General features: G+C 65.6%; 54 protein-coding genes (2 of these 54 only partly in view). 22 read left to right on the top strand and 32 right to left on the bottom strand.

Translation table 11 applies throughout. From position 1 onward, the window contains the following. Positions 1-681, bottom strand: the 5' portion of a protein-coding gene (locus EOD43_RS01980) for an ABC transporter ATP-binding protein (RefSeq protein ID WP_127740594.1). Its footprint begins 138 nt before the window's first position; only the first 681 of its 819 coding nucleotides appear in the window; its start codon is at positions 679-681; the stop codon falls past the left edge of the window. After that, the gene (locus EOD43_RS01975) at positions 681-1,778 is read right to left on the bottom strand and encodes an ABC transporter permease (protein ID WP_127740592.1); all 1,098 of its coding nucleotides are present in this window, start codon (positions 1,776-1,778) and stop codon (positions 681-683) included. Before EOD43_RS01975 ends, EOD43_RS01980 begins: the two co-directional genes overlap by 1 nt. Positions 1,779-1,873: 95 nt before the next feature. On the opposite strand from EOD43_RS01975, the gene EOD43_RS01970 reads away from it, so the two are divergent. Continuing rightward, the gene (locus tag EOD43_RS01970; RefSeq protein ID WP_127740590.1) at positions 1,874-2,548 is read left to right on the top strand and encodes an HAD family hydrolase; all 675 of its coding nucleotides are present in this window, start codon (positions 1,874-1,876) and stop codon (positions 2,546-2,548) included. 134 nt (positions 2,549-2,682) lie between these two features. Here EOD43_RS01970 and EOD43_RS01965 read toward each other — a convergent pair whose 3' ends face one another. Next, entirely contained in the window at positions 2,683-3,168 is a 486-nt protein-coding gene (locus EOD43_RS01965) for a CHAP domain-containing protein (protein WP_206363473.1), read from the bottom strand. Between the two features lie 254 nt (positions 3,169-3,422). After that, positions 3,423-4,754 (bottom strand): dihydroorotase, encoded by a 1,332-nt coding sequence (locus EOD43_RS01960; RefSeq protein ID WP_127740586.1) that lies wholly within the window; start codon positions 4,752-4,754, stop codon positions 3,423-3,425. Positions 4,755-4,794: 40 nt separating this feature from the next. Between EOD43_RS01960 and ygfZ the strand changes: the two genes are divergently transcribed. After that, positions 4,795-5,454: a CAF17-like 4Fe-4S cluster assembly/insertion protein YgfZ gene (gene ygfZ, locus EOD43_RS01955; RefSeq protein ID WP_127740584.1), complete on the top strand. Its 660-nt coding sequence runs from the start codon at positions 4,795-4,797 to the stop codon at positions 5,452-5,454. Then, positions 5,451-6,593: an aspartyl/asparaginyl beta-hydroxylase domain-containing protein gene (locus EOD43_RS01950; protein WP_127740582.1), complete on the top strand. Its 1,143-nt coding sequence runs from the start codon at positions 5,451-5,453 to the stop codon at positions 6,591-6,593. The genes ygfZ and EOD43_RS01950 overlap by 4 nt, the downstream gene beginning before the upstream one ends. Before the next feature lie 133 nt (positions 6,594-6,726). Here the strand turns inward: EOD43_RS01950 and acnA are convergent, their stop codons facing one another. The 9 genes from acnA to EOD43_RS01905 all read right to left on the bottom strand — a co-directional run bounded on the left by acnA (position 6,727) and on the right by EOD43_RS01905 (position 16,437). Next, positions 6,727-9,411: an aconitate hydratase AcnA gene (gene acnA, locus EOD43_RS01945; protein WP_127740580.1), complete on the bottom strand. Its 2,685-nt coding sequence runs from the start codon at positions 9,409-9,411 to the stop codon at positions 6,727-6,729. Between the two features lie 140 nt (positions 9,412-9,551). Further along, positions 9,552-9,992, bottom strand: a complete 441-nt coding sequence (locus EOD43_RS01940; RefSeq protein WP_127740578.1) for a DUF6628 family protein — start codon at positions 9,990-9,992, stop codon at positions 9,552-9,554. A gap of 71 nt (positions 9,993-10,063) precedes the next feature. Beyond that, positions 10,064-11,389, bottom strand: coding sequence for a bifunctional folylpolyglutamate synthase/dihydrofolate synthase (locus EOD43_RS01935; protein ID WP_127740576.1), 1,326 nt, complete (start codon positions 11,387-11,389; stop codon positions 10,064-10,066). Between the two features lie 126 nt (positions 11,390-11,515). Next, entirely contained in the window at positions 11,516-12,370 is an 855-nt protein-coding gene (gene accD / locus EOD43_RS01930) for an acetyl-CoA carboxylase, carboxyltransferase subunit beta (protein WP_127740574.1), read from the bottom strand. Continuing rightward, positions 12,367-13,182 carry a tryptophan synthase subunit alpha gene (gene trpA, locus EOD43_RS01925; protein WP_127740572.1) on the bottom strand — a complete coding sequence of 272 codons (816 nt, stop codon included), beginning with the start codon at positions 13,180-13,182 and terminating at the stop codon, positions 12,367-12,369. Before trpA ends, accD begins: the two co-directional genes overlap by 4 nt. Beyond that, a complete protein-coding gene (gene trpB / locus EOD43_RS01920; RefSeq protein ID WP_127740570.1) occupies positions 13,179-14,396 on the bottom strand; it encodes a tryptophan synthase subunit beta in 1,218 nt (405 codons plus the stop codon). The genes trpA and trpB overlap by 4 nt, the downstream gene beginning before the upstream one ends. Continuing rightward, the gene (locus tag EOD43_RS01915) at positions 14,393-15,031 is read right to left on the bottom strand and encodes a phosphoribosylanthranilate isomerase (protein WP_127740568.1); all 639 of its coding nucleotides are present in this window, start codon (positions 15,029-15,031) and stop codon (positions 14,393-14,395) included. Before EOD43_RS01915 ends, trpB begins: the two co-directional genes overlap by 4 nt. Before the next feature lie 180 nt (positions 15,032-15,211). Next, complete coding sequence (locus EOD43_RS01910; protein WP_127740566.1) at positions 15,212-15,898, bottom strand: Crp/Fnr family transcriptional regulator; 687 nt, start codon at positions 15,896-15,898, stop codon at positions 15,212-15,214. A 104-nt stretch (positions 15,899-16,002) separates the two neighbouring features. Next, entirely contained in the window at positions 16,003-16,437 is a 435-nt protein-coding gene (locus EOD43_RS01905) for a cupin domain-containing protein (protein WP_240653044.1), read from the bottom strand. 165 nt (positions 16,438-16,602) lie between these two features. On the opposite strand from EOD43_RS01905, the gene EOD43_RS01900 reads away from it, so the two are divergent. From EOD43_RS01900 to EOD43_RS01875, 6 genes are all read left to right on the top strand, one after another. Further along, positions 16,603-17,085: a hypothetical protein gene (locus EOD43_RS01900; protein WP_127740562.1), complete on the top strand. Its 483-nt coding sequence runs from the start codon at positions 16,603-16,605 to the stop codon at positions 17,083-17,085. A gap of 61 nt (positions 17,086-17,146) precedes the next feature. Next, positions 17,147-17,521, top strand: coding sequence for a fluoride efflux transporter CrcB (gene crcB, locus EOD43_RS01895; protein ID WP_127740560.1), 375 nt, complete (start codon positions 17,147-17,149; stop codon positions 17,519-17,521). Then, positions 17,521-18,633 (top strand): RluA family pseudouridine synthase, encoded by a 1,113-nt coding sequence (locus EOD43_RS01890; RefSeq protein WP_127740558.1) that lies wholly within the window; start codon positions 17,521-17,523, stop codon positions 18,631-18,633. Before crcB ends, EOD43_RS01890 begins: the two co-directional genes overlap by 1 nt. Beyond that, a complete protein-coding gene (locus tag EOD43_RS01885; RefSeq protein ID WP_127740556.1) occupies positions 18,633-19,226 on the top strand; it encodes an FMN-binding negative transcriptional regulator in 594 nt (197 codons plus the stop codon). Before EOD43_RS01890 ends, EOD43_RS01885 begins: the two co-directional genes overlap by 1 nt. Beyond that, a complete protein-coding gene (locus EOD43_RS01880) occupies positions 19,223-19,894 on the top strand; it encodes an HAD-IA family hydrolase (protein WP_127740554.1) in 672 nt (223 codons plus the stop codon). The genes EOD43_RS01885 and EOD43_RS01880 overlap by 4 nt, the downstream gene beginning before the upstream one ends. Then, the gene (locus EOD43_RS01875) at positions 19,891-20,580 is read left to right on the top strand and encodes an ATP12 family chaperone protein (protein ID WP_127740552.1); all 690 of its coding nucleotides are present in this window, start codon (positions 19,891-19,893) and stop codon (positions 20,578-20,580) included. Before EOD43_RS01880 ends, EOD43_RS01875 begins: the two co-directional genes overlap by 4 nt. 125 nt (positions 20,581-20,705) lie before the next feature. On the opposite strand, the gene EOD43_RS01870 is transcribed toward EOD43_RS01875, so the two are convergent. The 3 genes from EOD43_RS01870 to gmk form a co-directional block, all read right to left on the bottom strand. Next, positions 20,706-21,266 carry a hypothetical protein gene (locus EOD43_RS01870; protein WP_127740550.1) on the bottom strand — a complete coding sequence of 187 codons (561 nt, stop codon included), beginning with the start codon at positions 21,264-21,266 and terminating at the stop codon, positions 20,706-20,708. Positions 21,267-21,361: 95 nt separating this feature from the next. Beyond that, the gene (locus EOD43_RS01865; protein ID WP_127740548.1) at positions 21,362-21,769 is read right to left on the bottom strand and encodes a DUF1801 domain-containing protein; all 408 of its coding nucleotides are present in this window, start codon (positions 21,767-21,769) and stop codon (positions 21,362-21,364) included. Between the two features lie 5 nt (positions 21,770-21,774). Then, positions 21,775-22,416, bottom strand: coding sequence for a guanylate kinase (gmk, locus tag EOD43_RS01860; protein ID WP_127740546.1), 642 nt, complete (start codon positions 22,414-22,416; stop codon positions 21,775-21,777). Positions 22,417-22,450: 34 nt separating this feature from the next. Between gmk and EOD43_RS01855 the strand changes: the two genes are divergently transcribed. Beyond that, the gene (locus EOD43_RS01855) at positions 22,451-22,996 is read left to right on the top strand and encodes a DUF1697 domain-containing protein (protein WP_164857056.1); all 546 of its coding nucleotides are present in this window, start codon (positions 22,451-22,453) and stop codon (positions 22,994-22,996) included. A 2-nt stretch (positions 22,997-22,998) separates the two neighbouring features. On the opposite strand, the gene EOD43_RS01850 is transcribed toward EOD43_RS01855, so the two are convergent. Next, positions 22,999-23,211: a hypothetical protein gene (locus tag EOD43_RS01850; protein ID WP_127740542.1), complete on the bottom strand. Its 213-nt coding sequence runs from the start codon at positions 23,209-23,211 to the stop codon at positions 22,999-23,001. A gap of 86 nt (positions 23,212-23,297) precedes the next feature. Between EOD43_RS01850 and EOD43_RS01845 the strand changes: the two genes are divergently transcribed. Further along, complete coding sequence (locus EOD43_RS01845; RefSeq protein WP_127740540.1) at positions 23,298-23,711, top strand: VOC family protein; 414 nt, start codon at positions 23,298-23,300, stop codon at positions 23,709-23,711. Between the two features lie 3 nt (positions 23,712-23,714). Here the strand turns inward: EOD43_RS01845 and EOD43_RS01840 are convergent, their stop codons facing one another. The 3 genes from EOD43_RS01840 to EOD43_RS01830 form a co-directional block, all read right to left on the bottom strand. Continuing rightward, on the bottom strand, positions 23,715-24,626 hold the full coding sequence (locus EOD43_RS01840) for an EamA family transporter (protein ID WP_127740538.1): 912 nt from the start codon (positions 24,624-24,626) through the stop codon (positions 23,715-23,717). A gap of 125 nt (positions 24,627-24,751) precedes the next feature. Next, on the bottom strand, positions 24,752-25,855 hold the full coding sequence (dnaN, locus tag EOD43_RS01835; RefSeq protein ID WP_127740537.1) for a DNA polymerase III subunit beta: 1,104 nt from the start codon (positions 25,853-25,855) through the stop codon (positions 24,752-24,754). 120 nt (positions 25,856-25,975) lie between these two features. Beyond that, positions 25,976-26,545 carry an outer membrane protein gene (locus EOD43_RS01830; RefSeq protein ID WP_127740535.1) on the bottom strand — a complete coding sequence of 190 codons (570 nt, stop codon included), beginning with the start codon at positions 26,543-26,545 and terminating at the stop codon, positions 25,976-25,978. A gap of 124 nt (positions 26,546-26,669) precedes the next feature. Between EOD43_RS01830 and EOD43_RS01825 the strand changes: the two genes are divergently transcribed. Beyond that, a complete protein-coding gene (locus EOD43_RS01825) occupies positions 26,670-27,182 on the top strand; it encodes a hypothetical protein (protein ID WP_127744577.1) in 513 nt (170 codons plus the stop codon). 59 nt (positions 27,183-27,241) lie between these two features. Next, complete coding sequence (locus tag EOD43_RS01820) at positions 27,242-28,834, top strand: M28 family metallopeptidase (protein WP_127740533.1); 1,593 nt, start codon at positions 27,242-27,244, stop codon at positions 28,832-28,834. Between the two features lie 109 nt (positions 28,835-28,943). Here EOD43_RS01820 and EOD43_RS01815 read toward each other — a convergent pair whose 3' ends face one another. Then, on the bottom strand, positions 28,944-32,303 hold the full coding sequence (locus EOD43_RS01815) for a trifunctional glycoside hydrolase family 18/polysaccharide deacetylase/glycosyltransferase family 2 protein (protein WP_127744576.1): 3,360 nt from the start codon (positions 32,301-32,303) through the stop codon (positions 28,944-28,946). 131 nt (positions 32,304-32,434) lie between these two features. On the opposite strand from EOD43_RS01815, the gene rlmN reads away from it, so the two are divergent. Then, positions 32,435-33,643 (top strand): dual-specificity RNA methyltransferase RlmN, encoded by a 1,209-nt coding sequence (gene rlmN / locus EOD43_RS01810; protein ID WP_127740531.1) that lies wholly within the window; start codon positions 32,435-32,437, stop codon positions 33,641-33,643. Between the two features lie 110 nt (positions 33,644-33,753). On the opposite strand, the gene EOD43_RS01805 is transcribed toward rlmN, so the two are convergent. Beyond that, positions 33,754-34,302, bottom strand: a complete 549-nt coding sequence (locus EOD43_RS01805; RefSeq protein ID WP_127740529.1) for a hypothetical protein — start codon at positions 34,300-34,302, stop codon at positions 33,754-33,756. A 168-nt stretch (positions 34,303-34,470) separates the two neighbouring features. On the opposite strand from EOD43_RS01805, the gene EOD43_RS01800 reads away from it, so the two are divergent. Beyond that, positions 34,471-35,694 (top strand): SAM-dependent methyltransferase, encoded by a 1,224-nt coding sequence (locus EOD43_RS01800; RefSeq protein WP_127740527.1) that lies wholly within the window; start codon positions 34,471-34,473, stop codon positions 35,692-35,694. A 99-nt stretch (positions 35,695-35,793) separates the two neighbouring features. Here the strand turns inward: EOD43_RS01800 and bdcA are convergent, their stop codons facing one another. Beyond that, entirely contained in the window at positions 35,794-36,507 is a 714-nt protein-coding gene (bdcA, locus tag EOD43_RS01795) for an SDR family oxidoreductase (RefSeq protein ID WP_127740525.1), read from the bottom strand. Positions 36,508-36,580: 73 nt separating this feature from the next. Between bdcA and EOD43_RS01790 the strand changes: the two genes are divergently transcribed. Then, positions 36,581-37,201, top strand: a complete 621-nt coding sequence (locus tag EOD43_RS01790) for a TetR/AcrR family transcriptional regulator (RefSeq protein WP_127740523.1) — start codon at positions 36,581-36,583, stop codon at positions 37,199-37,201. Positions 37,202-37,299: 98 nt separating this feature from the next. On the opposite strand, the gene EOD43_RS01785 is transcribed toward EOD43_RS01790, so the two are convergent. After that, on the bottom strand, positions 37,300-37,959 hold the full coding sequence (locus tag EOD43_RS01785) for an EF-hand domain-containing protein (protein WP_127740520.1): 660 nt from the start codon (positions 37,957-37,959) through the stop codon (positions 37,300-37,302). A 116-nt stretch (positions 37,960-38,075) separates the two neighbouring features. Continuing rightward, positions 38,076-38,543 (bottom strand): EF-hand domain-containing protein, encoded by a 468-nt coding sequence (locus EOD43_RS01780; protein WP_127740518.1) that lies wholly within the window; start codon positions 38,541-38,543, stop codon positions 38,076-38,078. Positions 38,544-38,657: 114 nt separating this feature from the next. On the opposite strand from EOD43_RS01780, the gene EOD43_RS01775 reads away from it, so the two are divergent. Next, positions 38,658-39,875 (top strand): argininosuccinate synthase, encoded by a 1,218-nt coding sequence (locus tag EOD43_RS01775; RefSeq protein WP_127740516.1) that lies wholly within the window; start codon positions 38,658-38,660, stop codon positions 39,873-39,875. Here EOD43_RS01775 and EOD43_RS01770 read toward each other — a convergent pair. Continuing rightward, on the bottom strand, positions 39,829-41,385 hold the full coding sequence (locus EOD43_RS01770) for a glycosyltransferase family 39 protein (protein WP_164857055.1): 1,557 nt from the start codon (positions 41,383-41,385) through the stop codon (positions 39,829-39,831). The two genes, EOD43_RS01775 and EOD43_RS01770, sit on opposite strands and share 47 nt — an antisense overlap. A 220-nt stretch (positions 41,386-41,605) precedes the next feature. Then, positions 41,606-43,465, bottom strand: coding sequence for an ABC-F family ATP-binding cassette domain-containing protein (locus EOD43_RS01765; protein WP_127740512.1), 1,860 nt, complete (start codon positions 43,463-43,465; stop codon positions 41,606-41,608). Positions 43,466-43,589: 124 nt separating this feature from the next. On the opposite strand from EOD43_RS01765, the gene EOD43_RS01760 reads away from it, so the two are divergent. The 3 genes from EOD43_RS01760 (at position 43,590) to EOD43_RS01750 (ending at position 46,920) form a co-directional block, all read left to right on the top strand. Next, positions 43,590-44,156 carry an ExbD/TolR family protein gene (locus EOD43_RS01760; protein WP_127740510.1) on the top strand — a complete coding sequence of 189 codons (567 nt, stop codon included), beginning with the start codon at positions 43,590-43,592 and terminating at the stop codon, positions 44,154-44,156. Positions 44,157-44,361: 205 nt separating this feature from the next. Further along, the gene (gene acs, locus EOD43_RS01755) at positions 44,362-46,296 is read left to right on the top strand and encodes an acetate--CoA ligase (protein ID WP_127740508.1); all 1,935 of its coding nucleotides are present in this window, start codon (positions 44,362-44,364) and stop codon (positions 46,294-46,296) included. A 99-nt stretch (positions 46,297-46,395) separates the two neighbouring features. After that, positions 46,396-46,920 carry a cytochrome b gene (locus tag EOD43_RS01750; protein WP_127740506.1) on the top strand — a complete coding sequence of 175 codons (525 nt, stop codon included), beginning with the start codon at positions 46,396-46,398 and terminating at the stop codon, positions 46,918-46,920. Here EOD43_RS01750 and EOD43_RS01745 read toward each other — a convergent pair. Then, a complete protein-coding gene (locus tag EOD43_RS01745; RefSeq protein ID WP_127740504.1) occupies positions 46,917-47,762 on the bottom strand; it encodes an acyl-CoA thioesterase in 846 nt (281 codons plus the stop codon). The two genes, EOD43_RS01750 and EOD43_RS01745, sit on opposite strands and share 4 nt — an antisense overlap. Positions 47,763-47,810: 48 nt before the next feature. On the opposite strand from EOD43_RS01745, the gene thrS reads away from it, so the two are divergent. Both thrS and infC read left to right on the top strand, forming a co-directional pair. Further along, positions 47,811-49,922 carry a threonine--tRNA ligase gene (thrS, locus tag EOD43_RS01740; protein ID WP_127740502.1) on the top strand — a complete coding sequence of 704 codons (2,112 nt, stop codon included), beginning with the start codon at positions 47,811-47,813 and terminating at the stop codon, positions 49,920-49,922. A 132-nt stretch (positions 49,923-50,054) separates the two neighbouring features. Continuing rightward, positions 50,055-50,597, top strand: a complete 543-nt coding sequence (gene infC, locus EOD43_RS01735) for a translation initiation factor IF-3 (RefSeq protein ID WP_127740500.1) — start codon at positions 50,055-50,057, stop codon at positions 50,595-50,597. A gap of 6 nt (positions 50,598-50,603) precedes the next feature. On the opposite strand, the gene EOD43_RS01730 is transcribed toward infC, so the two are convergent. The 4 genes from EOD43_RS01730 to mutS all read right to left on the bottom strand — a co-directional run. After that, positions 50,604-51,227: a Pr6Pr family membrane protein gene (locus tag EOD43_RS01730; protein WP_127740498.1), complete on the bottom strand. Its 624-nt coding sequence runs from the start codon at positions 51,225-51,227 to the stop codon at positions 50,604-50,606. A 10-nt stretch (positions 51,228-51,237) separates the two neighbouring features. Next, on the bottom strand, positions 51,238-51,618 hold the full coding sequence (locus EOD43_RS01725; RefSeq protein WP_127740496.1) for a VOC family protein: 381 nt from the start codon (positions 51,616-51,618) through the stop codon (positions 51,238-51,240). A gap of 11 nt (positions 51,619-51,629) precedes the next feature. Further along, complete coding sequence (locus EOD43_RS01720) at positions 51,630-54,389, bottom strand: [protein-PII] uridylyltransferase (RefSeq protein WP_127740494.1); 2,760 nt, start codon at positions 54,387-54,389, stop codon at positions 51,630-51,632. 141 nt (positions 54,390-54,530) lie between these two features. Then, a protein-coding gene (mutS, locus tag EOD43_RS01715; protein WP_206363472.1) for a DNA mismatch repair protein MutS crosses the window boundary here: on the bottom strand, positions 54,531-55,812 show its final stretch. 1,301 nt of this gene lie beyond the right edge of the window; the window shows 1,282 of its 2,583 coding nt (coding positions 1,302-2,583); the start codon falls outside the window, past its right edge; its stop codon occupies positions 54,531-54,533.

Here is a 55,812-nt window from a genome sequence, read left to right as displayed (position 1 = left end):
TCCAACCGCGATCACCTGACGATCCGCCAGCACCGCGACACGATCGCATATGGCGTGCAGCGTATCGAGATCGTGGGTGATCAGGAACACGGTCAGGCGCATCGTGCCCTTCAACGCGTGGATCAGATCGTCGAACGCGGCCGCGCCGATCGGATCGAGGCCGGCGGTCGGCTCATCGAGGAACAGCAATTGCGGATCGAGTGCGAGCGCGCGAGCAAGGCCTGCGCGCTTCTTCATGCCGCCCGACAGTTCGGACGGATATTTCGGCCCGGCTTCGGCGGACAGACCCGACATCGCGACCTTGTAGGCAGCGATTTCGTCCAGCAGCACCTGATCGATGTTCGGATAATATTCGCGGATCGGCACTTCGACATTTTCGGCGACCGTCAGCGTCGAAAACAGCGCGCCATTCTGGAACAGCACGCCCCAGCGCTGGCGCACGCGCTTCGCCTCATGCTCGTCGCGGCCGATCATATTCTCGCCGAACACCTCGACCGATCCTTCGGCCGGGGTCTGCAGCCCGATGATCGACCGCATCAGCACCGATTTGCCGGTGCCCGATCCGCCGACCACGCCCAGGATTTCGCCCCGCCGCACGTCGAGATCGAGATTCTCGTGCACCACCTGCTCACCGAAGCAGTTGCGCAGGCCGCGCACGCGGATGATCGCATCGTCGCCCATCAAATCCACCCGATCGACGAGAAGAAGACCGCAAACACCGCGTCGAGCACGATGACGAGGAAGATTGCCTGCACCACTGATGCCGTGGTGCGCAGGCCCACCTCCTCGGCATTGCCTTCCACCTGCATGCCCTGGAAACAGCCCGAAATGCCGATCAGCAGGCCGAAGACCGGCGCCTTGATCAGGCCCACCCAAAGATCGGTGATCGGCACGACTTCGCGCACGCGCTGAACGAAGGTGATCGGCGGAATGTCGAGGTCGATCCAGCAGAAGATGCCGCCACCGATCATCGCGATGATCGCGGCATAGAAGCCGAGCAGCGGCATCATCAGCACGCTGGCCAGCACGCGGGGGACGACCAGCGCCTCCATCGGCGAAACGCCGATCGTGCGCATCGCATCGACCTCCTCGGCCAGCTTCATCGATCCGAGCTGCGCGGCGAAGGCGCTGCCCGATCGGCCGGCGACCATGATCGCGGTCATCAACACGCCCAGTTCGCGCAGCGTAATCCGGCCGATCAGGTTGATCGCGAACACTTCCGCGCCGAACTGGCGCAGCTGCACCGCGCCCTGCTGCGCGATGACGATCCCGATCAGGAAGCTCATCAACCCGATGATCGCGAGCGCCTTCACGCCCACCACCTCGAACTGGCGCGCGACAGCATTGCCGCGGAAGCGGCGCGGATGGCGCGCGACATCCCAGAAACCGATCACGGTCGCGCCGAAAAATCCGAGCAGACCTTTCAGCGACCGCGCTGCGGCAAAGGTGGCGTCGCCCACTTCCTGCAGCACGCGGACGAAGCCCGGCTGCGGATCGGGACGGATCTTGAGCGGCTGATCGGCGGCGGCGACCTTGGCGAGCAATTCGGCCGCATCCTCGTCCGCACCTTCGACCGGCACATCGCCTTCGCGCACGATGCGGTGGATCAGCCAGGCGCCGACCGTGTCGATCCGTTCGACCCCGCTCAGATCGACTTTCGCCGGCTGCTCCTCGATCGCGTCGAGCCGCGCGGGCAGATCATGGATACACGACAGCGTCATCGCCCCGGTGAATCGGAGCGTCCCCTGATCGAGAGTGAAGTCGGCCGGCGCGTTCATCGCGTCGAGAAGTGACCGAAAGGCGCGGGATCGGCAAGCATCCGTAATGAAATGTTGCTTGAGCGTGGATGTTCCGAGTCCCTAAGGACAAAAACATGACCGAACTCGCCATCTACGACATGGACCGCACGATCACGCGGGCCGGAACCTTCACGCCCTTCCTGATTCACGCGGCGATGCGGCTGGCGCCGTGGCGGCTGATCTTCGCGCCGCTCGTGATCCTGGTGATGCTCGCTTATGTGGCGAAGATGATCGAGCGAAAGACGCTGAAGGAGATCAACCAGACGCTGCTGATCGGCGGAAAACTGCCGATCGGGCGCATCCGGCCGATCACCGAAAGCTATGCCGATTTCGTGATGAAGGCCAATGTCCATCAGGGCGCGCTCGATCAGATCGCCGAGGATCGCGCGGCCGGGCGCCGGCTGGTGATGGCGACGGCATCGGCGCGGCTCTACGTCACCGCGATCGCCGACCGGCTGGGCTTCGACGATCTGATCGCGACCAACAGCATCTACGGAATCGACGATATCGTCACCGCGAAGATCGACGGCGAAAATTGCTACGGCCCCGCCAAGCTGCGGATGATCGAGGCGTGGATGGACAAGCAAGGGCTATCGCGCGCCGATTGCCACATCCGCTTCTATTCGGATCACGCATCGGATGCGCCGGTGCTCGCCTGGTCGGACGCGCCCTTCGCGGTCAACGCGCATGCGAAGCTGCGCCGTATCGCGGAGACGAAGGGTTGGACGATCGTGGATTGGGGTCTGTAATCCCGATCCGTCACCCCCGCGAAGGCGAGGCCTATCCTGGGTCGTCACATGCGGAAAGTCTGGATGGATCCCCGCCTTCGCGGGGACGACGATGTGGGGGAGAGCGCCGTAGCGCCCTGATCAACTTTACCGGCTCAGCCCTGCTGGCCGCCGTCGGCCTTGGCGTAGATGAAGCCGTTGACCGGATAAGCCTTGTTGCCGACCTTGCCGATCGGCGCGAACCAGACCTTCACCTGGCTCCAGTCGTTGTTCGGCGAGGCATCGACGACGGTGACGTCGCGTTCGACCTGACCGCGATGGCCGTTGATGATCGACCAGTTAGCGTGGGTGATCTTGAGAACGCGGTCGCTGACGACCTGCGTGACGGTGGCGACATGGCCCGAACGCATCGAACCGATCGCCTTGAACACCATCACCGCGCCGACTTCGGGCGAGTTGCCGCGGACATATTTGCCGACGGCCTGGTTCCACCACGAAGCGGCGGCGCCGAAAAGCTGGATGCCGGAGAACATGCGGGCGAAGGGAGCACACTGGAGACCAGCGGCATTGGCCTGGGCGGGCGCCAAAGCCATGCCGGCAAGCAGCATGGAACCAACAATGGCGCGCAACGTTTTGGTCATGTGGTTTTCCCCACCCCGTCCCTTGAGCAAGTTCATGGGGACCTTTTCGGGGCGAGGAAAGAGCAAATGGTTAACAGGATGCTGCGCTGCGGTGAGTTGTTTTCACCGCACGATGGAATCCTTTTTATCCACAGGATGAGTTCGACTTTGGTGTGCGGCACCGGCCCGCGCCCCCACCCGGCCTCCCACGAGAGTACCCTGAATGGGAGGCCGGGTGGGGGAGCGGGCCGGTGCCGATTCGGCGTGAGCCGAACTTAAACGAGCGCGACGCTGTCGAAGCGGATCGGCGCACCGATCGCCTGATTGGCGAGCCCGCCGTCCCACATCACGCGGTTGCCACGAATCACCGTACCGATCGGTTTGCCGGTGAGTTCCATGTCGGTGAACGGCGACCAGCCGCAGCGCGACGCGAGCCAGCTTTCCTCGACCTTCCAGCGCTTTTTCAGATCGACGATCGTGAAGTCGGCATCATAACCGAGCGCGATCCGCCCCTTGCTGCGCAGCCCGAATACGCGCTGCGGCCCCGCCGAGGTGAGTTCGATCAGGTGCTGGAGCGTCAGCCGCCCTTCGGCGACATGGTTGAGCATCAGCGGCAACAAAGTCTGCACGCCGGGCATGCCGCTGGGCGACGCCGGATAGGTCTTGGCCTTTTCCTCGATCGTGTGCGGCGCATGATCCGAACCGAGCACGTCGGGCACGCCCTGCCGCAGATAGTGCCACAACCCGTCGCGATGCGCGCCCGAACGGATCGGCGGGTTCATCTGCGCATAGGTGCCGAGACGCGGATAGGCCTCCTCCCCCGCCAGCGTCAGATGCTGGGGCGTCACTTCGCAGGTCGCGATATCCTTGTTCTGCGCGATCAGCGCGAGTTCGGCAGGCGTCGTGATGTGGAGGATGTGGATCTTGCGCCCCGTCTCGCGCGCGATCTTCAGGATGCGGCGGGTGGCGAGCAGCGCGCTTTCATCGTCGCGCCACACCGGATGGCTCGCCGGATCGCCTTCGACCCGCTCGCTCATCCGCGCGATCATCCGCTGTTCGTCCTCGGCATGGATCGCGACGCGGCGCTTGCCCGATCGCAGCACACGGGCGAGGTGATCGTCCTCCGCGACCAGCAGATTGCCGGTCGACGATCCCATGAAGATCTTCACACCCGCCGTGCCGGGCAGCATTTCGAGTTCGGCGAGTTTTTCGGCGTTCTCGGTGGTCGCGCCGACATAGAAAGCGTGATCGCACCACATCCGATCCTTCGCGCGGGCGAGCTTGTCATTGATCGCCTCGGCCGAATCGGTGTTCGGCTTGGTGTTGGGCATTTCGAAGACGGCGGTGACGCCGCCCAGCACCGCCGATCGGCTGCCGCTCTCCAGATCCTCCTTCGCCTCCAGCCCCGGCTCGCGGAAATGAACCTGGCTGTCGATCACGCCGGGCAGGACGGTGAGGCCCGCGCAGTCGATTACCTCGCCCGCATCGCCATCTTCGCCGATCGCGACGATCTTGCCCCCGCGAACTCCTACGCTCGTCTCGATCGGGCCACCGACCGTCCACACGGTGCCGTTCTTGAGGATGAGGTCGTAGGTGGGGCTGGTCATGATGCTTTCCTTTCGGCTCGCCGCTTCCTACCTTCGCCGCATGCCAACGACTACCCTCCAAGATCGCTCCGTCATCCGCCTGTCCGGGGAGGATGTGCGCGGATTCGTGCAGGGCCTCGTCACCAACGATGTCGGCGGCGCCCTGCCCGTCTGGGCCGGATTGCTCACGCCGCAGGGCAAGGCGTTGTTCGATTTTCTCGTCTGGGCCGATGGCGATGACCTGCTGATCGACTGCGAGGCGACGCAGGCCGAGGCGCTTGTGCGCCGCCTGTCGCTTTATCGCCTGCGCCGTCCGATCAAGATCGCGATCGATCCCGCGCTCGCGGTGCATTGGTCGAAGGATGGTGGCGAAGGCGTCCCCGATCCGCGCCTGCCCGCGCTCGGCCACCGCTGGATCGGTCCCGCGGATGAGCCGGCCGAGGGATGGCGCGAGCATCGTCTGTCGCTGGGCGTGGCCGAAGGCGTCGACGAACTCGGATCGGACAAGACGCTCTGGCTCGAGGCCAATGCCGATCTGCTGGGCGGGGTCAGCTTCACCAAGGGCTGCTATGTGGGCCAGGAAAACACCGCCCGGATGAACTGGCGCAACAAGGTCAACCGGCGGCTGTTCGTCCTGCCCGACGGGCGAGTCGAGCGGCGATCGGTCGACAATCCGGGCGACGCGCTGATCCCGCAATGGATGGTGGCCGAACAGGCATGAGTGCACTGGCCGAAGCTGCCGCCCGCGCTGGTATCGAAGCGCTGCGCCGGGGCGATGCGCGCGGTGCGCGCGCCGGGCTGGAACAGGCGATCACGTTGGGCATGAAGCCCGAACCCTGGTTCCTGCTGGCGCAGGCAAGCCGGATGATGGGCGATGACGAGCGCGAACGGCAGGCTCTCGACAAGATGCTCGAAGTCGATCCGCGCCATGCCGGGGCGCTGGTGCTGCGTGGCGATCTGGCCGCGCGCACCAAGGATAATCGCGCCGCCACATCCTATTATTCGCAAGCGCTCTACATCGCCGCCGCCGGCCTGCCGATCCCCGATTCGATCCGTGCCGAGCTGCCGCGCGTGCAGGCGTGGCTCGACAGCGCATCGCGCGATTATAGCGTGCATCTGTCGCAGACGCTGCGCAATGCGGGCTTCGGCACGCCCCCGCCGCGCCTGGCCGAAGCGATCGCGATCCTGACCGGGGAGGCCGAAGTCTTCCTGCAGCAGCCGACATCCTTCTTCTTCCCCGGCCTGCCGCACACCCAGTTTTACGAGCGCGACCAGTTCGACTGGGTCGAGGAGGTCGAGGCGGCGACCGACGCGATCCGCGCCGAACTCGAAAGCTTTGTCGCCGACAGCGAGAGCGCCTTCCGCCCCTATGTCGAGCGCGTCGAGGGACGCCCGAACAAGGCGCACAGCCTGCTCGACGATCCGCGCTGGAGCGCGCTCTATCTCTGGCGCGAAGGCGGCCCGACCGACCATGCCGCGCGCTTCCCTGCCGCGATGAAGGCGCTGGAGGCCGCGCCGATGCCGGTGATCAAAGGCCGATCGCCCAGCGCGCTGTTCTCGATGCTGCGGCCGGGCGCACACATCCTGCCGCACAACGGCATGATCAACACGCGGCTGATCTGCCATCTGCCCTTGATCGTCCCCGGCGACTGCGCGATCCGCGTCGGCAATCAGACCCGCGCGTGGGAACCGGGCAAGCTGACGATCTTCGACGATTCGATCGAGCATGAGGCGTGGAATCGATCGAACGAGATCCGCATCATCCTGCTGTTCGAAATCTGGCGCCCCGAACTCTCGACCGAAGAACGCGCCGCACTGACCGCCATGTACGAGGCGATCGGGCTCTACGACGCGGAATAAGATCCTCCCCGGTACGGGGAGGGGGACCATGCGCAGCATGGTGGAGGGGGCAGGCCACAAGCGATCCGCCTAGCCTCGCTCCCCCTCCGTCGCCATGCGGCGCCACCTCCCCATATCGGGGAGGATTTTGGGTTCAGGCCGCCAGCTTGCGCAGGACGTACTGCAGGATGCCGCCGTTGAGGAAATATTCGAGTTCGTTGACCGTATCGATCCGGCACTTCGTCAGGAAGGTTTCGACCGTGCCGTCGGCGCGCGTCATCGTCACCGTCACGTCCTGACGCGGGCGCAGGCTCGCGACGTCGGTGATCGTGAAGGTCTCGGTCCCGTCGAGCTTCAATGTGTTACGGTCGATCCCGTCGGCGAACTGGAGCGGCAGCACGCCCATCCCGACCAGATTCGACCGGTGGATCCGCTCGAAGCTTTCGGTGATGACCGCGCGGACGCCGAGCAGGTTGGTGCCCTTCGCCGCCCAGTCGCGCGACGATCCGGTGCCATATTCCTTGCCCGCGACGACAACGAGGGGCGTGCCCTCATCCTTATACTTCATCGCCGCATCGTAGATCGCCATCACCTCACCCGTCGGGATGTGCTTGGTCATGCCGCCTTCGATGCCGGGGATCATCTGGTTCTTGATGCGGATGTTGGCGAAGGTGCCGCGCATCATCACGTCGTGATTGCCGCGCCGCGCGCCGTAGCTGTTGAAGTCGGCCTTGGTGACCTGATGCTCCATCAGATAGCGGCCCGCGGGGCTGTCGACCTTGATCGAGCCGGCCGGTGAGATGTGGTCGGTCGTGATCGAATCCGCGAAGATCGCGAGCGGGCGCGCATCGATGATGTCGGTCACGGGCGCCGGCGTCATCGACATGCCGTCGAAATAAGGCGGGTTGGCGACGTAGGTCGATCCCGCGCGCCACGTATAGGTGTCGGACCCTTCGACATCGATCGCCTGCCAATGCTTGTCGCCCTGATAGACGTTGGCGTAGCGCGACTTGTACATTTCGGAATCGATCGCGGCGGCGACGGTGTTCGCAACCTCCGCCGTCGTCGGCCAGATATCCTTCAGATAGACCGGCTTGCCCTCGTTCGAGGTGCCGATCGGCCCTTCGGTGATGTCCTTCGCCGTGGTGCCGAACAGCGCATAAGCGACCACCAGCGGCGGCGAGGCCAGATAGTTGGCGCGCACATCGGGGCTGACGCGGCCTTCGAAGTTGCGGTTGCCCGACAGCACGGCCGAGGCGACCAGATCATTGCCGTTGATCGCCTTGCTGATCGGATCGGGCAGCGGCCCGGAATTGCCGATACACGTCGTGCAGCCATAGCCGACCAGGTTGAAGCCGATCGCGTCGAGATCCTTGGTCAGGCCGGCGCGGGCGAGATAATCGGTCACGACCTGCGAACCCGGCGCCAGCGAGGTCTTCACCCACGGCTTCGCCTTGAGGCCCAGCGCATTCGCCTTGCGGGCGACAAGGCCGGCGGCGACCATCACCGACGGGTTCGACGTGTTGGTGCAGCTGGTGATCGCGGCGATCACGACGTCGCCGTGGCCCAGATCGAAGTCGGTGCCTTCGACGGCGACGCGCTTGGCGCCTTCGTCACCCTTCTTGTAGCCGCTGGCGAGTTCCGAATTGAAACCTTCGTCGACGGCGTTGAGCAGCACGCGATCCTGCGGACGCTTCGGCCCGGCGAGCGAGGGCTGCACCGTCGACATGTCGAGCTGCAGCGTATCGGTAAAGACCGGATCTTCCGACGTCGCGTCGCGCCAGAAGCCCTGCGCCTTGGCATAGGCTTCGGTCAGCGCGATGCTGCCCTCGGTCCGGCCGGTGAGGCGCATATAGACGAGGGTCGCGTCGTCGATCGGGAAGAAGCCGCAGGTCGCGCCATATTCGGGCGCCATATTGGCGATGGTCGCGCGATCGGCGAGGCTGAGCGCGTCGAGACCGGGGCCGTAAAACTCGACGAAGCGGCCAACCACGCCCTTGGCGCGCAGCATCTGCGTCACGGTCAGCACCAGATCGGTCGCGGTGATGCCTTCGGTCAGCGTGCCCGTCAGCTTGAAACCGACGACTTCGGGGATCAGCATCGACACGGGCTGCCCCAGCATCGCGGCCTCCGCCTCGATCCCGCCGACGCCCCAGCCGAGCACGCCCAGGCCGTTGACCATCGTGGTGTGGCTGTCGGTGCCGACGCAGGTGTCGGGATAGGCTACCGGCGTGCCCGATCCGTCGGCCGAGCTCCACACCGCCTGCGCGATATTTTCCAGATTCACCTGGTGGCAGATGCCGGTGCCCGGCGGCACGACCTTGAAATTGTTGAGCGCCTTCGATCCCCAGCGCAGAAATTCGTAACGCTCGCCATTGCGGGCATATTCCAGCTCGACATTCTCATCGAACGCCTTGGGCGTGCCGAAGCTGTCGACCATCACCGAGTGATCGATGACGAGGTGGACGGGGACCAGCGGATTGATCTTCTGCGCGTCGCCGCCCAGCTTGTTCATCGCATCGCGCATCGCGGCCAGATCGACCACGCAAGGGACGCCGGTGAAATCCTGCATCAGCACGCGCGCGGGGCGATACTGGATCTCGCGTTCGGACTTGCGATCCTTCTGCCAGTCGATGATCGCCTGGACGTCCTCCACCGTGACGGTGGTGCCGTCTTCGAAGCGGAGCAGATTTTCGAGGAGCACCTTCATCGAGAAAGGCAGGCGGGATACGTCACCCAGCTGTTCGGCCGCCTTGGCGAGCGAATAATAAGCATAATGCTTGCCATCGACGTTGAGCGTCGCGCGAGTTTTGAGCGTATCCTGGCCAACCGCGGTCATGCGCAGCCCCCTTCGTTTCAGTGAAGATCAGGCCGCTTATATAGGGACGGATATCGCCCGGAAAAAGGTGCAGCGCAGCATTCGCGTCGCCTTAAAGCGACACGGCGGCGAAATGAGTGGGACGCGCTATCCGCGTCGGATCAGTGCCCGGCAGGCTCCAGCGGGCGGGCGAGATCGGAAAAGGCCTGCGCCACCGCCTGCGCGCTCGACAGCAGCCCAAGGCAATTGTCGGCGCAGGTAAGCGCGCGGAACATGGCATGCGCGGCGCGCGGGCTTTCGCACGATCCGGCGACCGCCTCCACCAGCATCGATTCGGCCGCGGTCATCCGGCAGCAGCAGGCGGGCGCGATCATGATCGATCGTTCGGAAACGCGCGCCAGTTCGGACATGAGCGCGCGCATCAGCACCAGCGGGCGGCGAAAGGACAGGCCGAACGCGCCGATCAGCGCGTTGGCGGCCTGCGCATCGTTCAGCCCCCCTGCCCCCATCCGGCGCACCGCATGCAGGAACAGGCGCACGCCATCATCGTCGGGTGCTGCGATCGGCAGAATATCGGCGATGGGCTTTGCCTGGCTGCTCATGGGGCTTCCTCCTTGTGTGAGGACACAGGAGCCCATTTGTTATTGCAAGTCAATCGCAATTGCAGAAAGGATCAGTCGGGCATCATCCCATTTGCGGCGAGCACCGTTCCCGCGAGATAAAGCGAGCCGCCGATCAGCACCACGGGCGGCAAATCGGCCGGTTCGGCGGCGATCGCGGCCAGCGCCGATTCGACGCCGGCGCTGCTCCACGCCTTAAACCCCGCATCGCGCGCCATAGTCGCCAGTGCTTCGGGTTCGTGATGCGCGTGGCCCGCGATCGGCACCGCATGGACGGTCGCGCCGATCAGCTTGAGGTTGCCCAGAAAGCCGTTCGCATCCTTGTTGGCGAGCAGACCGAGGATCAGGTGGAGCGGCCGATCGCCCGCAAAGCGGCTGCGCAGATAATCGCCGATCGCGCGTGCGGCCGCCGGATTGTGCCCGCCGTCGAGCCACAGTTCGGACCCCGGCGGCAGCGTCGCCAGCAACGGGCCGTCGTGCAGATGCTGGAGCCGCGCGGGCCAGTGCGCCCAGCCCATCGCCGCGCGCAGCGCCGACGGCGGGATCGTCAGCGCCTGCTGATGCCGCAGCATCGCGACCGCAAGGCCCGCATTCATCGCCTGATGCCCGCCCGGCAGGCTGGGCAGCGGCAGTTCGAGCTTCCCCTGCGCATCGCGATAATGGAGTCGCCCGCGATAGGCGGCCGCATCCCAAACCCCGCCCTTCGCCAGCCACGGTGCCTTCACGGCGCGCGTCGCCTGTCCGATCCGGTTGGCGACGCTGGCAGGATAATGGAGGCTGACGATCGGAATGTCGGGCTTCGCGATTCCGGCCTTTTCGGCGGCGATATCCTCGATCGTGTCGCCCAGAAACGCCTGATGATCGAGGCCAAGCTGAGCGATGCCGCAGATCGCCGGCGCCTCGATCACATTGGTCGCGTCGAGCCGACCGCCCAGCCCGACCTCGATGATGCATGCATCGGCCGGCGCGCGGCTGAAGGCGAGGAAGGCCGCAGCGGTCGTCACCTCGAAGAAGCTCGCCCCCAGATCGCCCGCGACTTCGAGAACCTCGGCCAGCAGTGGCGCGAGCTCATTGTCCTCGATCAGCTCGCCCGCGATCCGGATCCGTTCGTTGAAACGCACGAGATGCGGGCTGGTATAGACATGCGCGCTCAGCCCCGCCGCCTCGATCGCGGCGCGCAGATAGGCGCAGGTCGATCCCTTGCCGTTGGTGCCCGCGACATGGAAGACCGGCGGCAGCCGGTCCTGCGGCCGCCCGAGCCGATCGAGCAGCTGCGTGATCCGATCGAGCCCGAGGATGTCCGCCCCCGGCGACAACAGGGTCAGCCGATCGAGCTGCGCCTGCACCGCGGGGTCCGAAGAGACGGCGAAGTCGACCACGTTAAAGCCCCTCCCTGCCAAGGGAGGGGTTGGGGTGGGTCAGGCCGAACCGAGCGGCAAGCCGGTGTATGCCACAACCGGCGTCACCCACCCCCCGGCCCCCTCCCTTGGCAGGGAGGGGGAGACTCACGCCGCCTTCTTCTGCGGCGCCAGATAGTCGATCAGCCGCGCGAGTTCGCGGCGCAGATCGGCGCGGACGACGACCATGTCGAGCATGCCGTGATCGAGCAGATATTCGGCGCGCTGGAATCCTTCGGGCAGCTTTTCGCGGATCGTCTGTTCGATCACGCGCTGGCCCGCAAAGCCGATCAGCGCACCCGGCTCGGCCAGCTGGACGTCGCCCAGCATCGCATAGGATGCGGTGACGCCGCCCGTCGTCGGATCGGTCATCACCACGATATAGGGCAGGCCCGCATCGTGCAGCTTCTGGATCGCCACCGTCGTCTTGGGCATCTGCATCAGCGAGAGGATACCCTCCTGCATCCGCGCGCCGCCCGCCGCGGTGAAGATGATATACGGGCACTTGTCCGCAATCGCCGCCTCGACCCCGGCGACGAAGGCCGCGCCGACCGCCAGCCCCATCGATCCGCCCATGAAGGCGAAATCCTGCACGCCGACGACGGCGCGGAAACCCTCGATCAGCCCGCGCGCGTTGATCAGCGCGTCCTGTTCGCCGGTCGCGGTGCGCGCGGTCTTGATCCGGTCGACATATTTCTTGGTGTCGCGGAACTTCAGCGGATCCTCGCGCACCTCCGGGGTCGGCAGCGGCGTATAGACGCCATTGTCGAACAGCTGGTCGAAGCGTTCGTCCGGCCCGATGCGACCATGATGGTTGCAGCGCGGGCAGACCGACAGATTTTCCTCATATTCCTTCACGAAGATCATCTGCGCGCAGCCAGGGCATTTGTGCCAGAGGTTCTCGGGCGCATCCCGCTTCGCGATGAAGGGGATCTTCTTGCGGACATTATCGAGCCAGCTCATGCGGCTTTCTCCCGGTCGGCCGAGCGGATCGCACCGCTCAAGGCCTCGATGAATAAACGAACGGCAGGTGCGGCGGCCGCACCCTCTTGCCCCACTATATCGACGATCGCGGAGCCGACCACCACCCCATCGGCGACACCCGCAATCGCGGCCGCCTGTTCGGGGGTACGCACGCCGAAGCCGACCGCGACGGGCAGGTCCGTGCCCGCCTTCAGCCGCGCGACCGCATCCTCGATGCTCGCCTGCGCCGCCTGCTGCAGCCCGGTGATCCCGGCGACCGAGACATAATAGAGGAAGCCCGACGCGCCATCGAGGACGGCGGGCAGCCGCTTCGCATCGGTCGTCGGCGTTGCGAGCCGGATCGGATCGACCCCGGCCTTGCGCAGAGCGGGGCCAAGGTCGCCATCCTGCTCAGGCGGGATGTCGACGCAGATCACCCCGTCGACGCCCGCCTTGGCACATTCGGCCGCGAACCAGTCCGCGCCCCGCCGCACCATCGGATTGGCATAGCCCATCAACACCAGCGGGGTTTCAGGATGGCGCGCGCGGAAGGCGGCGGCGATCGTGAACACGTCCGCCGTCGTCGTCTTGGCGCCCAGCGCGCGCAGCCCCGCCTTCTGGATCGCGGGGCCATCGGCCATCGGATCGGTGAAGGGCATGCCCAGTTCGATCACGTCGGCCCCGCCCGCGACAAGCGAGTCGAGGATCGCGGCGGTGTCGCCCGGCGTCGGATCGCCGCCCATCACATAGGTGACGAGCGCGGCGCGCCCTTCGCCCTTCAGGCGCGCGAAGGTGGTCGCAAGACGGCTCACAGCGCCACCCCCAGCCGATCGGCGATCGTCGGGATATCCTTGTCGCCGCGGCCCGACAGATTGACGACGATGATCTTGTCTTTGCCCATCGTGGGCGCGATCTTCTCGCACGCCGCAACCGCATGCGCGGATTCGAGCGCGGGGATGATCCCCTCCAGCTTCGTCAGACGCTGGAAGCTGTCGACCGCCTCATTGTCGGTAACGGGCACATATTTCACCCGGCCGATTTCGTGCAGCCAGCTATGTTCGGGGCCGATCCCCGGATAATCGAGCCCCGCCGAGATCGAGTGCGGCTCGGTGATCTGGCCGTCCTCGTCCTGCAGCAAATAGGTGCGGTTGCCGTGGAGGACGCCGGGCGTCCCGCCGGTCAGGCTCGCGGCATGGCGGCCGGTATCGACTCCGTCGCCCGCCGCCTCGGTGCCGACCATCGCGACATCGGCGTCGTCAAGGAACGGGTGGAACAGCCCGATTGCGTTCGATCCACCGCCCACCGGCGCGATCAGCATGTCGGGCAGGCGCCCTTCGGCGGCCAGGATCTGCTGGCGCGTTTCATTGCCGATCACCGACTGGAAATCGCGCACCAGCTCCGGATAGGGATGCGGGCCGGCGGCGGTGCCGATGATGTAGAAGGTGTCGTGGACGTTCGCGACCCAGTCGCGCAACGCCTCGTTCATCGCGTCCTTCAGCGTCTGCGCGCCGCTGATCACCGGGCGGACTTCGGCGCCGAGCAACTTCATGCGGAACACGTTCGGCTGCTGCCGCGCGACATCGACCGCGCCCATGAAGATGGTGCACGGCAGACCGAAGCGCGCCGCGACGGTGGCGGTCGCCACGCCATGCTGGCCCGCGCCCGTCTCCGCGATGATCCGCGTCTTGCCCATCCGCTTGGCGAGCAGGATCTGGCCGATGCAATTGTTGATCTTGTGCGCGCCGGTGTGATTCAGCTCCTCGCGCTTCAGATAGATCTTGGCGCCGCCCAGATGCTCGGTCAGCCGCTCGGCATAATAAAGCGGGCTGGGCCGCCCGACATAATTGGCGAGCAGATCGTCAAACTCGGCCTGAAACGCCGGATCGGCCTTCGCCGCGCGATATTCGGCCTCGAGATCGAGGATCAGCGGCATCAGCGTTTCGGAGACATAACGTCCGCCGAACTCGCCGAACTGGCCCTGCGCATCGGGATAGGAGCGCAACGAATTGGGAATAGCATCGGTCATAGCTGCGCGACCCGTTGAAGGAAGGCGGCGATCTTGTCCACGTCCTTTACGCCCGGCGCACTTTCGACGCCCGACGAAACATCGATCAACCGCGCGCCCGTCCGCCCCGCCGCATCCCCGACATTGGCGACATCGATGCCGCCGGCCAGCGCCCAGGGCAAAGGATGCGCGAAGCCGTCAAGCAGGGTCCAGTCGAAGCGCAGCCCCATCCCGCCGGGCAGCGCGCCCTCGGGCGTCTTGGCGTCATAGAGGATGCGATCGGCCGCGCCCTTATAGGCGCGCGCCTTGTCCAGATCGGCGCGGGTGCGGACCGACAGCACCTTCCACGCCTCGATACCATGCCGCGCCTTGAGCGCCGCGACCCGATCGGGCGCCTCGCCGCCGTGCAGCTGGATCGCGTCCAGCCCCGAAGCGACGGCGCGCGCGACCATCTCGTCATCGGGATCGACGAGGACGCCGACCTTCACGACATGCGCGGGCACGATCGCGGCCAGCTGCGCCGCCTGTTCGGGCTCCACATTGCGCGGGCTTTTCGGGAAGAACATGAAGCCGACATGGCTCGCCCCGTGGCGCACGGCCGCGCCCACCGTCTCCGGCGTCGAAAGCCCGCAAATCTTGGCTGTTACGCGCTGCATGGACGCGGCATGTCGGCTGGGCGGGCGATTACGTCAACTCCCCAGCTCGTCATTGCGAGGAGCCGAAGGCGACGCGGCAATCCAGGCCCGCACTGGAGAGGGTCGCGAACCTCGCCTGATCCAGGCCTGGATTGCTTCGCTATGCTCGCAATGACGAAGGAAGGAGACGAGGCCGACGCCTCAATACACCGCCTCGGCGATCTGGCTGAGATAGTCGGCGTCGATCACGCGGATCTTGCCCTGGCTCAGTTCGATCACGCCATCGTTCGCCCAGGCCGACAGCTGGCGATTGATATTCTCACGGCTGATGCCGACGAACATGCCGAGTTCGCTCTGGCTGAGATCGCTGGTCAGCTTCGCGCCGTTGACCTTCGAATCGTTGAGCCGCTTGAGATAGCGGGCAAGGCGCGGGCCAGTGGTGAAGGCGCGGTCGCTTTCGATCGTCGCGTTGGTCTGGCGCAGGCGATGTGCCAGTTCGCGCAGCAGGCGGATCGCGATCTTCGGATGCCGCTCCATATATTCCTCGAACGCGCGGCGGCTCAGACGCAGCAGGCGGCCCTGCCACATCGAAATGGCGGATGCGGTGCGCGGTTCGCCGTCGAGAACGGCGATCTCGCCCACCACGGCGCCCGGCTCGGCATAGTCGAGGATGATTTCGCGCCCGTTCGGGGTCACCATGCTGACGCGCACCACGCCTTCGAGAAGGATGACCAGCGAATCGCCGTCGTCGCCCTGGCGCAGGATCACTTCATTGGGGGTGAGCGTCTGCAGCTTGCCCGCGCGCAACAGATCGGCGAGCTGTTCGCTCGAACCGTCGGCGAAGACGCTGTTGGCCGGCAGCAATGCGGCAAGCTGTTCCGGCGACATTCCAGATCCCCCAAGAAACTCCCGACGAATACGCAAACTGGCGCCGATTCCCGGCGGCGCGATAATGGTTAAAGTCGCATGGACGGCCGCGCCTTGGCAAGCTTTCAGGGCGCCCAGCCCGGCGGCGCAAGCTCGAAACCGCCGAATTCGAACCCAGGCGCAACCACGCAACTGACCAAGGCCCAACCGCCGTCGGTCTCGGTCGCCTGCCACCAGCCGGTCGGCACGATCGCCTGCGGGCTGTGCCCGGCCAGCGGGTCGGGGCCGATCCGGATCGTCTCCACCGGCGCGCCTTCGGCCTCGGCAATCAAAAGGCGCGGCGGCGTGCCGGCGTGGAACAGCCACAATTCGGTCCCATCGACCCGGTGCCAGTGCGACCTTTGCCCCGCCTCCAGCAGGAAATAGATCGCGGTCGCATGGCCGCGCCCGCCCGATCCCTCTCTCCACGTCTGGCGATACCAGCCGCCTTCGGGATGCGGCGCGAGATCGAGCGCGCGGATCAGCGCGGCGGCTTGGTTTTCCTGCATTCGGATGAACATGACGTTGTTTTCTGTTCATGCAACTCGCGGCCGCGACGCCAGTTGATTCCATCACTGTTGCGTGGCGTAAATGAGAGGCCCTGTTCCCCCTGGCGGGAGCGGGGCCTTTCTCTTGCTCGATGTGTATTATTTATATAATACAGTTTCAAACTTCGGAGGATGACGATGCGCGCCAAACTGATCCTGATCGCCCTGCCCGCTCTGGCGCTTGCCGGTTGCGAGGTGAAGGTCGGCGACAAGGCGAAGGACGAAAGCGGCAATGTCGTCGTCTCGACCGAAAGCGGCGTTTCGATCGACGCGCCCGGCTTCAAGGCGAAGGTCGACATTCCCGGCATCGACATCAGCAGCGCCGATATGGATATCGACGGGATGAAGCTGTTTCCGGGCAGCAAGGTCGCCAACGTCAATGTCGTCGGCAAATCCGGCCCCGGCGATACGGTGACGATGGGCTATACCGCCCCCGGCGCCCCCGCCGCCGTCGCCACATATTATCAGAATGCCGCGAAGGAAGCCGGCTTCACCGGCGTCACGCTGGACGGCACCACCGTCAACGCGATCAAGGACGATGGCGACAAGGTGACGATCACGGCCGCCGCCGATGGCGCCAACACCAAGGGCCAGATCCTGATCGTCGAGCAGAAAGACTGAGTCGGAACCGAGTTGTGGCGCAGGCTGGCGCATAATCGCGCCAACCGCTAAAGCGCGGGCCATGCCACCCCTGTTACTTGTTATGATCGGCGGCGCGATCGGCGCGGGCTTCCGCTATCATCTGAGCTATATCGCGACGCGCCTGTTCGGCCCCGGTTTTCCGTGGGGCACGTGGTGCGCGAACATCATCGGCGGCTTCCTGATGGGAATGCTGGTCGGCATCCTTGTGAAGACAGGCGATGGCGCCGAAAATGTTCGCCTGTTCTTCGGGGTCGGCGTCCTCGGCGGCTTCACCACTTTTTCGTCCTTCACACTCGAAACGATCAACATGTTCGGGCGTGGGGATTATGCGCTGGGCGCCGCCTATATCGGTTCGTCGGTCGCGGGCTCGCTGCTCGCGCTGATGGCCGGACTTGCATTTGTTAGGATCGCCTGATGGCCGAACAGAAACCCACCGCCGAGGAAGCCCGCCAGTTCACGATCGCGCAGGATGACGACGGCATCCGCCTCGATCGCTGGTTCAAGCGGCACATGCCCGACACCAGCTTCAACATCGTCTCGCGCTGGGCGCGCACCGGGCAGCTGCGCATCGACGGCAAACGCGTCGCGCCGGGCGACCGGATCGAGGCGGGCCAGGTGCTGCGCGTGCCGCCGCCCGAAGCCACCCTGGTCCCGACGGCCGCCGCCAAGCCCAAGCGCGTCCGCGCGCCGCTGAGCGCGGAGGATACCGAACTCGCGCAGAGCCTGGTCATCCATCGCGATCGGCAGGCGATCGTGATCAACAAGCCCCCCGGCCTCGCGACGCAGGGCGGCACCAAGACCGAGCGCCATGTCGACGGCCTGCTCGACGCGCTCCAGTTTGAGGCGGAGGGACGGCCCAAGCTCGTCCATCGGCTCGACAAGGATACGTCGGGCGTCCTCCTGATCGCGCGATCGGCCAATGCCGCGGGCCATTTCGCCAAGGCGTTCAGCAGCCGCACCGCGCGCAAGGTCTATTGGGCGCTGATCGCCGGCGTGCCTTCGATCGACGACGGCATGATCGAACTGCCGATCGCCAAGCAACCGGGCACCGGCGGCGAGAAGATGCATGTCGACGAGAAGGAGGGTTCGCCTGCGCGCACCCGCTATCGCGTGATTGATCGCATCGGCAACCGCGCCTGCTGGGTCGAGCTGCAGCCCTATACCGGCCGCACCCACCAGCTGCGCGTCCACATGGCGGCGATCGGCCATCCGATCGTCGGCGACGGCAAATATGGCGGGGCCGAAGCCTTCCTGTCGGGCGGTGTCAGCCGCAAGATGCACCTCCACGCCCGCCGGCTGAAGGTCGATCATCCCGATGGCGGCCAGATCGACGTCGTGGCGAGCCTGCCCCAGCATTTCACCGAAAGCTTCGCCTTGCTGGGCTTCGAGGAATCGCAGGGCGACCTGCCGATCGACGACGTCAAATTCTCCGAAACCGCCGAGGGCAAGCGCCGCGCCGCCACCGCCAAGGCGAAGGATGCCCGCCGCGCGCGCAAGGGCGAACGCCGGGGCCGCGGGCGCGCCTGATGCACCCCACCGCCATCTGGAGCGATGTGGCCGCGATGCAGGCATTCGCCCGCGATCGCAGCTTCGCGCACCTGATCGTCGCGGGTCCGGACGGCCCGATCGCAGCGCACGCTCCCCTGTCGGTGGCCGATGACGGCGCGATCCGCTTTCACCTCGCCCGCACCAACCCGATCGCGAAACATCTCGACGGCGGGCGGCTGCTCGCGATCGTCGGCGGCGCCGATTTCTACGTCAGCCCCGATTGGTATGCGGCGAAGGACAGCGTTCCGACGTGGAACTATGTCGCGGTCGAGATCGAGGGGATTGCCCGCCGCCTCACCGACGCCGAACTCGTCGCCCAGCTCGACGGGCTGAGCGCAGAACATGAAGCGCGGCTCGTCCCCAAGGCGCCGTGGACGAAGGACAAGATGCCCGAAGGCCGTTTCGACGCGATGACCAAGGCGATCTTCGGTTTTGCGGTCGATGCCCCCGAATGGCGCGGCATCCGCAAGCTCAGCCAGAACAAGAATGCCGCCGATCGCGCGGGCGTGATCGCCGCGCTCGAAACCACCCACCCCGATCATGCGGCTTTGGTCGCGGAGGCGCGCGCATGAACCGGCTCGCTCTGTTCGATTGCGACGGCACGCTGGCCGACAGCCAGGCGATCATCTGCCGCGCAATGGCCGACGCCTTCGCCGCCGAGGGATTGGAGCCGCCCGCCGACAGCGCCACGCGCCGCATCGTGGGGCTCAGCCTGCCGCAGGCGATCGGGCGGCTGATCCCCGAAGCCGACGACGCGCTCCACCACCATCTCGCCGAACGCTATAAGCAGGCGTTCCAGCGGCTGCGCGCGATGGGGCAGGTCGATGAGCCGCTATTTCCCGGCATTGCCGAGACGCTGCACGAACTGTTCGACGCGGGCTGGATGCTGGGCGTCGCGACCGGCAAGTCGGATCGCGGCCTCGCGCACATCCTCGCCGCGCACAAGCTGACCCACCTCTTCTCGACGCTCCAGACCGCCGATCGCCACCCGTCCAAACCGCATCCGTCGATGGCGATGCTGGCGATGGCCGAAACCGGCGCTGGGCCGGAAACGACCGCGATGATCGGCGATACCAGCTTCGACATCGGCATGGGCATCGCCGCCGGCTGCACCACCGTCGGCGTCGCCTGGGGCTATCATGAGGCGCAGGAACTGTTCGATGAGGGCGCGCACTTCGTCGCCGATCAGCCGGGCCAGCTTCCCGCCATTCTCGAAACCGCGATCAGCGAGCCATTGTGAAGCGTTTCTACAAGACCGTCACCATCGAGCCCACCGACGAAGGCCACGCCATCCTGCTCGACGGGCGCGGCGTGAAGACGCCCCAGCGGGCGACGCTGGCACTCCCCACCCTGCCGCTTGCCGAGGCGGTCGCGGCGGAATGGGAGGCGCAGGTCGAGACGATCGATCCCCGCGCCATGCCGATCACCGGCCTGTCTAACGCCGCGATCGACCAGATCAGCGCCGATCCGCAAACCTTCGCCAACATGGTCGCCGTCTATGGCGAGAGCGAGCTGCTCTGCTACCGCGCCGACAGCCCCGATACGCTGGTCGCGCATCAGGCCGCGGCGTGGGATCCGCTGCTCGGCTGGGCGCGCGAGCGTTACGATGTCGGCTTCACCCTCGTCACCGGGATCATGCACCAGCCCCAGCCGGCCGAAACGGTCGCCCGGCTCGCGCAGGTGGTCGCGGCGCTCGACCCCTTCCGGCTCGCAGCACTCCAGCCGATCGTGACGATCGGTGGTTCACTGGTCCTGTCGCTGGCGCTGCTCGAAGGCCGGATCGACCCGGTCGAAGCCTTCGACGCAGCCCATCTTGACGAACTGTGGCAGGTCGAGAAATGGGGCGAGGACGCGCTCGCGACCCAAGCCCGCGACGCCCGCCGCCGCGATTTCGAGGCAGCGGCGCGCTTTCTGACTTTGCTTTAACCACCATTATCGTCACCCCGGACTTGTTCCGGGGTCCACCGGGAGGCTGGCCTCGCCGTCCGACAATATATGCTGCGCTCGCGGCTTGGTGGATCCCGGCACAAGACCGGGATGACAGATGAGGGTTAGCCAAGTGCCGTGCGCGGCAAAAACCAGCGCGCGATGATCAGGCCACACACCGCCAGCCCCAGAAACTGGCCGACGAACAGATAGACCCAATAGCCCCAGCCGAAATGGTTGAAGATCGGCTGGCCGAGGACGGTGTAGAGCGTCGTCCCCAGCGCAAACAGGATGGCGATCCGCGCACGGCTGGCGAAATCGATCACGCGATTGCCCACCGCCCCCATCGCCAGCGCGATCAACACGCCGGTAATCAAAGCGAGGATCAATCCCTGCAGCAGCGCGCCGGTATCGACCACCGGGAAGCCCGACATATTATAGTGGATCGTTGCGATCGGCCCCTTGCCGTACAGCACCGATCCGTTCGCGCTGCCAGGTGACGGGATCGTGTAGGTGCCCGTCCCGCCGGGCGTCAGCGTCTGCGCGAGCGCGAGTTGAAGGGCGGCGGCCTGCGGCTCCTCGATCCGGTTGAACGCCAGCAGGCTGAGCGGCGTCCCCCAGAACAGGAAGCCGATCATGTAGAGCGCGAAGCCCCCCACCAGCCCCCCGAACAGCGTTTTGGCCATGTTGCGATCCTTGTCGTTATCGTGGCGCAACAGACTAGAAATGCGATCGTTCCACGCAAACCTTGTGCGGCGGAACGGGCGATGATCTCGGTGGTCTAGAGCTTCTCGCCCGGCAGGGCGCTCGCCTGCCGGATCCAGTCGGCCAGTTGCGCCTCGTCGATCGCATCATCCTCGCGGATATCGAGGTAGCGGACCTCGGCCTGTTTCGACTTGCCGGGTGGCACCGGATCGAGCGAGGTTCCGCGAAAGAAAGTGAGCTTCACGTAGCGTTCGAAGCAGTGAAACGACAGGAACCAGGTCGCCCCGTCCAGCCCATAGAAAGGCGTGTTCCATTTGACGGCCTTGCGCACGTCGGGAACGACCTGCGCCACGATCGCGTCAACGGTGCGCCCGATCCGCTGCTTCCAGCCGGGCATGGCGGCGATATAGGCCTGGACGGGCGCGTCGCCTTCACCCTTCGGGATTTGCGGATTGCCGCCGGACAGAAGTTTCGGCTCGGCCATCGTGATCAGGCCGGCGGGTTGTTCAGCTTGCGGATGAAGCCGATCAGCCCGGTCTGGCGGCTGCGCTTAAGTCGCTCGGCCTCGAGGATATGCTGCACCTCGGCGAAGCAGCGATCGATATCGTCGTTGATCAGGACGTAATCATAGCCGTCCCAATGGCTGATCTCGGCGCTGGCGCGCTGCATGCGGCCGACGATCACTTCCTCACTGTCGGTCGCGCGCTTGCGCAGCCGTTCCTCCAGCTCGGGCATTGACGGCGGCAGGATGAACACGCGCACCACGTCGCCGCCGCACGTCTGGTGCAGCTGCTGCGCGCCCTGCCAGTCGATGTCGAACAGCACGTCGCTGCCCGCATCGAGAATGTCGTAGATCGGCTTCTTCGGGCTGCCGTAGCGGTGGTTGAAGACGTGCGCCCATTCGAGGAACTCGCCATCGGACACGCTGGCGCGGAACTGTTCGAGATCGACGAAATGATAGTCGACGCCGTCGACTTCGCCGGGACGCATCGGCCGGGTGGTCGCGGAGACCGACATCTGCAGCTGATTGTCCGATGCGAGCAGCCGCCGCGCGATCGTCGACTTGCCGGCGCCCGAGGGCGAGGAGAGGACGAACAACACGCCGCGGCGCTTCAGGGTCTTGTGGGCCATGCCGGCTCTTGCGTCAGGAGGGTGGCCGGCGTCAATGTCGGAAGCGATGGAGAAACATGTCGTCCTGCTTCGCGGCATCAATGTCGGCGGCAACCGCAAGGTGCCGATGGCCGATCTGCGCGATGCCTGCCGCACCGCCGGGTTCGACGATGTCGAAACCTATATCCAGAGCGGCAATATCGTCTTCACGGCCGGGAATGCGGCCGATGCCGAGGCCGCGATCGAATCGATCATCGAGCGGCTGTGCGGTTTCAAGGTGGAGGCGATCGCCCGCTCCGCAAAGCAATGGGCGGCCTATGCCAAGGCCCCGCCCTTCGCCGACCCTGACGATCGCGGCAACATCATCCATCTGGGGCTGAGCAAGCGTCCGCCCGCCGACGGCATCGCCGACACGCTCGAAGCGCGCGGCAAGCATGGCGAGAAGGTGGTCGTGCGCGGCGACGCGATCTGGATCGACTTCGCCGAGGGCGTCCGAGACACCAAGATCACCCCCGCCGCCGTCGACAAGGCGGCGGGATCGACCGTGACGATGCGCAACTGGCGCACCGTCCTCAAGATTGCGGAAATGCTGGCCGGATAGGCTTATTCGGCCGGCGCGATACCCGCCTTGTTCGCCTTGCGGCGATCATAAGCGCGCTTGGCGACGAAGGCGCCGCCCGCGAGCAGGCCGATCGGCCCCAGACGGCGGAGCAGGCCCACCGATGCCGCGCCGATCACCGCGCCCTTCAGGCCGCCCTCGCCATCGCGACGATCGATTTCGCGCCCGACCAGCGCACCGATGACCTTACCGATCATGTCCCAATCTCCCTTTGAAGGTTCGCCGCATCAACACCGCCCGCCCCGGCTTGTTCCGGCATCGTGCCGGCCCTAAATTGCCGCCCATGAAATATCTCCACACGATGATCCGGGTGTCGGACCCGGCCGAGACGATCCGCTTTCTGGAGCTGGTCGGCCTGCGCGAAACCAAGCGTTGGGACAATGAGGCGGGGCGCTTCACCCTGATCTTCCTGTCCGCGCCGGGCGACGAGGATGCGCAAGTCGAACTCACCCATAATTGGGACGAGGCGGGCTATGACGGCGGCCGCAATTTCGGCCACCTCGCCTATCGGGTCGAGAATATCTACGAGACGTGCCAGCGGATCATGGACGCGGGCTACACGATCAACCGCCCCCCGCGCGACGGCCACATGGCGTTCGTGCGCACCCCCGACAATATCTCGATCGAGCTGTTGCAGGACGGGCATCTCGAACCCGCCGAGCCCTGGGCCTCGATGCCGAATACGGGCGTCTGGTAAAACCTAGACCCCCGCCCCCCGTCGCCACGGCAGGCCGGGGAGGCGCGAGGCCATCGGCCACAGGATGTTGATCGCCAGCCCCGCCATCACGAGCGCGGCGGCGATCAGCTTCCATGCGGGCAAGGGCTCGCTCAGCAGCAGCGCCGACGCGCCCATGCCGAACAGGGGCACCAGCATCGCCATCGGCGTGATCGTCGCCGCCGGATGCCGTGCGAGCAGCCAGCCCCAGGCGGCATAGCCGAACATCGTATTGCCCACCGACTGCCAGATGACCGCGCCCCACGCGCCCGGACCGGCCGAGGCGATCGCGGCGACGTCGCGATGCCACCCCTCCAGCACCAGCGACGCGATCAGCAAGGGCGGGACCGAGAACAGGCTGGCCCACACGACGAAAGCGAGCATGTCGGTCGCCCCGCTGAGCTTCGCGACCTGATTGCCGCCCGCCCAGCTGAGCGCCGCGACCAGCACGAGGCCGAGGCCCAGCGGCGTCGCGCTGCCCCCGCCGTGGAACATGATCGTCGCGATCCCCGCGCTGCCCAGCAGCAGAGCGACGAACTGGAAGAAGCGGATCCGCTCCCCGCTCATCCGCATCGCCAGCCCGATCGTGAAGAACACCTGCGTCTGGACGACGAGGCTCGCGAGGCCCGGCGAGATATGCCCGTCCATCGCGATATAGAGCATGCCGAACTGGCCGAAGCCGATCAGCACGCCGTAGGCCGCCAGATAGCGCCATCCGACCGCCGGCCGTTTCAGGAACAAGCACGCCGGGAACAAGGCGAAGGTGAAGCGCAACGTCGCGAACAGCAATGGCGGCAGATCGTCCAGCGCCCAGCGGATGACGACGAAATTGGTCCCCCACACCGCGACCACCGCGATGGCGAGCAGGATGTGCAGGATGTGAAGGCGGTGGTGCACGCTTCTACCTCGTCATTGCGAGGAGCCGCAGGCGACGCGGCAATCCACTCCGCAGTTCGGAATGGATTGCTTCCCCCGGATCAGGTCCGGGGTCGCAATGACGACTCAGGTGAGACGGTGTTGCGTCAGACCCGCATCGGCATCAGCACATATAGCGCCGGCGCCTTGTCATTCTCGCGGATCAACGTCGGCGCCGCCGCATCGGCCAGGTGGACCTCGACCAGATCGCCGTCGATCTGACCCAGAATGTCCATCAGGTAGCGTGCGTTGAAGCCGATTTCGAAGCCCGGCGACGTATATTCGCCCGGCACTTCTTCGGCCGCCGTGCCGTTCTCCGGGCTCGTCACCGACAGGGTGATCTTGTCGCGATCGAGCGCCATCTTCACCGCGCGGGTCTTTTCCGACGCGATCGTGGCGACGCGATCTACGCCCTGCATGAAGCTGGTCGGGTCGATCTTGAGCAGCTTGTCGTTCGCGGTCGGGATGACGCGGTTATAATCGGGGAAGGTGCCGTCGATCAGCTTCGACGTCAGCACCGCAGTGCCCAGACCGAAGCGGATCTTGGTCGACGACAGCGAAACCTGAACCGAACCATCGACCTCGTCGAGCAGCTTGCGCAGTTCGCCCACGCACTTACGCGGGACGATCACGTCGGGCATGCCCTCCGCGCCCTCGGGCTTGGCGACGGTGACGCGCGCGAGGCGGTGGCCGTCGGTCGCGGCGGCCTTCAGCACGTCGTCGGCGACGTGGAAGAAGATGCCGTTCAGATAATAACGCGTCTCTTCGGTCGAGATCGCGAAGCGGGTCTTATCGATGATCTGCTTGAGCGTTTCGGCCGGCAGTTCGAAGCTGGTCGGCAGGTCGCCTTCCGCGATCATCGGGAAATCGTCGCGCGGCAGCGTCTGCAGGTTGAAGCGCGCACGGCCCGCGACGATCAGCATCTTGCCGTCGGCGGCCGACAGGCTGACCTGGCTGCCTTCGGGCAGCTTGCGGACGATGTCGAACAATGTGTGTGCCGACACGGTGATCGCGCCCGGCTGATCCACCGTCACCGGCACCGACTCAACGACCTGCAGGTCGAGATCGGTCGCCATCAGCTTGAGCGTGCCATCGGCCGACGCTTCGAGCAGGACGTTGGAGAGGATCGGAATGGTGTTGCGGCGCTCGACCACCGATTGGACGTGGCCCAGGCTCTTCAGAAGAGTCGCCCGCTCGATCGTTGCCTTCATTGCCGCCCCGAATATGCTGAATGGACCGACGTTATAGCGCGGCTTTCGTCCCCTTCCAGCCCCCACGCATCGCAAATATGGGGATAAGGGCCGGGGAGGTTGCTCCCCGGCCCTCTCTCATCAGAAGCGGAAGCCGAAACCGCCCACAACCTGGTGGCGGCTGAAGCCGTCCTGATAGTTGGTGTAGCGATATTCCGACTTCACATAGGCGTTCTGGCTGAGCGCATATTCCACGCCCGCGCCGACGCGCACGCCGTCGAGGTTGGTCTTGTCCAGCGTGATCTGGCCGGTGCCGTCGTCGCCGGTCAGCTTCGCGCGGCTGTTGGCATAGCCGGCCTTCGCATAGAGCAGCGCCTTGCCGCCAACGACGGTGCCGACGCGGCCGCCGATGTACAGATCACGGCCGGCCTTGGCGCACAGGCGCGGATCGGCGACCGTGGTCGCGCCGACGCACTGCTTCACGCTCGAATCGCCGACTTCGCCTTCGATGCCGACGACACCCATGCCCGTCTGGAAGTCGTAGCCGGCGGCGACGCCATAGTTGACGCCATCGTCATGCCCGTTGTTCTGGACGCGGTCCCAACCCACGAGGCCTTCGACGCGCGCGCCGGTGAAGGGGGCGCTGTCCTGCGCGAAGGCGGGGGCTGCGATGGTGCCGGCGAGCAGGGCGGCGACAATGATGCTACGCATTTGTATAAACTCCGTTCATTCCGTCCCCGAACTTCAAACTGGGGAACGGCGCTCAAATGGACCCGATCGCGCCGTGTTGCATGAACGCCAGATAAACAGATGGAATCGTTGCATTTTTACCACGATGACAAAATCGCGACTTGACAGTTTTGGCCCCCGTTTTCTGGGGACTATTGCACTTTTGTTACTGTTGGCGGCCGCACCGCCGGGGCGCCAGCCGATAGGAATTTTTGGCGATTGGGGCGCATTTCGCGATCCCAAGCCCCGCCATTGCTATGCGATCGCCATCCCGGAGACGCGCCGGTCGGGCGAATGGCGCCCCTTTGCCAGCGTCGCGCACTGGCCCGAACGCAACATTCGCAACCAGGTCCACTTCCGCCTGCGCGAGGAGCGCGCGCCGCGCAGCCCGATCGCCCTCTTCGTCGGTGAGACGCGCTTTCCCTTGGTCGCCGGCCGCGTCGACGCCTGGGCGCCCGACGCGCGCGCCGACGCCGCGATCGTCGCCGCGATGCGCAGCGGCACGTCGATGCGCGTCGCCTGGGTATCGAAGAAGGGCAAGGATCGCTCCGACGGCTATCTCCTGAAAGGAGTCGCCAGCGCGATCGACGCCGCCGCGATCGGCTGCGCCCGGCGTTGACGCCAAGCTGCATAGCAGTGCAGCATCCTCCTTCCTCACCTCACCTTCCCGGAGCATCGATGCCCAGCCTTCGCCCGACCATCCTTTCGCTGCTGATGCTGGGAACCGCCTCCACCGCCGCCATCCCCGAACCGACCGCCCAGCGGATCGATGCGTGGTGGGGCCACATCGCGACGATCGCGTCGGACAAGAATGAAGGGCGGCTCACCGGCTCCGCGGGCTATGATCGCGCCGCCGATTATGTCGTGAGCCAGTTCACCCGGCTACGCCTGATCCCGGCGGGTAGCGACGGCTGGTTCCAGCCGGTCGAGCTGACCGAGCAGCGTTTCGATCAGGCGGCGAGCAAGGCGGTGTTGATCGGCCCCGCCGGCCCGACCCCGCTCGCCACCCCGACCGACCTCTATTTCCGCGGCAGCGCGCCGATGCCGCCGAAGGTCGACGCGCCGCTCGTCTTCGCGGGCTATGGCCTGTCGATCCCCGAGGCGGGGCATGACGATTTTGCGGGCCTCGACCTTAAGGGCAAGATCGTCGTCGTCCTGTCGGGCGGCCCGGCGGAGATTTCGGGCGCGCTGAAATCCGATGCGCGCTCGCGCCGCGCTGCGATCCTCGCCGAACGCGGCGCGATCGGCCTGATCGCGCTCACCACGCCGAAACAGACCGAGATCAAGTGGGATCGGCAGGTCGCGCTCTCCGGCCAGCCCTTCATGTATCCGTCCGACACGGATCTGCGCGAGATTCCCGCGCCCTTCCTCAACGCCTTCGTCGGCCCCGATGCCGCGCCAAAATTGTTCGTCGGTGCGTCGCAGGACTTCGCCGCGCTCTCCGCGCTCGCCGATGCGTCGAAGCCGCTGCCGACCTTCGCTCTGCCCCAGCGGCTCGCGGCCACGATCGTCAGCACGTCACGCCCCGTCCACGCCAAGAACATCGTCGCGCGCCTGCCCGGATCGGATCCGGTCCTGTCGGCGCAGAATGTGGTGCTCTCCGCGCATCTCGATGGCCTCGGCGTCGGCGCACCGATCAAGGGCGACACCATCTATAATGGCGCGTTCGACAATGCGGTGGGCGTTTCCACCCTGATCGAAACCGCCAAGGCACTGACCGCCTTCAAGAAGCGCCCGCGCCGCTCGATCCTGTTCGTGATCGTCACGGGCGAAGAAAAAGGCCTGCTCGGATCGCGGCACTTCGCCGCGCGGCCCACCGTGCCCGCCGCATCGCTGGTCGCCGACATCAACCTCGATATGCCGCTGCCGATCTTCGCGTTCAGCAGCGTGACGCCGATCGGCTATGAGGAAAGCTCGCTGGGCGAAAATGCGAAGGCCGTCGCCGCCTCGCTCGGCCTGCCCGTCCTCCCCGATCCCAAGCCCGACCGCAACGTCTTCATCCGATCGGATCAGTACAGCTTCATCCGCAAGGGCGTGCCCTCGCTGTTCCTGAAATATGGCTTCAAGCTGGGCACGCCCGAGGAGAAGATCGAGGCCGACTGGCGCGCTAACATCTACCATTCGCCGCAGGATGACCTGGATCAGCCGGCGATGAAGGCCGAAGGCGTCAAGTTCACCGATTACGTCATCGCCCTCGCCCGCAACGTCGCCGACGATCCGGCCAAGCCCAGCTGGAACGCCGACAGCTACTTCAAGCGCTTCGCGAAATAACCCCCATCCTTACGTCACCCCGGGCTTGACCCGGGGTCCCGCTTCTTCTTCGAACGTCGGCTAAAAGCGGGACCCCGGGTCAAGCCCGGGGTGACGAAAAAGGAATTGATCACGCCGCCAGCGGCAGCGGCTCCTCGTCCATCTCGACGCCGGGTGCGACGATCGCGGTCATCTCGCCCGAGCGTTCGAGCTTGCCCCAGCGCAGCGCCGCCCCCGCCAGCGCCGAGAAGACCGCGCGCACCACGACCGCGTAGAGCAATTGGCGATAGCCGAAGCGCATCGCCAGCAGGCGCAGCGCCGGGAAGCGCGTCTCGCGCGCGTCGAGGCGATAGGCGATCCAGCCGCAGGCGAGATCGATCGCCGCAAAGGCCAGCCAGAAGCCCGCCATCGTCGCAAGATCCGCCTGCATCGCGCCGAAGCCGTGATTGGCGACGCGCAGCCCGGTATCGATCAGGCTCGCGATCAGGGCGATGTCGATGAAGGGCGAAACCAGCCCGAAGCCGATCTGGAACAGCCACGCCTGCGGCATGCCGTAGCGGGCGAGACCATGCGGCGTGCCATCGACCATCGCCGCGCGATGCTTCCACAAACATTGCAGCGTCCCGAACGCCCAGCGGCGGCGCTGCTTGAAGAGGGCGCCGAAGCTGTCGGGCGCCTCGGTCCACGCAATCGCATCGACATCGCACGCCACGCGCCAGCCGGCGCGCTGGATCGCGATCGTCAGATCCTGATCCTCGGCCAGCGTATCGTCGGGATAGCCGCCCACCTCGTCCAGCGCGGTGCGCCGCCACGCGCCGACCGCGCCGGGCACGACCGTGATCGCATTGAGCGCGGACAAAGCCCGCCGCTCCAGATTCTGCGCGGTCACATATTCGACCGACTGCCAGCGGGTCACGAGGTTGGTCGCATTGCCGATCTTGGCATTGCCCGCGACCGCACCGATCGCCGGATCGGCGAACCAGCGGGTGAGCTTGGCGATCGTATCCGGCTCGAACTGGGTATCGGCATCGAGTGCCACGACCACATCGCCCTTCGCGATGCGCAGCGCCTGATTGAGCGCGCGCGCCTTCCCGCCATTTTCCAGCGTCAGCAGCGTCACGCGCGGATCGAACCCGAAGGCGCGCGAGACGATCGCCGAGGTCGCATCCTTCGATCCATCGTCGATCACGATCACTTCGATGCGCGGGCCGTTGCTCGCCAGAATGCGGCGCACCGACGCCTCGATCACGCGCTCCTCATTATATGCCGGGATCAGCACCGAGACGAAGCTGGGCACCAGATGCGGCGCGGGATTTGGCGCCACCTCGCGCTTCGCTGCACGCACCGCCAACGCGGTCAGCGTCACCGATCGGGCGATGCCGAGCAGGATCGCGACGAGAAAGAGGCCGCCCAGCGCCTTCCAGCCATTGGACATGCCGACGAACAGCGCGCTCGCCCCGCCCGCCGCCGCCTTATGCCCGTCGACCAATGGCGGCATCGCCGCGTCGCGCGAGATGCCCGCCAGCGTCGAGACGGTGACGAGATCATAGCCACGCGCGCGCAGACCTTTGATGATCCGGGGCAGCGCCGCGATCGTCGCGCGGCGATCACCACCCGAATCGTGGAGCAGGACGATCTGGGTCGATTTGCCCGCATGGCCCGATTCGACCTGCGTGATCGTGCGGCGGACGATCGCGTCGGCGTCGGTCCCCGCCCAGTCGAGCGGATCGACGTTCAGGCCGACCGACAGATAGCCCATCTCCGCCGCGACCTTCGCCGCGTGCAGTTCGTCGGGCCGATCGGGATCGGCGTCCCCCAGATAGGGCGCGCGGAACAGGCGCATCGATCGGCCGGTATGGCTTTCGACGATCCGCTGGGTCGTATTGATCTCCAGCCGGATCGCGCTTTCGGGCAGGCGATCGAGATCGGGATGCGTCGTCGAATGGTTGCCCAGTTCGGAACCTTCGTCGACGATCCGGCGCAGCAGATCGGGTTCGCCCATCGCGTTCGATCCGGTCACGAAGAAGGTCGCGGTCGCGCGGTGGCGCTTCAATATATCGAGGATCGCCGGGGTCCAGCGCGGGTCGGGGCCGTCGTCGAAGGTGAGCGCGACCTGACGACGCTTATGCCCCGCGCGTTCGACCACATTGGTCGTCGGCAGGCTGTGATAATGCGCGTCGCGGATCAGCCCGTCGGCCGCCGGTTCGGCGACGCGGGTGCCCGGCGTCGCGAAGCTCGCGAGGCGCAGCACCTCCCCCTGCCCGTCGAGCGCGACCTTTTGATGTTCGATCGGCAGATGGCTGAGGTTGGGCACCTGCCCCTCAGGCGTATCGAGCGCCGCCCAGAAACCCGGATCCTCGCTGCCCAGCCGCCACAAAGCGACACCGGCCACGCCCGCACGGCGCGCGACCTCCAGCTCGTTCCAGCTGGCGACCGCGTCGAGCAACCACACCTGATGGCGCACGCCGTTCTCGACATAAGCGAAATGGGTGTTGCCGGTGGCCGCATCGAATTGCGGCAGCGCCTTCGCCTCGGCCGCCTTCTTCCACGCCGCCTCGACGGTCAGCGGCCTGGCCGGCCCCTTGCCGTCCCAGTCATAGGCATAATTGCCAAGGCCCACGATCAGCTTGGCCGGCCCCGCCGCCTTGATCGCCTCGGCGGTGACGCGCGCGAACCAGGGCTGCGACGCGATCGGCCCCGCCTCGCCCTCGGGCCAATGTTCGTCATAGGCCATCAGCACCAGATGATCGGCGAGCGGCGCATAAGCCGCGAGATCCCACGCCGCGTCGTCGGCGGGCACCGCGATATCGACACGCCAGCCGCGCGTCGCGAACCGCGCCTTCATCTCGGCCAGCAGCGTGCGATAGCCGTCATGCGCCGACGCAGGCAGATCCTCCAGATCAAGCATGACCCCGCCCGCCTTCTCGGCGATCAGTGCGGCCTCGACCTGCCCGATGAACCGCGCACGAGCAGCGGCATCGGCCACCAGCCCGGCGGTGCCGCGCCCGTCCCACTGGCCGTCATCACCGATATTCTGCACCATCAGCATCAGCCGCGGCGCCTTCGCCCGTCCGTCGAGCAAGGCGTGCAGCTTCGCGTCCGGCTCATAGGTCCAGCGATTGTCGCGTCCGTGCACCCGCGCCAGCCCCGCCGCGACCCAATCGAGCGATTCGGCATGCGCCGCCAGCGTCCGCCGCCCCGCTTCGTCCCACGGCACATAGAAACCGATTCGCTCGCCGCGCGTCTCTGCGGCAACATTCGCGGGCGCCCACGCCCCCCGCTCGATATCCGCCGGCATCTCCGACGCCACCGCCTTCGCCCGCGTCGCATCCACGGGCCGAAGTGCCGGCGCGACATGGCGTTCGGCGGCCAGCACCGCGATGGCAAGGAAGGCGACGGCGGCTGCCAGCGCAAGGCCCAGCGCCCAAAGCGTTAACCGCACCCGGCGCGCGCGACGGCCACTCGGATCGTGAAAAATCTGGAGATTCAAGGTCGCCGCCACCGCTGTTGATCGGCCCGCGAAGTAAAGAGAAATGGATAACGAAGCTTTTACGCGGCGGTTCGACGATGGGCGAAGGCGCGCCTGTGGAAAAATGCGCCGCTTTCCACTATGTGGCGGCGATGAATCACCCGATGCCTGCGAATATGTCGATCCCCGGTCCGATCGATCCTGTCCCCGTGCCCCGTGCGCTTCCCATGCGCCAGGACGGCCGGATCGACCTGATCGGCCTGTCGCGCGACGATCTGCGCATGGCGCTGGAAACCGCGCAGCTCGAGCCCAAGCAGGCCAAGCTGCGCGCCAAGCAGCTGTGGCACTGGATCTACAATCGCGGCGTCACCGATTTCGCGTTGATGACCGACATCGCCAAGGACATGCGCCTGTGGCTCGCCAATCGGTTCGCGGTGTCGCGCCCCGAAATCGTCGTCGCGCAGGTTTCCGAAGACGGCACCCGCAAGTGGCTGCTCAAGACCGATGACGGCCATGACTACGAAATGGTGTTCATCCCCGACGCCGATCGCGGCACCCTCTGCGTCTCGTCGCAGGTAGGATGCACGCTCAACTGCCGTTTCTGCCACACCGGCACGATGAAGCTGGTGCGCAACCTCACCCCCGGCGAGATCGTCGGGCAGGTGATGCTCGCGCGCGATTCGCTGGGCGAATGGCCGTCGCAGCCCGAAGGCCGCATGCTCACCAACATCGTGCTGATGGGCATGGGCGAGCCGCTCTACAATTTCGACAATGTCCGCGATGCGCTGAAGATCACGATGGACGGCGACGGCCTCGCTTTGTCCAAGCGCCGCATCACCCTCTCCACGTCGGGCGTCGTCCCCACGATGGCGCGCGCGGGCGAAGAGATCGGCGTGAACCTCGCCGTCTCGCTCCATGCCGTGACCAAGGACGTCCGCGACGAACTCGTGCCCTTGAACCGCAAATACGGAATCGAGGAGCTGCTGCAGGCATGCGCGGACTATCCGGGCGCGAACAATGCGCGCCGCATCACCTTCGAATATGTGATGATCCGCAACAAGAATGACAGCGACGACGATGCGCGCGAACTCGTCCGCCTGATCCGCAAGTATAAGCTGCCGGCCAAGGTGAACCTGATCCCGTTCAACCCGTGGCCCGGCACCGATTACGAATGTTCGGACGCGGACCGGATCGCCCGCTTCTCCGACATCATCTTCAAGGCCGGCATCTCCGCCCCCGTCCGCACCCCGCGAGGCCGCGACATCATGGCGGCGTGCGGCCAGCTCAAGTCGGCGGCGGAAAAGAAGAGCCGCGCCGAACTCGACCGCCTCGCGGCCGAGAAGCAGGCGGCGCTGGGTTAAACCCCAGCCCGACTGCCTCTCCCCACTCCGTTCGTATCGAGCGCAGTCGAGATACGTTCACACGCGCCCAGCCAACGTGTCTCGACTTCGCTCGACACGAGCGGAGGAAGTTAAAAGGTGAAAACCTCCGGGCACGGCGACGTCGTCGAATCCATCTGCCGGAGCATCCCTGCCATCTGGCTCGCATAAGCATCGGCATCCGCCTTGGACGATGCCGCGCGCTTCATCGCCACCGCGCCGCACGCGGCCCAGCTCTGGACGTTCGCCGGGTCGCTCTGCGTCTTCGCCATATAATCGTTGGCGATCTTCTCCCACTTTTCGCTGTCGGCATTGGCCACCGCCTCGCCCGTCGGCGTCGCGCGGTTCATCAGGACAAGGCGGGTCGGCGCGCCGCCGGTGCCGGGCTTGAACGCCTCGATCGTGCGGTCGTCGACCGCGCGCATGCCATAGGTCGAACCCGTCTTCTCGCTATAGGTATGGTAGCTGCCGTCGCTCTGCGGCGTGTAGGTCGAATCGCGATTGGGCTCATGCACCAGCAGGTTCGCGCCCGCCATTTCGACGCTGATCGTATAGCTTCCGCCTTCGAGCATATAGGTGCCCGGCGTCGGCGGCGCGGCGTTTATCACGCCCGATATCGCCAGCAGAACAATCGCGATCATTCGCTTATGCATCGTCATCCCCCATTCAGACCGTATCTGGAATGGCATGGCCGTCGCCCCGCGCATAGGATGGCTACGCCACCGATTGCGTAACCTATCTGGCGGCGGGTCTTGCCAGCGTGGCGTTTCCGGCGTTTATCTAGCCAGATCAGGGAGTAAGCCTCACCGATGTCCTTGTTCGAAAAATTCGCCGGCCACCTGTTCAAGCGCGGCCGCATCACGATCCACACCGCCGACGGCAAGACCTATACGATGGGCGACGGCGATCCTTCGCTGAAGCCCGTCACGATCCGTTTCCTCGACAAAGGCGTGCCCGCTTTTATCGGCCGCAACCCGCATCTCCACGCCGCCGAAGCCTATATGGACGGCCGGTTGGAGATCGAGCAGGGCGACATTCGCGATCTGGTCGATCTGGTCCGCGCCAATGGCAAATGGGAGGAAGGGCGCATCACGCTGCGCGGCACCTTCATGCACCACGCTAAGAACATCATCGCGGGCAGCAAGCGCATCAACAATCTGGTGCGATCGAAGAACAATGTCGCGCATCACTATGATCTGAACGATCGGCTCTACGATCTCTTCCTTGATCGCGACCGGCAATATAGCTGCGCCTATTTCACCGATCCCGCGAACGACATCGATACGGCGCAGGCCGACAAGAAGGCGCATATCGCCGCCAAACTCTATCTGAAGCCGGGGCAGAAGGTGCTCGACATCGGCTGCGGCTGGGGCGGGATGGCGCTCTATCTGAACCGCGTCGCCGACGTCGACGTGCTGGGCATCACCCTGTCCGAAGAACAGCTCAAGGTCGCCCGCCGCCGCGCCGAGGAGGCCGGCGTCGCCGATCGCGTGAAGTTCGAACTGATCGACTATCGCAACCTGACGGGCACGTTCGACCGGATCGTATCGGTCGGCATGTTCGAACATGTCGGCGTGCCGCATTATGAGGAATTCTTCCTCAAGTGCCGCGATCTGCTCGCCACCGACGGCGTGATGCTGCTCCACACGATCGGGCGTCTGGGCGTGCCGGGCAAAACCGACGCCTTCACGCTCAAATATATCTTCCCCGGCGGCTATAATCCCGCGCTGTCGGAAATCGTGGCGGCGAGCCAGGTCGCCAAGCTGATGGCGTCGGATGTCGAAATGCTGCGCATGCATTACGGCCACACGCTCGATCACTGGTATGATCGCACCGTGGCCGCGAAGGACGCGATCATCGCGCTCTATGACGAGCGTTTCTACCGGATGTGGACCTTCTATCTGTCCGGCGCGCGCGCGGCCTTCTTCCACGGCAATCTGTGCAACTATCAGATCCAATATATCCGCGACCGCGCCACCCTGCCGATCACGCGGGATTATATGGCGGAGACGGAGAAGTGGCTTCCCAGATAACGTCATCCCGGCGGAGGCCGGGATCTCAGGAGGCTCACGCGACAAACTCGCGCCTAGATGCTCGCTGAGATCCCGGCCTCCGCCGGGATGACGGTAGAATTAAGCCCCGAACCCGCCGTCGATCGTCTGCATCGACCCGGTGATCATCGCCGCCGAGGGGCTGGCCAGGAACGCCGCATAATCGGCGATTTCCGACGCATGGACGTGGCGCGGGATCGCCATGAAGCTGTGCATATAATCGGACATCGGGCCATCGGCCGGGTTCATGTCGGTATCGACCGGGCCGGGTTGGATCGAATTGACGGTGATGCCGCGCGCGCCGAAATCGCGCGCCAGGCCGCGCACCATGCCCTGCATTGCCGACTTGGTCAGCGCATAGGCCGCCCCGCCCGCAAAGGGGATGCGATCGCCATTGGTCGATCCGATCACGAGGATGCGGCCATTGTCGGGCATCGTCCGTGCGGCTTCGACCGCGGCGAAGTACGGCGCCTTCACATTGACGTCGATCATCTCGTCGACCGCCTTGGGATCGAGCGTCAGCGGATCGCCCAGCGCCAGCTTGCCGGCATTGACGATCAGCACATCGATCGGCCCCTGATCGGCGACCGCCTTGGTCAGCGCGGCGATATCGGCGCTGTCGATGCGGGTCGCGGTGCTGCCGGTTTCGGTGGCCAGCGCCTGCGCTGCGTCGGCCGATCCGGCGTAGGTGAAGACGACCTGCGCACCATCGGCGGCGAAGCGGCGGACGATCGCGGCGCCGATGCCGCGGCTGCCGCCAAGGACGAGGACTTTCTGGGAAGCTTTGGTGGTCATTTCGAAGTTCCTTTCAATTTCTATAGTGATCGCTATATAAGTCACATGTGACGGTTGCAAGAGATTTATAGCGATGACTACAAAAAAAGCCGGAACGCGCGGACGCCCCCGCTCCTTCGATGCGGAAGCGGCGGTGGAAACCGCACAGACGCTGTTTCAGCAACGCGGCTATGACGGGGTCGGCGTGGCCGATATCGGAAAGGCGCTGGGGATCACCCCGCCCAGTTTCTACAATGCGTTCGGCAGCAAGGTGGCGCTCTTCGCGCAGGTACTCGACAGCTATACGGCGGGCTATGGCCGCTTCGTGCCCGAGGCGCTGGAAGGGCCGGGCGACAGTGCCGACGCGGTCGATCGGCTGCTGACCGAGGCCGCGCGCCGTTATGCGACGAAGGACGGGATTGCCGGCTGTCTGGTGATCGATGGCGTGCGCAACAGCAGCGATGCCGAGGCGCTGGCGATGATCGCGCGCCACAAGGCCGCGTCGCGCGACATGCTGCGCGCCCGATTCGCGCGCGAACATCCCGACAAGGCCGACGGCCTCGCCGCGATCGTGATCACCGCGCTCAACGGCCTGTCCGCCTCCGCCCGCGACGGCGCGAGCGAGGCCGAACTGATGCTCTCCGCCAAAGCCTTCGCCCGCGCCTTCCGGGAGGAGACGCGGGCGAGCGATGGCCCGAGGGTTCGGGTGCTTTGATCTCTCACGTCACCCCCGCGCAGGCGGGGGCCTATCCAAAGCCTTCTCTCGCGAAGAGACCGAATGGGTTCCCGCCTTCGCGGGAATGACGAAAGCGATCAGCGTTCGCCGCGGCCCTTCCAGCCGCCACGCATCGCCTGACGCGCGGCCTGCTTTTCAGCGTCGCTCAGCTTGCCGTCCTTGTTCGTATCGGCCTGGTCGAACCGGGCCAGCGGGGCGGCCTGCGCTTCGGCGAGGCTGACCTTATTGTCCTTGTTCGCATCGGCCTTCGCGAACCAGCGTTCGCCGAACATGCCGCCACCATGACCGCCGCGACCGAAGCGACCGCCATGCATCTTGCCGTCCGGGCCATGCCCGCCGGGGCCGCGCATCCCGTCACGACCGTCACGGCCTTCAGGCTTCGCCGGCGGCGTGGTGAACTCGGCCTTCGAGATGCTGCCATCCTTATTGGCGTCGAGCTTCGCGAACATGTCCGCGCGATGCTCGGCACGGCGCGCTTCGAACTTCGCCTTCATCTCGGTGCGCATCTTTTCGCGGCCGGCGGCCATTTCGTCGCGCGTGACGAAGCCGTCCTTGTTCGCGTCGATCATCTTGAAGTGCTCCGCGACCATCGTCTGCACTTCCGTGCGGGTTTCGGGCATCTTCATCATGCGGTGGCCGCCCGGCGGGGGCGGCGCATCCTGCGCGACCGCAACCGCACCGACCGAAATCGTCGCGGCCAGCGCGCCGCCGATCATCAGCTTGGTGAACGTCTTCATCTGCAAATCCTCTCAATCATGCCGATCGGAACGATTGGGAGGGGTGCCCCGATCCGATCTCATGTTCCGGTCTAAGGCGTGATTCTTGCAGCAGATGTCGGCGCTGAAATGTTCGACTACAGCCCCAACGCCCCCAGCATTGGCGCCAGTTCGGCGCGCGCGGCCTCGATCTCGGCGCCGCTGAGCGTGCCGTCGCGATTCCGATCGGCGCGGTCGAAACGCTGGCGGGCGGCGGCCTGCGCCTCGCCTAGCTGGAGCTTGCCGTCGCCATTGCTGTCGATCTGCCCGAACATCATCTGCAACATGCCGGCCGCCGCCCCTTCCTGCGACACACGCAGTTGCGGGCGGCCATCGGCGCCGATCGAATATTCGAACGGGGTCGCGCGTGCGGCGGCCGGCGACATGCCCAGCGCGCGCGCCGCCTCCGCCTGATCGATCGCGCCGTCCTTGTTCGTGTCGCTGGCCGTAAAGCGTTGCGAAATCGCCTGTTCCAGCGCGGCGCGGGTGCGCGGCACCGCATCGGCCTGCGCCCAAAGCGGCGTCGCCGCCAGCGTCAGCATTGTCACGAAGATCGCCTTACGCATCACATATTCCCCATCAACCGGCGGTTGCCCTGCCCCGTCCGGCCTGTATGCCGCTTGAACGGGCGGAGCCGGCGTGGCAAGGGCGCGCCGCGCCTGGCCTTTGGAGATTTGAGAATGTCGGACATCAAGCGGGTCGTGCTTGCCTATTCGGGTGGCCTCGACACCAGCGTCATCCTGAAGTGGCTGAAGGAGACCTATCAGTGTGAGGTCGTCACCTTCACCGCCGATCTCGGCCAGGGCGAGGAGCTGGAGCCTGCCCGCGCCAAGGCCAAGCTGATGGGCATCAAGGACGAGCACATCTTCATCGACGATCTCCGCGAGGAGTTCGTGAAGGATTACGTGTTCCCGATGATGCGCTCGAACGCGCTGTACGAGGGTCTGTATCTGCTCGGTACCTCGATCGCGCGCCCGTTGATCGCCAAGCGCCAGATCGAGATCGCCAAGATGGTCGGCGCCGACGCGGTGTCGCACGGCGCGACCGGCAAGGGCAACGATCAGGTCCGCTTCGAACTCGGCTATTATGCGCTCGCGCCCGATATCAAGGTGATCGCGCCGTGGCGCGAATGGGATCTGACCAGCCGCACCAAGCTGATCGAATATGCCGAGCAGCACCAGATTCCGGTGCCCAAGGACAAGCGCGGCGAATCGCCCTTCTCGACCGACGCGAACCTTCTCCACACCTCATCCGAGGGCAAGGTGCTCGAAGATCCGTGGGATGAGGTTCCCGATTACGTCTATTCGCGCACCGACAACCCGGAGGACGCGCCCGACACGCCCGAAGTCATCACGATCGATTTCGAACGCGGTGACGGCGTCGCGATCAACGGTGAGGCGCTGTCGCCCGCCGCTCTCCTCACCAAGCTCAACGAACTGGGCAAGCGCCACGGCATCGGCCGCCTCGATCTGGTCGAGAATCGCTATGTCGGCATGAAGTCGCGCGGCATGTACGAAACGCCGGGCGGCACGATCTATCACCTCGCCCATCGCGGCATCGAACAGATCACCCTCGATCGCGGCGCCGCGCATTTGAAGGACGAGCTGGCGCCCCGCTATGCCGAGCTGATTTACAACGGCTTCTGGTTCTCGCCCGAGCGCGAGATGCTGCAGGCCGCGATCGATCACAGCCAGGAAAAGGTGACGGGCACCGTCCGCCTCAAGCTCTACAAGGGCAATGTGATCGTGACGGGCCGCAAATCGCCCTACACGCTCTATTCGGAAAAGGTCGTCACCTTCGAGGACGACGCCGGCGCCTACGACCAGCGCGACGCCGCGGGCTTCATCAAGCTCAACGCCCTGCGCCTGCGCCTTCTGGGCCGTCGCGACGGACGGTAAGTCCCACTATATCGATCGGGAAGCGGTAATAATGGCCGGTGTTGAGCCGGCCAGCCGCTTCCAGTTCGTGCAGGAACACGTCGCCCTTGTCATAGGCCCACGGCCCCCCGCGCATGAGCCAGATGGTCGGCGCGGCGCGGCTGACGCCATCGGTCGCTATGCCACGCAGATGCGCCTGATCCAGTGACGGCACACCGCGCGATCCGCTGACATACCAGCTGCCCTTTGGCGGGTTCAGCACCGGCACTTCGCCGGGGATCGGCCGCGTCTTCAGCGGCAGCCCCAGATCGCGCACCGCCCGATCGAACGGCAAGGCGCTTTCGTTCGGATAGGCATAGACGAGGTCGCCCGGCTTCGCCCGCGCGCCGACCCAGCGCGCGGCGGCATACCAGTCCTCCTGCGGGCGATTGGCGATGCGCGCATCGACGTCGGCCGTCCCCTGATCGACGAGCAGATAGATGGCGGCGGCCCAGAGCAGCCACTTCACCTTCCCCGCATAGCCGCCCGCGCCGATCCCGATCAGCAGCATCGCGGGCACGGCGAGCGCCGTCATCGTGCGGATGATGAACACCGGCGCGACCGTCGCCGACAGGATCAGCGACACCGCGACGGGGACAATGGCGAGGATCAGCAGCGCGCCCGCAATGCGCCGCCCGGTCGGCTCCCTGCGCACCCGCCACAACGCCGCCAGCACCAGCAACGCCACCGCCGCACGCAGCCCGTCGCCATTGCCGGTCCAGATCAGGGTCACGCGCCGCCACAGATTGTGGCCCGAGAATTTGAGCCAGGTCGCCTTGATCCACATCGGCGCCTGATCGAGCAGGATGATCAGCGCCGGACTCCACACCAGCAGCACGATCGCATGCCCGCCGACCAGCCAGCCCCAGTCGCGGGCATTCCGTGGCCACGCGACCACCAGCAGCGCCAGCCCCATCGCCGCGGCATAAAGCGGCCCCATATTGTGGAGCCACAGCATCAGCGCCGAACAGGCGAGATAGGCCGCATAAGGCGCGCCCTCGATGCGCCCCCGCCCCGCGATCCGCATCAGCGCCCAGGTGCCCAGCGCATAGGCCATGATCATCAGCGGATAGGGCCGCACCTCACGCGCCATTTCCACCAGCACCGGCGACACCGAAGCCGCCGCCATCGCCGCGACCGCGATCAGCCCGGCGCGATCGGTCAGCCCGCTCGCCCGCGCCGCATCGCGCGCCGCCAGCGCCACCACCGGCAGCGCGATCGAGCCGGCGACCACACCGAACAACCGATGTCCCAGCAACCCGTCGCCGACGATCAAGGTCCACGCGCGCAGCAGCGAATAATAAAAGGGCGGATGCGTCTCGTACGCCGGCACCACGCTCCACAGGAAATGCCAGCCCTTCGACGCAGCATAGGCGCTGTACGCCTCGTCGAGCCACATCGGCTCGTCGGTCAGCCCCCACGCGCGCGCGCCGATGCCGAACAGAAGAACGAGAGCGCCAAGCAGCAGCCAGCGATTGCGGAGCGAAATCATCGCCGGCCTATGCCACCGGCGAAAAAGGAAGGACAGGGCCGGCGGGGGCTGGTCGAGCGGGCCGACCCTGTCCAGCCGGGCGCATCGAGATCCGTCGCGCATGACGGCTGCCGTCGGATTGGGGGACGATGACAGCCCGACCCCGACGCTGTTGCCCGGTTGCGTCGTGGTAAGCCCGCCGGAAGCCGGTTCGGAGTCGGGGAATCTACTGTGGTGCCGCTTAGGCCGCCTGCTCCAGCGCCTCGCTCGCCTCCAGCCATTCGGCCTCGATCGCGTCGCGCTCCTTCTCCACGTCGGCGCGCAGCTTCATCAGTTCGGTCGTCGTGCGCTTCGAATCGGCGGGGGTCGCGGTCTTGGGATCGAACAGCGCGCGATCGATCTCGGACAGGCGCGCGCCCAAAGTCGCGATCTTCTGCTCCATCGCCTTGACCGAATTGCGCAGCGCCTGCGCCTTTTCGCGCGCCTGTGCCGCCGCCTTCTTGTCTTTCTTGCCAGCGCCCTTGCCGCCCTCGCCCTTCGGCGCCTTGCCGAGGATCAGGTCGGTATAATCTTCGAGGCTCCCCGCAAATTCCTTCGCGGTGCCGCCGTCGACCAGGACGAGGCGATCGGCGGTCAGCTCGATCATGTGGCGATCGTGGCTGACGATTACGACGGTGCCCTTATAGCCGTTGAGCGCCTGCACCAGCGCCTCGCGCGCATCGACGTCGAGGTGGTTGGTCGGTTCGTCGAGGATCAGCATGTGCGGCGCGTCGCGTGTGATGAGCGCCAGCGCGAGCCGTGCGCGCTCGCCGCCCGAAAGCTTCCCCACCTTCTGCGTCGCGCGGTCGCCCGAAAAGCCGAAGCGGCCCAGCTGCGCACGCACCGCCGCCGGGGTCATCCCCTGCATGATGCGGGTCATATGCTCCAGCGGGGTATCGTCGCGATCGAGTTCTTCCACCTGATACTGGGTGAAATAGCCGACCCGCATCTTGCCCGAAGATGCCATCGCGCCGTCCATCGGCTTCAGCTGCGCCGCCAGCAGGCGCGCCAGCGTGGTCTTGCCATTGCCGTTGCGGCCGAGCAGCGCGAGCCGATCGTCGGGATCGATCCGCAGGTTCAGCCGCTGCAGGATCGGGGTATCGCCATAGCCCACGCTCGCCAGATCGAGCGTGATCAGCGGCGGGCGCAGTTCGTCGGGATCGGGGAAGTCGAACGAGAGGCTCGGATCTTCGGCCAGCGCCGCGATCGGCTGCATCTTGGCCAGCATCTTCTGGCGCGACTGCGCCTGCTTGGCGGTGGAGGCGCGCGCCGAATTGCGGGCGATATAGTCCTGCAGCTTGGCGCGCTGCGCATCCTGATTGGCCTTCGCCGCCGCCAGCTGCGCGGCACGCTCGGCCCGCTGCCGCTCGAAGCTGTCATAACCGCCCGCATAGAGCGTGGTCTTGCCGCCTTCGAGGTGGAGGATGTGATCGACCACATTGTTGAGCAGATCGCGTTCGTGGCTGATCACCACGATCATCCCCGGATAATCCTTGAGGAAGTTCTCCAGCCAGAGCGTCGCTTCGAGATCGAGGTGGTTCGAAGGCTCGTCGAGCAGCAGCAGATCGGGGTTGGAGAACAGCAGCGACGCCAGCGCCACGCGCATCTTCCAGCCGCCCGAATAGCTGTCGAGCGGACGTCCCTGCATCTCCTCGTCAAAGCCGAGGCCCACCAGAATCGTCGATGCGCGCGAGGGCGCGGTGTACGCGTCGATCGCCTCGAGCCGATCGTAAATCTCGCCCATCCGGTCGGGATCCTCGACCGTCTCGGCCTCGATCAGCAGCGCGGCGCGCTCGACATCGGCGGCCAGCACCGCCTCGATCGGCGTGGTCGTGCCCGACGGCGCCTCCTGCGCGATATAGCCGACGCGCAGCCCCTTGGGCTTGTCGAGATCGCCGTCATCGGGCTCCAATTGCCCGATCATCACCTTCATCAGGGTCGACTTGCCGGCGCCGTTGCGGCCGATCAGGCCCACCTTCGATTTGGGCGGCAAAGCAGCCGACACGCGATCGAGGATCGTGCGCCCACCCAGACGGACGGTCAGATTCGAGAAATTGAGCATGGCGCGCCCGTAGCAGGCGCACGCGCGCGAGAAAACCGTCCCGTGCTGCGGTGCCGCAATTAGCTTGACATTGCCGTGTTTGTTCTATATATGTTCTTATTCGCACTTTGGGGGAGGTGCCTATATGCAGGTTTCGACAGTACCATCAGGCCTCAATCCGCTCGTCATTGCGATAAGCCGCAGGCGACGAAGCAATCCGGCTCCGACGTTGGATCGGATTGCTTGGCTCCCCCTGGTCATCGCGTTTCTGGCTATCGGCTGGAAAGCTGGCGTGGCGCGTGGCATCGTTTCTGGAATGAGGTCTGGTCTAATCCTTGTCGTGGCTGCGATCATTGCATCTGCATGCTCGGCTCCCGCACCTCGCGCCTGCAAACCACCAAGAGATTACTGGAAAAAGCCGGTTCTCGGACTCGGACTGCATGTCGCTTGGAATGTGCTCACGATAGATCAGAACGGCTTCATCTTCTGGAACGGGTCCAAAATACGCGATACCCAATTGGGGCGCTTGCTCGAAGGCTCGCATTCGCTCGATCCCGAGCCGCAAGTATATCTCGAAGCCGAGATGGGTGTGACATGCGATGCTCTGGAGAAAGTCCGCAACACGATGGACGAAACGCTCCAGTGCCGATCAGGCAATGGAAAATGCGTCGAAGGCTATCCGAAGTTCGTTCCGATGCCCGCGGGTGGGTGATCAGCGAGCAGCTTCGCCAAATCGATTATCGACGAACCCCAATCGCAACCGCAAATCACCAAAACCAAAGGCCACAAAAGCCACAACCATTGTGGCTTTCGCTCGCCCTAACCTTTCTTGGCCCCGGAAATCCGCCCCGCAGGCTTGAAGCCATAACCTTTATCTCTTTATGTCGGCGCCACCGATAAGACCCAAGGGGAGCCTCATGTCCGATATCTATCCCGTGCCCGCAGAATGGGCTGCGAAGGCCAAGGTGACGAAGGCGGATTATGAGGCGGGGCACGCCCGCTCGCTGAACGATGCGGATGCCTTCTGGCTGGAAAAGGCGCAGCGGCTCGACTGGCTGACCTTCCCCACCAAGGCGAATGAATCGAGCTTCGACGAGGCCGATTTCGGCGTGAAGTGGTTCGCCGACGGCGCGCTCAACGTCGCCGCCAACTGCCTCGACCGGCATCTGGCCGAGCGCGGCGATCAGATCGCGATCATCTGGGAACCCGATGTTCCCACCGAGGAGCCGAAGAAGTTCACCTACAAGCAGGTCCTCGCCGAGGTGTGCCGCTTCGCCAATGTCCTGAAGGGCCAGGGCGTGAAGAAGGGCGATCGCGTCACCGTCTATATGCCGATGATCCCCGAAGCGGCGTTCGCCCTGCTCGCCTGCGCGCGGATCGGCGCGATCCATTCGGTCGTGTTCGGCGGCTTCAGCCCCGAGGCGCTGGCCGGCCGCATCACCGATTGCGATTCGACCGTGGTCGTCACCGCCGATGAGGGCCGTCGCGGGGGCAAGCATGTCCCGCTCAAGGCCAATGTCGATGCCGCCGCCGCACACACGCCGTGCCTCAAGAGCGTGATCGTCGTGAAGGCGACCGGCGGCGCGATCGCGATGCAGGACGGCCGCGACGTCTGGTATCACGAGGCCGCGGCGTCGGTCTCCGCCGACTGCCCGGTCGAACCGATGAACGCCGAAGATCCGCTGTTCATCCTCTACACCTCGGGCTCCACCGGAAAGCCCAAGGGCGTGCTCCACACCACCGGCGGCTATCTGCTCTGGGCGGCGATGACGCATGAAGCCGTGTTCGATTATCGCCCCGGCCAGATCTACTGGTGCGCCGCCGATATCGGCTGGGTCACCGGCCACACCTATATCGTCTATGGTCCGCTCGCGAATGGCGGCACGACGCTGATGTACGAAGGCGTCCCCAACTGGCCCGACGCCAGCCGCATCTGGCAGGTGGTCGATCGCCACAATGTCGAAATCATCTTCACCGCGCCCACGGCGCTGCGCGCGCTGATGAAGGACGGCGACGATTTCGTCGCCAAGACCTCGCGCAAGACGCTGAAGCTGCTGGGCACGGTGGGCGAGCCGATCAACCCCGAGGCGTGGCGCTGGTATCATGATGTGGTCGGCGAAGGCCGCTGCCCGATCGTCGACACCTGGTGGCAGACCGAGACCGGGGGCGCGATGATCACCCCGCTGCCCGGCGCGATCGATCTCAAGCCCGGATCGGCCACCAAGCCCTTCTTCGGCGTCGAACCCCAGATCGTCGATGCGGACGGCAAGATTCTGGAGGGCGCGACCGAGGGCAATCTCGTCATCGCGCGCAGCTGGCCGGGGCAGATGCGCACCGTCTGGGGCGATCACGAACGCTTCTTCCAGACCTATTTCTCGACCTATCGCGGCAAATATTTCACCGGCGACGGATGCCGCCGCGATGAGGACGGCTATTACTGGATCACCGGCCGGGTCGACGATGTCATCAATGTCTCGGGCCACCGCATGGGCACCGCCGAGGTCGAATCGGCACTCGTCCTCCATCCCAAGGTCGCCGAAGCCGCGGTCGTCGGCTTCCCGCACGACATCAAGGGCCAGGGTATCTACGCCTATGTCACCCTGAACGCGGGCGAGGAATCGAGCGAGCCTTTGCGCAAGGAATTGCGCGACTGGGTCCGCACCGAAATCGGCCCGATCGCGACCCCCGACGCGATCCAGTTCGCCCCCGGCCTGCCCAAGACCCGCTCGGGCAAGATCATGCGCCGCATCCTGCGCAAGATCGCCGAGGGCGACGTTAGCTCATTGGGCGACACCTCCACCCTCGCCGATCCCTCCGTCGTCGACGATCTGGTCGCCAACCGGGTCGGCTGACCTCATCCTTTGGGTCGGGCGGGCAACCTTTCGTTACGGAACCGGGGCGGATCGGCTATCGTTTGCGCTCCATATCCGTCAGCCGGAAGGGCAGTCCGAATGACCGACAGCGTCCGTTACAACGGCACCGCGCGCCTCCTTCACTGGACGATCGCGGTGCTGATCATCGCCAATCTGATCCTGGGCATCGGCCATGATCCGTTGGGCGAAATCCTCCCCGCCATGCCGATCCACAAGTCGATCGGGCTGACCGTGCTGGCGCTCAGCCTGTTCCGCCTCGTCTGGCGCATCACCCACACGCCCCCGCCCCTCCCCGCCTCACTCGCCGGATGGGAAAAGGGCGCAGCGCATGCGATGCACTGGCTGCTCTACGCGCTGATGATCCTGCTGCCGCTGTCGGGCTGGATCATGTCGTCGGCGGGCACGCGGCCGCTCCAGTGGTTCTGGCTGTTCGACGTGCCCAAGCTTGATGTCGCAAAGGGCGACGCGATCGTCAGCCTGTCGGGCGGGAGCCACGGCCCGATGGGCTTCCTGATGATCGCGCTGCTGATCGGCCATATCGGCGCCGCGCTCCGCCACCACTTCCTGCTGAAGGACGACGTGCTGCGGCGGATGCTGGGTTAAGCCGGAAGCCGCATCAGCCCTTCCTGCGTGGTCGTCGCGATCAGGCGGCCGTCGCGGGAAAAGATATGGCCGCGGTTCATGCCGCGCCCCTGCCCCGCCGACGCGCTGTCGCTGACGTAGAGCAGCCAATCCTCGATGTTCACGTCCTGGTGAATCCACAGGCCGTGATCGAGGCTGGCGACATGCGCGCCCTTCTTCAGCCGGCTGCGGTGCGGGCCGATGCAGGCATTCACCAGGAACAGGTCCGAAGCATAGGCCAGCAGGATGCGGTGCCAGCTCTGATCGGCGGGCACGTCGCGGCACCGGAACCACATCGCCTGTTCGGCGGGGCCATCCTCGCGCTGGAAGGGTTGGCAGCCGGTGATCGGGTGGACGTCGATCGAGGTGATCCGCCGCAGCATCGATTCGCGCATCGATTCGGGCGCCTGCTCGGCCGCCGCGCGCTGGACATCCTCCAGGCTCGGCAAAGCTTCGGGCGGGGGCACGTCGGGCATTTCGGGCTGGCGCCACGACCCCGGCTCGGGCGCGTGGAACGACGCCATCATCGTCAGGATCGGCTTGTCGTTCTGATGCACGACGACGCGCCGGCTGCTGAACGCCCCGCCATCGCGATCGCGCGCCACCTCGACCTTGATCGGCGTATCGAACGCGCCGCCGCGCAGGAAATAAGCGTGGAGCGAGTGGACCGGGCGATCGGCGGGCACCGTCAGGGTCGCGGCGCTTAGCGCCTGCGCGATCACCTGCCCACCGAACAAAGTGAACCAGCCGTCGTTCGTCGTGCGCCCTTCAAACAGGTCCGGTCCGACCGCGTTCATCGTCAGCGCGCCGATCAGTTCGTTCATGCATTCCTCCCGTTACCTCGTCCTTAGGCGGCGGGGCACAAAACTGAAATGGATTCTGCCGAAGCTTATGGCGAGGCGTTCGCACTTGACTTGGAAGCACCCCCCTCCCAAGGCTCGCGCCCTTCGAAAACCCCTTTTAAAAAGGCTGTTCCCGTGTCTGATGTGCCTGAAATCGCCCTCACGCTTCCCGATGGTTCGGTGCGTAAGGTCGCGACCGGCACCACCGCGGGGCAGATTGCCGCCGCGATCGGGCCGGGCCTGGCCAAGGCGGCGCTGGCCGCGCGCGTCGATGGCGAGCTGCGCGATCTCGATCGCCCGATCGAGGCCGATGCGACGCTGTCGCTCGTGACCGCGAAGGACGAGGCCGACGCGCTCGAACTCGCGCGCCACGATTATGCGCACGTCCTGGCCGAAGCGGTGCAGGCACTGTTTCCGGGCACGCAGATCACCTTCGGCCCGTCGACCGACGATGGTTTCTATTACGACTTCGCGCCCAAGGATCGCCCCTTCACCGAGGAGGATCTGCCCGCGATCGAGGCGGAGATGCGCAAGATCATCGCCGCCAACAAGCCGCTGCGCCGTGAGGAATGGAGCCGCGAGCAGCTGATCAGCCGCTGGAAGCAGCAGGGCGAAAGCTTCAAGGCCGAATGGGCGGCCGAACTGCCGGGCGACGAGCCGCTGACGGTCTATTGGTCGGGCGACGACTGGCTCGACATGTGCCGCGGCCCGCATCTGCCATCGACCGGCAAGCTCGATCCGGCGGCGTTCAAGCTGACGCGCGTTTCGGGCGCCTATTGGCGCGGCGATCAGAAGAACGCGATGCTCAGCCGCATCTACGGCACCGGCTGGCTCAACAAGAAGCAGCTCGACGCGCATCTGACGCGGCTTGAGGAAGCGGCCAAGCGCGATCACCGCAAGATCGGGGCGGAGATGGACCTGTTCCACCTCCAGTCCGAAGCGCAGGGTTCGGTCTTCTGGCACCCCAAGGGCTATGCGATCTGGCGCGTGCTGGAGGCGTATATGCGCCGCCGCCTCGATGGCGCGGGCTATGTCGAGGTCAAGACGCCGCAGCTGATGGACGCGCGCCAATGGGAGCAGTCCGGCCACTGGGGCAAATATCGCGAGAATATGTTCGTGGTGCCCGACGAGGTGCCAAACACCGAAGAGGAAGGCCCGGTTCTGACCGGCGAGGGCGACCTGATGGCGCTCAAGCCGATGAACTGCCCGGCGCACATCCTGATCTTCAAGCAGGGCATCACCAGCTATCGCGACCTGCCGATCCGCATGGCCGAATTCGGCTGCTGCCACCGCAACGAGGCGCATGGCGCGCTGCACGGCATCATGCGCGTGCGCCAGTTCACGCAGGACGATGCGCACATCTTCGTGCGCGCCGATCAGCTGGTCGAGGAAGTGAGGCTGTTCTGCGACCTGCTCGACAGCATCTACAAGGATCTCGGCTTCGACAGCTATGCGATCAAGCTGGCGCTGCGCCCCGAAAAGCGTTTCGGCAGCGAAGAGATGTGGGACTGGGCCGAACAGTCGCTGCGCGATGCGGTCGCCGCGACGGGACGCGCGACCCCCGAGTTCGGCTGGGAGGAGCTGGAGGGCGAAGGCGCCTTCTATGCGCCGAAGCTGGAATTCCACCTGACCGACGCGATCGGCCGGACGTGGCAGTGCGGCACGCTGCAGACCGACACGGTCCTGCCCGAACGACTCGATGCGGCTTATGTCGGCGAGGATGGCGCGCGCCACCGCCCGATCATGCTCCACCGCGCGATCCTGGGCACGTTCGAACGCTTCATCGGCATATTGATCGAACATCATGCCGGCCGCTTCCCGGTATGGCTGGCGCCGGTGCAGGCGGTGGTCGCGACGATCGTGTCCGATGCGGACGGCTATGCGGCCGAAGTTGCGGCGAAGCTGGCGGCGGCGGGCATCCGCGTCGAGACCGACCTGCGCAACGAGAAGATCAATTACAAGGTGCGCGAACACAGCCTGGCCCGCGTTCCCGCTTTGCTGGTCGTCGGGCGTCGCGAGGCCGAGGAAGGCACCGTCGCGGTCCGCCGTCTGGGCAGCGAAGGCCAGACGATCATGACCGTCGACGAGGTGATCGCGGCGCTCAAGACGGAGGCGACTCCGCCCGATCTTCGGACCGCCTGATCGACAAATATCGCAGTGCAGCGTGGAAAGGCCCGAATTTTCGGGCCTTTCCCATCTTTCAAAAGCCCGCGCGAACGCTTATATCGCCCGCGTCCAGAAGCCTCGACAGGAGAAGATTCTATACGTCCCCCGATGATGCGCCGACCGCTCGGCCAGCCGCCGATGCCGCTCAACGGCCCCCGTTATAACGAGTTCATCCAGTCCCAGAAGGTCCGGGTGATCGATGAAAACGGCGAAAATCTGGGCGTGATGTATACGCGCGAGGCGATGGAGCAGGCGCAGGAAGCCGGCCTCGATCTGGTCGAAATTTCCCCGAACGCCGATCCGCCCGTCGCCAAGTTCCTCGACATCGGCAAGTTCAAGTACGAGGCGCAGAAAAAGGCGAACCTCGCCCGCAAGACTCAGAAGACGCAGGAGATCAAAGAGATCAAGATGCGTCCGAACATCGACGATCATGATTATGATACGAAGATGAAGAAGATCCACGAGTTCATCGAGGAAGGCGACAAGGTGAAGGTCACTTTGCGTTTCCGCGGTCGCGAACTCGCGCACGGCCAGCTGGGCATGCAGGTCCTGCAGCGGGTTCAGGCCGACATGGCGGAGACCGCCAAGGTCGAACAATATCCGCGCATGGAAGGCCGTCAGATGCTGATGGTCATCGCGCCGAAGAATTAAAGTCTTTCAGCGGGCGGCCCGCAGCGCGAGCCGCCCGTCGATCCAGCGACATCCCACGCCAAGCGCCAGAAACAGCGCCGCGATGGCCGCGATATAAGCGGCGACGCCCCATCCGACCCTGTTCGGATTGAGGAAGAAATAGGGATACCAGCCGGACAAGGCACCCATCGTCATCGTCCATCCGGTATAGCTGAGTGGATAGATCAGCCAGCGCCACGGCCCCGCGCGATCGATGCCCCCATGCGGCCCAAACCACAGCCAGCAGACGATCCACAATCCGGGCACGGCCTGGTGCGCGAGCAGATTGCCCCACCAGCCGACGGCATCGAACTTCTGATGCCCGGCGAGCAGCGCCTGAAACACCGCCGCGACGACCACGATATAGACCGTCAACGCGGCCCGCGTGCCCGGCGCGCTGGCCCATCGGTGGAGCCGCCCGGCGCCCGTGGCCATGCCGATCGCGGCGAGCAGGATCAGCGTGTTCGACTGGATCGTGAAGAAGCTGACATAATGCGCGGTCTGCGCCAGCGGCCGATCGGGATGCTGCGACAGCGCCCAGAGATATTCGAGGACGAGCCCCACCAAGGCGAATATCGCCAGCGCGCCATGCGCGAGCCGGGACGAACTCACGTCGGAACGATCACGCAGGTGGCTGCCACAATTCGATCGGATTGCCTTCGGGATCGTGGATGCGGGCGAAGCGGCCGGTTTCGGGTGCATCCCATTCGGCGCGCGTTTCGACCGCGATCCCCGCCGCCGTGAGCGACGCGATCATATCGTCGATGCCGTCGACGCGCAGGTTCAGCATGTGCTGCTTGTCCGCCGGGAAATAATCGGTGGTCGCCTTGAACGGCGCAAACACGACCGGACCGGCCTGAACCCGCCAGAACCAGTCGGACGGATCATCCCCGCCATCGCCGCTGCATCCCGCGCCGACGTGCAGATGATCTTTATACCATTTGGAGAGCGCGTCCGGGTCCTGCGCCCGGAAGAAGATGCCGCCGATCCCGAGCACACCCATATCTTGCCTCCCTAAGCCGCCTTCTTCGCCGACGCCGGTCCCGCCGCATCGAGCAGCAACCGTTCGAGCGTCTTGAGGCGCGACTGGCTGCCGATTTTATCGCCGGTCAGATCGGTTATGTAGAAAACGTCGACCGCGCGTTCGCCATAGGTCGCGATATGCGCCGAATGGATCGTCACCTTCGCCTGGAACAGCGCGTGCGACAGCGCGTGGAGCAGCGCCGGTCGATCGCGGGCGTTCACCTCCACCACCGTGTACCGGTTCGACGCGCGATTATCGATCAGGACGTTCGGCTCGATCGCGAAGGCATCGGCCCGCGGGCGGGCGAGCGGCTTGGCGGCGAGACGATCGGCCATGCGGTTGCGATTGGCCAGCGCATCCTCGATCGCGATCGCCAGCCGCTTCATCCGATCATCCTCGTCGAACGGCTGCCCGAAGGGATCCTGCACGACGATATTGTCGATCGCCATGCCGTCGCGCGTCGTATGGATGCGCGCGTCGATGATGCCCGCGCCCGCAAGGTGGATCGCGCCGGCGATCCGGTAGAACAGGCCCGGATGGTCGCCCGCATAGATGGTGACGAGCGTCGCGCCGCTATCGGGCTGCGGCGCCGCGATGATCGCGAGCGATTTGCCGTCGCCATCGGCCTCGGCGATCTGGCGCGCATTCTTTTCGAGCACGTCGAGGCTTTCGGCGACCCAATAGCTTTCGGGGAAGCGCGCGGTGTAGCTGGCCATCAGATCGGCGGGCCAGCCGAGCCGTTCGGCCAGGGCCGCCTGCTTTGCGGAAACCCGCTCGCGCCGGCCGGTCTGCTTGTGGCCGAGGCGCAGCACTTCTTCCGCAGCCTCATAGAGATCGCCGAGCAGCTGGCGCTTCCAGCTGTTCCACACGCCAGGGCCGACCGCGCGGATATCGACGACGGTAAGGCACAGGAGCAGGCGCAGGCGTTCCGGGCTTTGCACCCGTTCGGCGAAATCGAGGATAGTCTTGAAGTCGGAGAGATCGCGCTTCATCGCGGTATCCGACATGATCAGGTGGTAGCGGACGAGCCAGGCGACCGTCTCGGTCTCCGCTGCCGTCATGCCGAAGCGCGGGCACAGCTTTTCGGCCACTTCGGCGCCCAGCACGCTGTGATCGCCGCGCCGCCCCTTGGCGATGTCGTGCAGCAGGATCGAGACGTAGAGGACGCGGCGCGACACGATCTGGTGGATGATCACCGACGCGATCGGATGATCCTCGCGCAACTCGCCCTTTTCGATCCGGGCCATCAGCCCGATCGCGCGGATCGAATGCTCGTCCACCGTATAATGGTGGTACATGTCGAACTGCATCTGCGCGACGACGCGGCCGAAATCGGGAACGAAGCGACCGAACACCCCCGCCTCGTTCATCCAGCGCAGCACCGTTTCGGGATCGTTGCGCGAGGCGAGTACGTCGAGGAACAGCGCGTTCGCCTTCGGATCGCGGCGGACGGCATTGTCGATCAGCCGCACGTCTCGCCCGGCGGCGCGCATCGTGAGCGGGTGGATTTCCAGCCCATGCTTGTCGGCCAATGCGAACAGCTGGATCAGCCGCACCGGATCCTGCGCAAAGAAATCGTCCGTCGGCATGGCCAGCCGGCCGCGATCGAGGACGAAGCCGTCGAGCTTGGTAGGCTTGCGGCGCAGGCTCGGCAGGCCGAAGCGGCGGCCCTTGCCCGCGAAACTTTCGTCGATATGCGCGAGGAAGATGGCGGTGAGGTCGCCCACCCGCTTCGCCATCAGGAAATAATGCTGCATGAAGCGTTCGACCGCCGATTTGCCGGGGCGATCGGCATAGCGCATCCGCCGCGCCAGTTCGGGCTGGAGATCGAAGGTCAGCCGTTCCTCGGCACGCTTCGCGACGATGTGGAGGTGGCAGCGCACCGCCCACAGGAAATTCTCGGCCTGCTGGAACTGGCGCAATTCGGTGCGCGTCAGCAGCCCCTTGTCGACCAGTTCGGGCACCGATCGCACCTGATAGGCATATTTGCCGATCCAGAAGAGCGTGTGGAGATCGCGCAGCCCCCCCTTGCCCTCCTTCAGGTTCGGTTCGACGACATAGCGGCTGTCGCCCATGCGCTTGTGCCGATCATTCCGTTCGGCGAGCTTTTCGGTGACGAAGAGGCGGGCGGTGCCGCTGACCACCTCCTTGTCGAACAGGCGTGCGGCCTGATCGTAGAGATCGGTATCGCCCCAGACGTAACGCCCTTCGAGCAAGGCGGTGCGGATCGTCAGGTCCGACTTCGCCATGCGCACCATCTCGTCGAGCGAGCGCGACGAATGGCCGACCTTCAACGCCAGATCCCAGAAGGAATAGAGCATCGATTCGATGACTTGCTCCGACCAGCTCGTCTGCTTCCACGGGGTCAGGAAGGCGATGTCGACGTCCGAATAAAGCGCCATTTCCCCGCGCCCGTAACCGCCGACCGCGACCAGCGTGAGCCGCTCGGCGGCGCTGGGATTGTTGAGGGGGTAGAGCCGCTCGACCGTGAAATCGTGGATCAGGCGAATGATCTGATCGGTCAGGAAGGCGTAAGCCGACGCCGCCTCGGTCCCGCGCCCCGGCGCTTCTTCAAGCCGGCGCGCGATTTCGGCGCGCCCAGCCTCCAGCGCGGCGCGCAGGATCGGCGTCGCGGCGTTGCGCATGTCGGATACGCCGCCCGCTTCGGGCAGGTTCGCCAAGGCATCGGCGACGGCGCGCCGATCGATGATCGCGCGGCGCTGCGGCAGGGCGTCGAAACGGGAAGCCATGCTGCGGACATAGGGGCGATTTGGTTACAGGAGAAGGGCTGACCACCCCAAATCCGTTCGTGTCGAGCGAAGTCGAGACACGTTCGCATATGCCGACATCCCTCGACTTCGCTCGGGACGAACGGTGGTGGGTTGGAGGGCTCAGTCCTCCGCTGCCAGACGCTTGAGCTTGTAGATCAGATCGAGCGCATCGCGTGGGCTGAGCGCGTCGGCGTCGATCGCTTCGACTTCGGCGCGCAGCGGATCGGCGACCGGTTCGGGCGTCGCGGCGGCCGCTGCAGCGAACAGCGGGAGATCGTCTAACCCTGCCGCCAGACCGCCGGTCGCGGCCTTGCCCGCCTCCAGCCGCTTGAGCACGTCGCGCGCGCGGCCGAGGACGGCGGGGGGCAGGCCCGCAAGCTTGGCGACCGCGATGCCGTAGCTGCGATCGGCGGGGCCGTCGGCCAGTTCGTGGAGGAGGACCAGCTCGCCCTTCCATTCGCGCGCGCGGACATGGTGGAGCGAGAGCGCGTCGAGCCGCTCGGCCAGCCGGGTCAGTTCGTGATAATGGGTCGCGAACAGGCAGCGGCAGCGGTTCATGTCGTGCACCGCCTCCACCACCGCCCAGGCGATGGCGAGGCCATCATAGGTCGAGGTGCCGCGCCCGACTTCGTCGAGAATGACGAAGCTGCGTTCGGTCGCCTGCGCGAGGATTGCGGCGGTTTCGACCATTTCGACCATGAAGGTCGATCGCCCGCGCGCCAGATTGTCCGACGCGCCGACCCGGCTGAACAGCCGATCGACGATGCCGAGCCGCGCGCTGGTCGCGGGCACCGGGCTCCCCGCCTGCGCGAGGATCGCGATGGCCGCATTCTGCCGGAGGAAGGTCGACTTACCGCCCATGTTCGGGCCGGTGACGAGCCACAGCCGCCGATCTTCGGCCAAAGTACAATCATTGGCGACAAAGCGTTCGCCCGACGCCGCAACCGCCGCCTCGACTACCGGATGGCGGCCGCCGCGCACGTCGAAGCAATTGACCGGTTCGAATTGCGGACGGGTCCAGCCGCCCTCGATCGCGCGTTCGGCAAGCGCCGAGGCGACGTCGAGCCGCGCGAGCGCATCGGCGGTCGCTGCGATTTCGGCGGTGCGCGCGAGCGCGGCTTGGGTCAGTTCCTCCAGATGCGCCGCTTCGGCCGCGAGCGCATGCGCGCCGGACTGATCGACGCGCTGCGCCTGTTCGTGGAGTTCGGGCGCGTTGAAGCGGACGACGCCGGCCAGCGTCTGGCGGTGCGTGAACCCCGAGTCGGCCGCCATCAGCGGATCGGCATGCTTCGCTTGCACCTCGATATGGAAACCGAGGACGCCATTATGCTTGATGCGAAGCGAGGCGATACCGGTGCGGTCGCGATATTGCGCCTCCAACGCGGCGATGGCGCGCCGCCCC

Source organism: Sphingomonas crocodyli (assembly GCF_004005865.1).
Taxonomy (GTDB): Bacteria; Pseudomonadota; Alphaproteobacteria; order Sphingomonadales; family Sphingomonadaceae; genus Rhizorhabdus; species Rhizorhabdus crocodyli.
This window is presented reverse-complemented; position numbering and strand designations above follow the sequence as displayed.

Excerpts from the sequence above, each read along its gene's own strand:
- EOD43_RS01975 (WP_127740592.1), bottom strand. The coding sequence starts at position 1,778 with ATGAACGCGCCGGCCGACTTCACTCTCGATCAGGGGACGCTCCGATTC.
- EOD43_RS01970 (WP_127740590.1), top strand. The coding sequence starts at position 1,874 with ATGACCGAACTCGCCATCTACGACATGGACCGCACGATCACGCGGGCC.
- EOD43_RS01965 (WP_206363473.1), bottom strand. The coding sequence starts at position 3,168 with ATGACCAAAACGTTGCGCGCCATTGTTGGTTCCATGCTGCTTGCCGGC.
- EOD43_RS01960 (WP_127740586.1), bottom strand. The coding sequence starts at position 4,754 with ATGACCAGCCCCACCTACGACCTCATCCTCAAGAACGGCACCGTGTGG.
- ygfZ (WP_127740584.1), top strand. The coding sequence starts at position 4,795 with ATGCCAACGACTACCCTCCAAGATCGCTCCGTCATCCGCCTGTCCGGG.
- EOD43_RS01950 (WP_127740582.1), top strand. The coding sequence starts at position 5,451 with ATGAGTGCACTGGCCGAAGCTGCCGCCCGCGCTGGTATCGAAGCGCTG.
- acnA (WP_127740580.1), bottom strand. The coding sequence starts at position 9,411 with ATGACCGCGGTTGGCCAGGATACGCTCAAAACTCGCGCGACGCTCAAC.
- EOD43_RS01940 (WP_127740578.1), bottom strand. The coding sequence starts at position 9,992 with ATGAGCAGCCAGGCAAAGCCCATCGCCGATATTCTGCCGATCGCAGCA.
- accD (WP_127740574.1), bottom strand. The coding sequence starts at position 12,370 with ATGAGCTGGCTCGATAATGTCCGCAAGAAGATCCCCTTCATCGCGAAG.
- trpB (WP_127740570.1), bottom strand. The coding sequence starts at position 14,396 with ATGACCGATGCTATTCCCAATTCGTTGCGCTCCTATCCCGATGCGCAG.
- EOD43_RS01915 (WP_127740568.1), bottom strand. The coding sequence starts at position 15,031 with ATGCAGCGCGTAACAGCCAAGATTTGCGGGCTTTCGACGCCGGAGACG.
- EOD43_RS01910 (WP_127740566.1), bottom strand. The coding sequence starts at position 15,898 with ATGTCGCCGGAACAGCTTGCCGCATTGCTGCCGGCCAACAGCGTCTTC.
- EOD43_RS01905 (WP_240653044.1), bottom strand. The coding sequence starts at position 16,437 with ATGTTCATCCGAATGCAGGAAAACCAAGCCGCCGCGCTGATCCGCGCG.
- EOD43_RS01900 (WP_127740562.1), top strand. The coding sequence starts at position 16,603 with ATGCGCGCCAAACTGATCCTGATCGCCCTGCCCGCTCTGGCGCTTGCC.
- crcB (WP_127740560.1), top strand. The coding sequence starts at position 17,147 with ATGCCACCCCTGTTACTTGTTATGATCGGCGGCGCGATCGGCGCGGGC.
- EOD43_RS01890 (WP_127740558.1), top strand. The coding sequence starts at position 17,521 with ATGGCCGAACAGAAACCCACCGCCGAGGAAGCCCGCCAGTTCACGATC.
- EOD43_RS01885 (WP_127740556.1), top strand. The coding sequence starts at position 18,633 with ATGCACCCCACCGCCATCTGGAGCGATGTGGCCGCGATGCAGGCATTC.
- EOD43_RS01880 (WP_127740554.1), top strand. The coding sequence starts at position 19,223 with ATGAACCGGCTCGCTCTGTTCGATTGCGACGGCACGCTGGCCGACAGC.
- EOD43_RS01870 (WP_127740550.1), bottom strand. The coding sequence starts at position 21,266 with ATGGCCAAAACGCTGTTCGGGGGGCTGGTGGGGGGCTTCGCGCTCTAC.
- EOD43_RS01865 (WP_127740548.1), bottom strand. The coding sequence starts at position 21,769 with ATGGCCGAGCCGAAACTTCTGTCCGGCGGCAATCCGCAAATCCCGAAG.
- gmk (WP_127740546.1), bottom strand. The coding sequence starts at position 22,416 with ATGGCCCACAAGACCCTGAAGCGCCGCGGCGTGTTGTTCGTCCTCTCC.
- EOD43_RS01855 (WP_164857056.1), top strand. The coding sequence starts at position 22,451 with ATGTCGGAAGCGATGGAGAAACATGTCGTCCTGCTTCGCGGCATCAAT.
- EOD43_RS01850 (WP_127740542.1), bottom strand. The coding sequence starts at position 23,211 with ATGATCGGTAAGGTCATCGGTGCGCTGGTCGGGCGCGAAATCGATCGT.
- EOD43_RS01845 (WP_127740540.1), top strand. The coding sequence starts at position 23,298 with ATGAAATATCTCCACACGATGATCCGGGTGTCGGACCCGGCCGAGACG.
- dnaN (WP_127740537.1), bottom strand. The coding sequence starts at position 25,855 with ATGAAGGCAACGATCGAGCGGGCGACTCTTCTGAAGAGCCTGGGCCAC.
- EOD43_RS01830 (WP_127740535.1), bottom strand. The coding sequence starts at position 26,545 with ATGCGTAGCATCATTGTCGCCGCCCTGCTCGCCGGCACCATCGCAGCC.
- EOD43_RS01825 (WP_127744577.1), top strand. The coding sequence starts at position 26,670 with ATGACAAAATCGCGACTTGACAGTTTTGGCCCCCGTTTTCTGGGGACT.
- EOD43_RS01820 (WP_127740533.1), top strand. The coding sequence starts at position 27,242 with ATGCCCAGCCTTCGCCCGACCATCCTTTCGCTGCTGATGCTGGGAACC.
- rlmN (WP_127740531.1), top strand. The coding sequence starts at position 32,435 with ATGAATCACCCGATGCCTGCGAATATGTCGATCCCCGGTCCGATCGAT.
- EOD43_RS01805 (WP_127740529.1), bottom strand. The coding sequence starts at position 34,302 with ATGATCGCGATTGTTCTGCTGGCGATATCGGGCGTGATAAACGCCGCG.
- EOD43_RS01800 (WP_127740527.1), top strand. The coding sequence starts at position 34,471 with ATGTCCTTGTTCGAAAAATTCGCCGGCCACCTGTTCAAGCGCGGCCGC.
- bdcA (WP_127740525.1), bottom strand. The coding sequence starts at position 36,507 with ATGACCACCAAAGCTTCCCAGAAAGTCCTCGTCCTTGGCGGCAGCCGC.
- EOD43_RS01790 (WP_127740523.1), top strand. The coding sequence starts at position 36,581 with ATGACTACAAAAAAAGCCGGAACGCGCGGACGCCCCCGCTCCTTCGAT.
- EOD43_RS01785 (WP_127740520.1), bottom strand. The coding sequence starts at position 37,959 with ATGAAGACGTTCACCAAGCTGATGATCGGCGGCGCGCTGGCCGCGACG.
- EOD43_RS01780 (WP_127740518.1), bottom strand. The coding sequence starts at position 38,543 with ATGCGTAAGGCGATCTTCGTGACAATGCTGACGCTGGCGGCGACGCCG.
- EOD43_RS01775 (WP_127740516.1), top strand. The coding sequence starts at position 38,658 with ATGTCGGACATCAAGCGGGTCGTGCTTGCCTATTCGGGTGGCCTCGAC.
- EOD43_RS01770 (WP_164857055.1), bottom strand. The coding sequence starts at position 41,385 with ATGATTTCGCTCCGCAATCGCTGGCTGCTGCTTGGCGCTCTCGTTCTT.
- EOD43_RS01765 (WP_127740512.1), bottom strand. The coding sequence starts at position 43,465 with ATGCTCAATTTCTCGAATCTGACCGTCCGTCTGGGTGGGCGCACGATC.
- EOD43_RS01760 (WP_127740510.1), top strand. The coding sequence starts at position 43,590 with ATGCAGGTTTCGACAGTACCATCAGGCCTCAATCCGCTCGTCATTGCG.
- acs (WP_127740508.1), top strand. The coding sequence starts at position 44,362 with ATGTCCGATATCTATCCCGTGCCCGCAGAATGGGCTGCGAAGGCCAAG.
- EOD43_RS01750 (WP_127740506.1), top strand. The coding sequence starts at position 46,396 with ATGACCGACAGCGTCCGTTACAACGGCACCGCGCGCCTCCTTCACTGG.
- EOD43_RS01745 (WP_127740504.1), bottom strand. The coding sequence starts at position 47,762 with ATGAACGAACTGATCGGCGCGCTGACGATGAACGCGGTCGGACCGGAC.
- thrS (WP_127740502.1), top strand. The coding sequence starts at position 47,811 with ATGGATTCTGCCGAAGCTTATGGCGAGGCGTTCGCACTTGACTTGGAA.
- infC (WP_127740500.1), top strand. The coding sequence starts at position 50,055 with ATGATGCGCCGACCGCTCGGCCAGCCGCCGATGCCGCTCAACGGCCCC.
- EOD43_RS01725 (WP_127740496.1), bottom strand. The coding sequence starts at position 51,618 with ATGGGTGTGCTCGGGATCGGCGGCATCTTCTTCCGGGCGCAGGACCCG.
- EOD43_RS01720 (WP_127740494.1), bottom strand. The coding sequence starts at position 54,389 with ATGGCTTCCCGTTTCGACGCCCTGCCGCAGCGCCGCGCGATCATCGAT.